Raw genomic sequence first — 57671 nt, 5'->3', positions numbered from 1 at the left:
GGTAAAATACTTCAGCAGACATGGAGGCAAAGGGGTATCAAAAGCTGTGTTGATAAGTTCAATAGCACCATTCATGTTACAGACAGATGATAATCCGGATGGCGTTCCGCAGGAGAAAATCGATGAAATAGCAGCAGGTATACAGGCAGATCGTGCCGGATTTCTTGGTGGGTTCGGGAAACAGTTCTATGGCGTTGGCTTGCTAAACAAACCTGTGAGCAATGAGATTCTGACCAATGACCTGGTGGTAGCGATGCAGGCAACTTTAAAATCGACGCTGGGCTGTGCGAAGGCTTTCTCATCGACTGATTTAAGGGGAGATATTTCGTCAATAAATGTACCTACCCTGGTTATCCACGGCGATGAAGATCAAACTGTGCCAATCAAAGCAACAGGTGAGCAGGCTGCTGCAATGATCCCCGGTTCAAAATACATTGTTTATCAGGGTGAACCGCATGGACTTTTCATCACGTCGAAGGATCAGCTAAATGCTGATTTGATAGCATTATAGGTAATTAAACAGGCATTATTTCATCCTGTTACTTAAAAGCCGGTAGGATTATCTCATCCTTCCGGCTTAAAAATCAGTAGGAGCAAAATTATAACGTTTCATCTTTAAATGCATCGCAAATTGACCACATTTAAAGCTGTAGGCTTATTATACTGCCCGCAATTTCTTCTAAAATAAGTTCGGTATCCGGCCGGAAACGGATAAGCTTTCTAAGGCTCAGCCTTTCTTTATGAACGAAATACTGAGGCTTACCAAAAGGATAATGGTTAGGCTAAGTACAGCGAAAGCCAATAAATCACCCTCCACCTGTTGCCTGGTAAAGAGCAAATAAACCATCACGGGGATGGTAACAATAAACACCGTAAAAATTCCTGCGAGGCCATATATATATAGGATGCCAGACTGATCCGGGTCCGGCCTACGCCACCTTTTTCTATCTCGCCGGAGAAAAAAGCAAGCGAGGTTACGCCCCACCCGGAAGAAACACACTAACGAAGTTCCTATTAAGAAAAAGCTTTAACCCATTACCCATGCTGATGTTGGCACCTATGGCCTTAAAGCTGTACCGGTACATAATGGCATGGCAAAGGCAATAAACTATGGTTAATGTAATGCCAAGTACAATTATTAACGTATCAGGTGAACGGAGTATTCCACCAAGCTGATGGAGCTCATACCGCTGATGTAGGAAAAAGAAAATGGCAAAAAGGATAAAGGTAAAGCCAATGATTTCCTTGGCATAGTAACTCCTGGATTTAAAATACTGATGGCTTAGCTTGATCATAGGTCGATTACCTGCCTATGGCTAAAATAACAAATCAGTTCAATAGTAAGACATTTAAAATTATATAAATAACATACCATATTCTTGTTTTAAAAACCAGAAAATACTACATCAGTTAATCTGCCTTTCAACGGCTGACAGTCGTTCCTTTCGAAAAGACTTTTATAGGTTTTTTACTGGAAAAACCAGAAGTCATCGCCCCATCTCACCAAAATTAAAGGAACAATAAACTACTGGCTCGTCATTGGTATAACGGGGCCGTTTAAACTAATTGGTCACACATCTCTATAGATCCGAAATTTTCAAGTAAGGAAAAGATCAGTGAAAATTTCAATGTATTTGACTTTGAGTCGTCTGCCAATGATATGAAAACCATCAAATCGTTAGATAAATATAGCGGACTTGTCTATAGTGTAAAAAAACCTTTGAAAATCTGACTACAACAATTACCAATTGGGCTACTTTTTACAGCACGGCAATCAGGAATTTTATACCTGAAATTTATTCAGTTCTGGAAACAATTAAAAAAAGGATTATGCAAAAAAGAAAATTAGGAAATAATGGATTGGAAGTTTCCGAGTTGGGCTTTGGTTGTATGGGTTTAAACTTTCTGGACGGCAAAGGCCTTGATCAGAAAGAGGCCATAACACTACTACGCAACGCAGTTGAAAGGGGGATCACATTTTTTGATACCGCCGAGGCTTACGGACCTTACACCAACGAAGAAATTGTTGGCACAGCATTACAGCCTTTTAGAAAAGATGTGGTAATTGCTACAAAATTCGGTTGTAAGGATGCCAGACCAGCGGTAGGTTTAGACAGCAGACCCGAAACGATCAGAGCAGTCACCGAAGCATCTTTAAAAAGATTAAAAACAGATTACATTGATCTGCTTTATCAGCACAGGGTTGACCCTAATGTTCCGATAGAAGATGTTGCAGGAACAGTAAAAGACCTTATACAAGAGGGCAAAGTTAAATATTTCGGTTTATCGGAAGCAAGTGCTAAAACGATTAGAAAAGCACATTCAGTTCAGCCTGTTTCAGCGTTACAAAGCGAATACTCTCTGTTTTGGCGTGAACCGGAAGATGAAATCATACCGACGTTGGCAGCGCTAGGAATCGGTTTCGTTCCCTTCAGTCCTTTAGGTAAAGGCTTCCTTACAGGTATCATCAACAAAAAATTAGAAGATGTCGACCGCAGAAATATCATTCCTCGTTTCAGCGAAGAAAATATAAAGGCCAATCTGGTTTTAGTGGATGCACTTTCTGGGATTGCGCAACAAAAAAATATAACAACCGGACAATTAGCATTGACCTGGCTCTTAGCGCAAAAGCCCTGGATCGTACCTATTCCCGGGACTACAAAACTGCATCGTTTAGAAGAAAACATCGGCAGTACAAATATTGTATTAACAACCGACGAAATTACAAAAATTGACACAACAGTAAATGGGATTACCCTTGTGGGTGAGCGCTATCCCGAATTTTTAGAAAAACAAATAGACAAATAAAAACGAACAGCAATGGAAAATATTAAAGGAAAAGTTGTAGCCATTACAGGCGCAAGCAGCGGAATGGGCAAAGCCATCGCCATAGCATTAGCAAAAAACGGTGCCAAGGTTGTTTTGGGTGCAAGGAGAACAGCAGAATTGCAACAAGTTATTGAAGAAATTAAATGCGAAGGTGGCGAGGCCACCTTTTCGCAAATCGATGTGAAGAATAAAGCCGACCTGACGCGGCTGGTCAATACAGCAGTTAAACAATACAGAAAATTGGATGTTATTGTAAATAACGCAGGTATTAGTCAATTAAGCCGCATTGACGAATTGGATATTAAAGGTTGGGAAGAAATGATTGATATTAACCTTAAAGGCGTTTTGTACGGGATGGCGGCCGCAATTCCCATTTTCAAACAACAACAATCTGGTCATATCGTCAATATCATTTCAACTTCAGGAATAAAGATTCTGCCCACGCAGGGCGTTTATGCAGGAACTAAAAATGCCATTCGCACGATTGCAGAGGCGTTTCGTCAAGAGTCTGACGGAAATATACGCATCACGGGTATTTCACCCGGATTTGTGAAAACAGATTTTGCGAACAACATTAAAAACGCAGAAATGAAAACAGCTATTCAAAAAGGCATGGAACAGATTGCCATCAACCCCCTGGCTATCGCCAATGCTGCAATTTATGCTATAAGCCAACCGGAGGATGTTGAAATTGGCGACATTGTGATTCGTCCATCCAAACAAAATTAATTAAATTCGCTAACGAAAAATGCACCAACAATCTAACATCAATCACATTCAGCGTATATCTCAATTGGTGCGAATCCTGGGATTTCCTGCACCATCGCATCCGTTGATTGCATTGGTTGACTACAATAATGTTTCGATGGAAAAGTTTCCAAAAGGGCAAAAAATAAGTCTTGATTTTTACAAAATATCCTTTAAACCTACCTTCACAGGACAAATAAAATACGGGCAGGGATATTACGATTTTGAAGAAGGCGGACTGGCGTTTTTGAAGCCTAAACAAATCGTTTTTTCACCCGAAGAGACAGAGAGCTATGAAGGGATTGCCTTGTATTTTCATCCGGATTTTATCCGAAATTATCCATTAGGAAAAACAATAAATCAATACGGGTTTTTCTCTTACGATGTTTCAGAGGCCTTATTTGTATCTGCAAAAGAAAAAGAAATCATAGCCAATTTATTTACTACAATAACCAATGAATTAGACAACAATATTGACAGTTTTAGTCAGGATGTTTTGGTGTCGCAAATAGAATTGTTATTGAACTACAGCAATCGTTTTTACAACAGGCAATTTATTACGAGGAAAGCAATCAATCACGACATCATAACTTCTCTGGACGAACTTTTAAACAGCTATTTTGAAGATGAAAATAGTCTGAAAAACGGCTTGCCATCAGTAAAATATATCAGCACGGAAATAAAGCTGTCTCAACGCTATTTGAGTGATATGCTGAGTTCATTGACAGGGCTAAACACACAACAGTACATACAGAACGCAATCATAGAAAAAGCTAAAGAAAAATTATCAACTACAAATCTTTCCGTTTCGGAAATTGCTTATGAGTTGGGCTTTGAACATTCACAATCATTTAGCAAACTCTTCAAAACAAAGACAAATGTTTCCCCTTTGGAGTTCAGGCATTCGTTTAATTAAAAACGACAGAAAACGGAAGAATAACAGCAAATGCCACAGATATTTCTTTGACAATATCAGGGCGGAAAGTGCATTTATCTTCAAAAATCCATTATATCTACCTGGAATAAGACTAGTCCAAGCGAACAGGATTCACAAAACATGTGATAAAATTCAGGAAATCCAAATGATTGGCCTCTCATTGAGCAAAATAGCAAGCCATAAATTTCAACACCGCAATGGTTCATCACAGACATAATAGAAAAGTTTCAGCGTAAACTGCCTTTCTTGTGGGTAATAAAAAATGGCGGTATAATGAAACCATTTATTACAATAAACGTTATAGATTCATTTTTTGAATATACCACAATACATTAACTTTATAGCTTTAAAATCTACCCCATGTCCATTGCACCCGGTTTTCTTGATGCGCGTACGGTAATTGAAATATTCACTCATACAAAGACTGCGACGGCCCTTCATATTGGTCGGGATGCATATATACAGTTTGCAAACGATGCAATGCTGCGTATATGGGGCAAGGACCGGTCAGTTATAGGCAAATCCCTGCAGGAGGCACTTCCAGAGCTTAAGGGACAACCTTTTATTGAGATGTTTGCCAGAGTATGGGATGAAGGGCTGACCATTTCCGGTGCAGATACCCCGGCCAAACTGATTATTGACGGCAGAGAGCAACTGTTCTATTTCGATTTTGAATATCGGGCCATCCTTGATATAAATGGCAAAACCATTTGTATCCTGCACAGCGCCACAGATGTTACAGACCGTTTTTTTAAACAAATAGCAATTGATGAGGTAAATGAACATGTTGGGTCTCTTAAAAGGGAACAGGACATCAATGAAAAGCTCAATACTCAAAATGAGGACCTTGCTACTGCGATGGAGGAACTTAAGGCAACCAATGAAGAACTCCATGCAACGAAAGAAAGACTGGAGCAACTGAACGGAAAACTTGATATGCTGGTAAAGGAAAGGACGGAGAAGATTTCTTTTCTAAACCAGGAACTTGAGGCTTCCAATGAGGAGATCAGGGCTTCCAATGAAGAACTTTTAGCCACAAATGAGGAACTTTTCACGATCAACGAAAAGATGGAAATGCTGATCGAAGACCTGGCGGAAGGAGAGCGCAAATTCAGACGGCTCATCCAGCAGGCACCTGTTGCAATCAATGTATTTAAAGGTACTGATCTAATTATTGAGAGTGCCAACGACCGGATGCTGGAAATCTGGAATAAAACAGAAGCAGTCGAGGGAAAAAGATTCGAAGAGGCACTCCCTGAGATTGCAAACCAGCCTTTTCTAAAAATTCTTCATGACGTGCTGGAAACCGGGATACCTTATCATGGCATGGAGAGCAAGGCAATCATTTTCAAAGCCGGTGTAGCAGAAGAGCGATATTTTAATTTTACCTACCAGCCAATAGCCGACGAAGATGGCAAAATTGGAAGCATTCTCCAGGTAGTCACCGAAGTTACCGAACAGGTGAATGCCAGACAGGAAATCTCTGAAATGAATACCAGACTTAATATCGCCATGGACGCCGGGTCACTGGGATCTACAGAAGTTGACCTCGATAGCGGGACCATGAAGTATAATCAAGAGTTTAAGCGGATGTTTGGGAAAAAACCAGAAGAAGATTTCGTTTATGGAGATATGTTCGAAGCCATGCTTCCAGAGTACAGGGATAAGATCAGAGAACTGGTCCGTATAGCAAAGGAAAACCACAGCATATACAAAGGAGAGTACCAGATCCGGTGGCCCGACGGATCGCTGCACTGGATCAGTGCACATGGCCGGGCGAGGTACGACAGTCTGGGAAACCCGGTAAAAATGGTCGGAATACTGTCCGAGGTGACAGAGATGAAAGCAGACGAGCAGCGAAAAAACGATTTTATCGGCATGGTTAGCCACGAACTCAAAACACCTCTGACCTCCCTAACCGGTTATGTACAGCTGCTGCAAAGCAAGGCTAAAAAAAGCGGGGACAGTTTTACCTCAACCGCATTAGAAAAAGCCAACAACCAGCTAAAAAAGATGACTGGCATGATCAATAGTTTTCTCAATGTCTCCAGACTGGAATCAGGGAAAATCCATATTGAGAAACAAAACTTTGACCTATCAGATCTGATAAGCGAAATGGGGGCCGAATTCAGGGTGACAACAAATAGCCACAGTATTATATTTCATCAGGCCGGGGCTGTATTTGTAAATGCCGACAGGGATAAAATTGGACATGTGGTAACCAACCTGATCAGTAATGCGGTCAAATATTCTCCTGCCGGAACAGCAATTAGTATCAACTGCAGAATAGAAGACAGTAACGCAGTGGTATCAGTGAGCGATGAGGGACGAGGAATCAGCAAGGAAGATATAGAGAAACTTTTCGAGCGTTACTACCGTGTAAATGATCAGTCACAAACCATCGCAGGTTTCGGGATTGGACTATATCTCTGTTCAGAAATCCTCGAGCGGCACAATGGAAGGATTTGGGTAGATAGCGAACCGGGCAAAGGATCCACCTTTCAATTTAGCCTCCCAATTTAAAATCGATGGATAAGAGATAAACTTTTTATATCCGGGCTGAAGAAAAGTCATCCCTGCTTTATACTCCATGACCACAGCTATTAAATTTCTGCCAGAGCTTTAAATAACCACATAAAGGCCATAAATAATTGCTTTTTATTTTGACAAACCGGAAAAAAAGGAAAGCAATAACAGCCCGGATTTTCATGAATAATCAGGACATCAGCCTGGCAAACCATCTAAAACCCAGATGTAGAATATGCGATAGTGGCATAAAAAGACAGCCAAATAGCACTACTTATAAAACTAAATTCAATTCCTTCAAACATAAGGGGGTACTTTCACGTTAAAATTACATTAAAAGAAGTTTATAAGAAAGAAAATTTACAGCTAAAGCGTTATTCTAATGGACCACAGGTATGGGTTAATGAGCAGTGAGGAACTACTGGAAATATATAGTTTAACGAAAACAGCCACCTCGGTACACCGCGGGGAAGATGCGGTAATCGAGAGTGCAAACCAGGCGATGTTAAAGATATGGGGAAAGGACAGCAATGTCATCGGCAAATCCTTGCTGGATGCATTGCCTGAGCTTGGCGGTCAGCCCTATCCTGATATGTTCCGTAAGGCATGGCTGGATGGCAAGACCTGCTCCGGGCAGGGATCGCCCGCAGAACTCAAGGTTGACGGAAAAATCAGCACCTACTACTTCGATTTTGAGTACCTACCTATCAAAAACAGTGAAGGTAAAGTAATTGCCGTACTGAACAGCGCGATTGATGTTACCGAAAGGGTTCTGAAAGAACAGGCAATTGAAAAAGCAGAACAAATACTTACCTCCCTCCAGGGTTATAAGGATATCATCTCCGTTTTGGAAGAAACAAGAAAAGAACTTCATGAGCTTAATTCTGAACTTGAAGAGCGCGTAGAGCGCAGAGTTATCGAACTCGCCGAGAGTGAGGAACGTTTCCAGATCATGGCAGAAGGCACCGAGCTACTAATCTCGGTTGGCGATGAGGACAATAACCGTATATATTTTAACAAGCGCTGGGAAAATGTCACCGGAAGAAAGATTGAAGAGCTGCTACGCAATGGCTGGGTTGATCTTATTCATCCGGAAGAAAAGCAGCAGTTTATCAATGCTTACATGGAAAGTTTCAAAAAGCGGGAAGTCTTCAACATGGAGTTCCGCATGCCCGACAGCAAAGGCGAATACCGCTGGTATTTATGCCAGTGCCCTCCAAGGTTCCGATCCGACGGTTCTTTTGCCGGATATATTGCCTCCTGCCTGGATATTACCATGAGAAAGAACGAAGAGATCAGAAAGAACGAATTCATAGGGATGATTAGCCATGAGCTCCGCACCCCGCTAACCTCCCTGAATGGTTTCATCCAGATCATGAAAACACGTCTTGATGCTATGAACCGAGATAATTTCGAACGTGCATTAAACAAATCGCAGATACAGATCAATAAAATGTCGAAAATGATTGCCGGTTTTCTGGATATCTCAAAACTGGAATCAGGGAGTCTTGAACTCCAGCAGGAACCCTTCCAGCTCTCAGAGCTACTTAAAGAAGTTGTGGAAGAGCTCTCCTTTATGCACAGCACACACAAGATCACCTTTCAGTCAACCTGTAGCCTGAGGGTGTTCGCAGACCGCAATAAGATCTCAGCTGTGATATACAACCTGGTCGGAAATGCCATAAAGTATGCGCCTCCTGGCAGCAATATAAAAATCCAATGCAGCAAAGATAAGGCAGGACTGATGGTTAGAGTGAAAGATCAGGGGCCTGGGATAGAAAAGAGCGAGATGGAAAAGATTTTTGGCCGCTATTACCGCTCTAAGGGAAGCCCTACAGTTTCCGGTTTCGGCATAGGACTTTTTCTATGCAGGGAAATCCTTATCAAACATGAAGGCAACATCTGGGTAGAAAGCGAGGAAGGTAATGGTGCGCAATTCTATTTTACACTCCCGGAACATGCTGTATAAGCAAAACTATTTTCATGGCTAAATGTTGTTCAGAAAAAATCCGCTACATGAAACACAAACTGTCCCTATTCATCCTTGTTCTTTTTATTTTTATCATCAGCTGCAAAAAAGATGCTGAAAATGTTCCGGCAAACAACGATCCTGCCGCACTTAAACAAAAAGTTTTGGGTAACTGGATCACCACGAGCGTGATCATCGAGTATTATGATGCGACTGGGAAACTGGTAAATTCTGTAGATCAGTCTGGTACAGGTGAGCAGACCTGGGAGTATTTTGAAAATAACTCTGTGAACAGTTATGATATTAGGGGTACAAGAACCTATACATACAGTTTCTCTAGCAGCAATAATGTCAACTACATCAGCATTACAAATAATCCCACCGAAACCTACAAAGTCACCATAGATAACAATAAAATGACATGGTCGCTTGAAGCGCCATATAAAAATGACCCCGCTTATGCTACTGCAAAGCTGATTTTTTATTTTACCAGGAAATAAATCGTAAGGCTATCCAATGCCTATCACATCCTGTTAATTGAACGTTTCCGGCATTTGCATAATTATTTTCTGCGAGACGCTATAATACATCTTCCGGTTTATCAACTTCAAGAGTCATCTGATTTAGCACTCCTGAGCATTCTTTTTCCTTCTAAATTCATATTGAATGTACCGGAAATTAAGCGCTTTTAAGTTTTATTTTAACCTCACCAATTTAATTTAAATTTTCGGCTACAAGAAAACACTTTTCGGCTACAAGCGTACAGAAACAAAATCTGAACTTTGCTACATTAAATGATATCAAAATGAAAGTATTTGTTACAGGCGCTACAGGTTTCGTAGGAACTGCCGTAGTACAGGAATTATTAGCCAATGGACACCAGGTTTTGGGATTGGCCCGCTCGGAAGAATCAGTAAATAAATTGATTGTAGCCGGCGCAGAAGCGCACCGCGGAGATTTAAACGATTTTGATAGTTTGAAATCAGCAGCTATCGCTTCAGATGCAGTAATTCACTTAGGCTTTGTCCACGATTTTACGAGATTCGCGGAAATGTGTCTACTTGATGGAAAAGTGATTGAAACAATAGGCGAAGCATTATTAGGAACAGACAAACCCTTTCTCATCACTTCAGGAACTGCACTTTTTTCAAAAGACGGAATCACAACTGAAAAAGACCTTTCCGCAAACAATCCTCATCCCAGAATTGCAACAGAAAATGCAGCCGATGCCGTAGCCGCAAAAGGTGTGAAAGTTGCCGTTGTAAGACTCTCTCCATCGGTTCATGGAAAAGGAGATTTAATTGGTTTTGTTCCAATCTCAATTAATATTGCAAAAGAAAAAAGAAAAGCTGCTATAATTAATGATGGTAGTAATTTCTGGCCTGCTGTCCACGTACGAGATGCAGCAAAATTGTACCGGTTAGCTTTGGAGAAACCTTTCATCAGTGGAACAAGATATCACGCAGTGGCAGAACAGGGAATTCCGTTTAAAGACATTGCAACATTTATTGCAGAAAAATTGCAGGTTCCGGTTGTTTCCCTGACAAACGATGAAGCAGCAGAACATTTCGGCTGGTTTGCACATTTTGCAAAGCTTAATAATCAGACTTCAAGTGAAGTAACTAAGGCAACATTAGGTTGGAATCCTCAATACCCAACTTTAATGGAAGATTTGCAAAATGACGTTTATTTCTCTGAGACAAAATAGTCTGTATCTATATATTCATTAAATTTGATTAAATATTAAACTGATGTCTGATTCGCCGATAAGAATAAAAACCATCGCTCAATTCCATACTTTGCGTGGTTTACCTAAGCCAAAACATCCGCTCATCAGTGTGATAAATTTTGAAGATATGGCGCCAGCTCCGGAAAGTGGAAAGCAGAGCTTGATGTTTGATTTTTACATGATTTCTGTCAAACGAGATATGAATCATAAATATAGATACGGGCAGCAGGATTACGATTTTGATGAAGGCGTGATGTTCTGCATGGCCCCACATCAGATACTGAGCGTCATACGAGAAGAGAATGGCAAAAATCCGTCCGGATGGATGATGATGATTCATCCGGATTTTCTTTGGAATACACCAATGGCAGGCGCAATCAGGAAATATGAATTCTTTGATTATTCTGTCAATGAAGCCTTATTCTTATCCGAAGATGAAGAAATGAAAATCCAGCAAATTACTGATAATATTAAGCAGGAATATCAAAGCAACATTGATAAATTTAGTCAGAACATTATTATTTCTCAGCTGGAAACGCTTTTGAATTATGCTGAAAGATTTTATCAGCGACAATTTATTACACGTCATAAAGCGCATCATCAATTTTTAGAACGGCTGGAAATTCTGTTCAAAGATTATTTCGAAGGAAATAATCTAAAAGAAAAAGGTTTACCGGGTGTTCAGTTTCTTTCAGATAAATTCAATATGTCGCAATACTACATGCGCAGTCTGTTGAAAACTTTAACCGGACAAACCACACAACAATACATCCACGAAAAGCTAATTGAAAAAGCTAAGGAAAAACTCTCAACAACTGAACTTTCAGTGAGTGAAATTGCTTATGAACTGGGGTTTGAGCATTCCCAGTCTTTCAGTAAATTATTTAAAGCTAAAACTGATATTTCGCCTTTGGAATTCAGGAAGTCGTTAAATTAAAATTATTCTATGTCTTCTTAATTTCAGTCAAGTTTTATTCACATGACTGAAGGTTGTGAAATTTTTCACCAAAAGTTTATTTAATTTATAATTATAAGACAAAAAAACAAGGCAAAAGACTATTAAAAATCTCTTGCCCCGTTACGGGTCGACAACGGTGCGAATTAGCAATAAATTTATTGCAGGTTTGAAGAGAATCGCAGAACTAGGCACTAAGGTGACAGAGTATGATGAGCTTGGAAAAAAATGAGGTTCTTGTGGAGGGATTTGAACATCACTGCTATTGTTTTAACAAATTGTACTGAATAATTCACTGAATTATTTTGAACTTCGGCTTTATAGTGCCTGACCAAATATTGTATTCGATTTCAAAATGCTTATTCAAACTGAAATCGACCATAAATCGAAAATGTATGTCTTGGATTACCTATCGTATGTTAATATTTTCTTTGTTAATTGTAGTTCAGTTAAACGTAGTTAGTGCGCAAACAGTAACTGATAGTCTTTTTGTGGCTAGTACAACCGAAATGGCTCATAAAATCTTCTTCCGTAATCAGGAAGCAACAATGCCAATATTCAATGGAAAGATCTATAATATCCATCCTAAATTTAAGGAAAACAAACATGCTTTTTTTCAAAGTGAACATTATGTAAAGGGAGGAATAGCCTATGATGGCATTTTTTACCCGGAGCTAAGTATGAAGTATGACATTATAAAGGATGAACTATTGCTTTTAGCACCTGATCATATTGAGGGGGTCGTATTACAACGAGAATATGTTAATTCCTTTACGCTGTATGAACATCAATTTATCAATCTCAAACCAGCAACTTCACTTAAGGGAATTTCAGCTGGTTACTATGACTTACTTTATAAGGGTAAAATTTGCCTGCTAGTTAAGAGACAAAAAGAAATTACCGAAAAGATAGAAGAGCGAATTGAGAAAGTTATAAGTTCGAAAGACAGCTATTATTTGCTTAAAGATTCAAGTTATCAACAGATCAGCAGCAAGAAAGACTTGCTAAAGTTGCTCAATTCTACCAACGATAAAAATCAAGCATACATTAAAGCTAACAAATTAAACTTCGGGAAAGACTTTGAGCGATCTGTTTTGATGCTAGTAGGATTTCATGATTCAATTTCTAAGTAAAATGAAATATAAACGCTTTCTATTGGTCATTTGGATGTTGTTTTCAGTATTGTGGTTGAAAGGACAGACCTTAAACAACAAAATCAACATTAAGCTCCAGAATCAGCCGATTAGCGAGCTGGTAAAACAGATAGAGACGCAAAGTCATTATCATCTTTATTATGATGAAACCCATTTCAGTTCATTTACGTTATCGATGGATATCAAGGGCGGCACCGTCGAAGAGGTGTTGGATAGGGCCTTTATGGGGACTGATGTTAAGTTTGCTATTTTTGGGAGATCAGTATTTTTAACCAAGGCTGTAAATATTGTCACTACACTGCCCTCTCAGGTAGGCGATGTGCCTAAAGACTCTAAGCTACCTTTGGGGGCAGATCTTTCTACTCCTGCCGTTCCAAACCCTGTTGTAACAAACACCAAGTCATTAACGCTAAATGAAGTGGTGATAACTGGAGGTAAATCTACAAATGTTACGGGGACGCAAATGGGAGTTCAAAAGCTTGATATCAAGACCATCAAGCAGGTGCCTACAGTTTTCGGTGAAGTTGACGTGCTGAGGGTAATACTCACGCTTCCAGGTGTAAAATCAGTTGGTGAATCTAGTGCTGGATTTAATGTACGTGGAGGTTCTACAGATCAGAATCTTATTCTCTTCGATGAAGCCACTATTTATAATCCCACCCACTTTTTTGGCTTTTTTTCTGCATTTAGTCCAGACATTATTAAAGATGTTAAACTATTTAAGAACAGTATTCCAGCCAAATACGGCGGTCGGCTCTCTTCAGTGTTGGAAATGAATGTGAGAGAGGGCAACAGAAAGAAATTCGAAGGTACTGCGGGCATAGGTTTGCTAACCAGTAGATTAAATATCGAAGGTCCAATTTTAAAGGATAAAACTTCCTTTATTATCGGTGGCAGAACCACCTACTCTAACTGGATTACAAAATTACTACCCAAAAACTCAGCATATAGGAGAGCTGAAGCTAGTTTCTATGATTTGAATGTTGCGATTAGTCATCAGCAAAATAAAAACAACAGTTTCTACATTACTGGATATTTAAGCAATGATAGGTCAAGTTTAGCAACGGATACCACTTTTCAGTACAGTAACCGAAATTTATCATTGCGCTGGAAGCACATTTTCAACGAGAAATTCTATAGCCAAATTACGACTGGGCTTGATGAATATCATTATGATAATTTCAGCAACTATCAAGAAGAAACCGATTACCGGTTAACATTCAGCATTAAACAAACCCGGTTCAAAACAAATTTCAACTATGCTCCTAATCGGCGGATGAACATTGAATTTGGAACCAACTCCATATTATACAACAATAAGCCAGGATCTTTGCGGCCGTACAATGAGCAGTCATTGGTTGTTACTGATCTTTTGCCGAAGGAACAAGGCATAGAAAATGCGGTGTTTGCCGAGCAAAGTTATGAGCTTACGCCAGCAATTACGCTCAATACGGGGTTACGCTATTCTTTATACACAAGTTTAGGGCCATCAACTCAGCAGATCTATGCCGAGAACCTAAGTAAAAGTGATGCGAATATCGAATCGACACAGGAGTATGGGGCTGGAAAAGCCTTTAATACCTACCACGGGCCAGAATATAGATTAGGCGCAACTTTTTTATTGAATGAGAATTTATCTATTAAGGCGGGTTATAATACCCAACGGCAGTACATCCACATGATGTCGAATACTACTTCTATGTCTCCCACTGATATCTGGAAATTAAGTGATCTGAACATTGCACCACAAACTGGCGAGCAATTTTCTTTAGGTATTTACAAGAATTTTAAGTCAAACCGCATTGAAGCATCTGTTGAAGGATATTATAGAAACATCAACGATTTTTTGGATTACAAAAGCGGGGCTCAACTAATTCTAAATCATAAAATAGAGCAGGATGTGCTGCCTACCAAGGGGAAGGCTTATGGGCTCGAATTTCTCCTTAAGAAGTCAGTTGGTCGGTTAAATGGTTGGGTCAGTTACACCTATTCAAGAATAATGCTAAAGACCGAAGATGTACAGGGTTCTAATTCGATTAACCAAGGAAAGTTTTATCCGGCTAATTACGACAAACCCCATGATGCCACGCTTATTGGCAATTACCAATTTTCACAACGTTTTAGTGTTTCCCTCAATGTTACCTACAGCACAGGCAGGCCAATTACGCTTCCTGTCGGGAAGTATTTTTCTAATGGTGGACAGCGATTGCTCTATTCAGAAAGAAATCAATATCGTATTCCAAACTATTTCAGGTCAGATATTTCACTCAATATTTTGGGGAATCACAAGGTAAAGCAATTAACACATAACTCTTGGACCATTGGGGTATACAATTTAACCAATCGAAAAAACGCATTTTCAACTTTCTTCGTCAGTGAAAACAAGGTCATCAATGGCTATCAACTCTCTATTTTTGGAACCGCAATTCCCTTTGTAAACTATAATATTCGTTTTAAATGAAAGCACTTAGACTGATTATATTCGCATGTTGCGTACTCAATTTTGCTTGTAAGGATTCTTTCAAGCCCGAGATAGATAACAACTATAAAGATCTACTTGTTGTAGAAGGATTTATAGACATAGGGGGCATCACCAACATTAAAATAAGCCGATCAATTGACCTGTCAGACTCCAGAACATCCGCTCCAGAGAAAAATGCCACCGTTTCGGTATTGGGCGAAGATGGTGTGGAGATAAAAGGAACAACAAATGATCTTGGCGAGTGCTCTTTATCCACTCAAAGTTTAAACCTGACAAAGAAATATAAGCTCAGCATTATTCTGGCTGATGCGAAGATTTACGAGACCGCTTTTTTAGCCAGCAAGGCAACACCTGAAATTGATGATCTCCGATTTTCGGCGACCGAAAATGGCTTCAATATATTGCTCAACACCCATGATCCGAACAATGCTACAAAATACTACACTTGGGATTATACAGAAACCTGGGAGGTGAGGGTACCTTTTGTATCAACCCATGAATTTAGAAACTCAGAAGTTGTGTTGCGAGATCCAAATATAAACATCCAACTTTGTTGGGCCAATTCGAGCTCATCAAATATCTTATTGGGTTCTACAGCACGTCTATCCCAAGATAAAATAACTGATGCACCAATGACTTTTGTAGCAGGCAATTCAATTAAAGTTGCCTATTTATACAGCATTCTTGTGAAGCAGTATGGGCTTTCAAAGGAAGCTTATGAGTACCTAGAGAATCTGAAAAAAAACACAGAGCAGATTGGTGGCATTTTTGATCCCCAACCCTCTGAACTAAAAGGCAACATTACGTGTATCTCAGATCCAAAAGAACACGTTATAGGTTGGATCAGTGCTGGGCGTATGGTGCAAAGGAGATTGTTTATTAAGGATAGCGATAAACCATCCATCGGCTCAAATTGGGTGTATGTCCAACCATGCGAATCAGTAATTATTCCAAAGGACAGCTTAATTAATTATATCCGTGCCAATAAGGTTATCGTAAATGAACAATCTTGGATTGCTCCCGGAACTACAGCGCCAATATTATATCGATATACGATGAGTACGGCAGCCTGTATAGATTGTCGTTTAAAGGGATCGAATATTAAACCATCATTTTGGCCAAATTAATATTTGCTACATGAGAAAACTAACATTTATTCTATTTTGGGTTTTAGGCATGCTATTGACCACTGTTAACGCTCAGATTGTTGACACTACAATTGCACATCAGTTCAATAATTATCTGACCAATAATTTACAGGAAAAGATATATATGCACACAGACAAGGATTCTTATTTAGCTGGAGAAATGATCTGGTTTAAGTTATACACTGTAGAGGCCTATACCAACCGACGAATCAATTTAAGTAAGATAGCTTATGTAGAACTTCTTGATTCGGAAAACAAAGCAGTATTGCAGGCTAAAATAGTAATGGAAGGTGGCAATGGCAACGGATATTTCTATCTTCCTCTTTCCTTGCGGTCTGGAAATTTTGTTTTGAGGACGTACACAAATTGGATGAAGAATTTTGATGTGAATTATTTTTTCCACAAGCAACTAACAATCTATAATACATTAAAAGCTGATCCTCCTGCTATTCCATCGGCAACTATCACTACGCCTGCAATTCAATTCTTTCCAGAAGGTGGGAATTTAGTATCAGGTCTTATTAGCAAAATTGCTTTCAAGGCGGTAGATGCAAGCGGAAAGCCACTGCAGTTTAAAGGAGCAATTATTGACAGCAGAAACGATACACTGGTGAGGTTCAGCCCTCAACAATTCGGATTGGGAAGTTTTTATTTCAAACCGCAAGATCACATGAATTATAGCATTTGTATTCAGCCAATGGCGGGAAAACCATTTTACACGACATTGCCTAAGGTATTTGCAGTGGGGACCGTTATGAGTATTAAAGCTGATCGAGACTCTGTTCTGAAGATAAGCATTCAGGATAATCAGCACCAAGATCAATATGGTATTCTATTTGTTCACTCCGGAAGAAAAGTAGTTTTCAGCAAAAGGATTACTGCGATAGATATCGCCACAGGCATTAGTATTTCTAAAGATTTGCTTGGTGATGGAATTACTCATTTTACTTTATTTAATACAGATTTGGAACCCATTTGCGAGCGATTATATTTCAAGAAACCAAACTCATTGTTAGCAGTAACCATATCGGCAAAACAAAAGGAATTTTCGACAAGAGAAAAGATAGCGCTATTCATTAATCAAACCCAACAGGGTAAACCGATTGCCACAGATTTTTCTATTGCTGTATATCAAGCTGATTCGGTTGAACATCTTAATGATATAACTTCTAGTTTGTGGTTAACTTCTGAATTAAAAGGTAAAATTGATTATCCCGAATGGTATCTCAAAAATGCGGCTAGTGAAGCTACAGATCTGCTCATGTTGACCCATGGTTGGAGACGTTTTGAATGGAAGCATATTTTAAAAGAGCCAAGCGGGAATTTGCTGTATCAACCTGAAATCGTTGGGCAAATTATCAGTGGCCAAATATCAGGACCAACACAGCGATCTTCTTTAGCTAGTTCTTCGGTTTATCTATCTATTCCTGGCAAGAACTATAGTTTTTATACCACCCCTATTGGCAATGATGGCAATTTCATTTTCTTTACTAAGTACTTTTATGGAAGGAAGAAAATTATTGTTCAGACAGATCCTCGAGTGGATAGCTTAGGCAAGATAACACTGAGATCACCTTATGTTAGTCAATTTTCGGATTACAGGTTACCAACATTCCATAACAATTATGAAGCTCAAAAATTGATTGATCGAAGTGTTGCTATGCAGGTTCATAATGCATTTAATGCTAATCAATTAAAAAGGGAGACGACTGTAAGTATTGATACCACAGTTTTCTATTATAAGGCAGACAAAAGCTATCTATTAGACGACTATGTAAGGTTTCCAAAAATGGAGGAGGTATTGCGAGAGTACGTTTTTGAAGTGTCTATAATTAAGCGAAATAAAAATTATTATCTAAATACATTTGATATTGGGAGCCAAAAATTCCTTGAATCTTCTCCTTTAATACTTGTGGATGGGCTCCCGCTTTTTGATGATGGAAATGCGCTGATGATGAAGGATCCTAAAACCATCAAAAAGTTAGCGATTGTTGCAAGTCGTTATGCTAATGGAAACGACAAGTTTGAGGGAATTCTGGATCTACAGACCTATGCAGGCGACTTAAATGGGACATCAATTTCTAAACACGCCCTGCAGCTTGACTACGAAGGGCTACAAATTAATAGAGCGTTTTATGCACCAATGTATGATGGTGATGTTTCCGTGTTGACTAGACTTGCAGACTTCAGAAGTACATTATTTTGGAGCCCGAATAATACAACCAAAAATGATGGAAAGGCAACAATCAGCTTTTTCAGCTCTGACTTTGAGGGAAATTATGTGGTGGTGGTTCAGTCATTATCGCCTAATGGCGGTACTGGAACTGGTTATGCCAATTTCAAGGTATTGAAGAAAAATTAAGCGTTCGGAGTAAACTGCGTATTTCACTAAAACTTTACATTCCGTTTCGCTCCAAACTGTACGCGAATTTGGCTGCCGGATTTTTTGCTAAGTCATTCCTTTCCCTCTGAACGCATGGCGGCTTGGCTGCAAATATACTTCTTCCCCTAGGCGCTCCACGGTTTCCCGTTCGGGGTCCTCATTTCCCGCTTTCCTTTAGATCAACATACCATCGTCCTTCGGATGAAGTCGGTAAATCAATTAAAAAGACGCTCTGAAGCGCTTAAAATCAATCTGATGAATCCAAGATCAAACCTGGTATCGATTTTACCTCTGAGGCTTTGATTGACCTGAACTTAGAAATTTTATTGGAACTGCTGTTTGAAGAAATCCTGATCTGAAGATCAGGGCGTACAGTTTGGAGCGAAAGAAGGTGTCAGCATAAATGTGAAACGCGCGTACACATTTGCCGAAATGCCCAGGTTTTGGTGTCTCGTCCTGAATTTACTTGTCGTTTTTGAATTATAATACTAGAATAAGTTTACATTTTCTTTGAATCCATCCAAACCTTAATGCTAGTCCCATCATTTTTTGAAATCGCTCCATGTGCTTCAGAACAGTATTATTAGTACACACCCTCTGCCCTTTATCTGGCGTTTTGGTTCGAAGATAGATACCGAAGTCCGTAACAAACTTAAAATCAACTTTCTACAACTGAATATCCGTGACCTTTTCTTTTTAAGAAATTCCAATAGGAACCTTTCTGTTGAGTAATAATTCTTGAGTGTCCCCGCCGCCAGTAGTTTACCAGGCTGATCAAAATGATACTTAATCAGATCCTTCAAACTTTTGCTTTGATCTTCACCCTCTACTTTAGCCTTGATTTTTTCAACAGTAATTACTTCTTTTTGAAAGCGAAGCTCATCATAGGCAGTGCTAATCTCATTAGTGAGCTGTCTCATTCGATCCCGTGCAAAATTGTTTTCGATGGAATTTCCTTTTATTCGCTGCGCTTTCTGATCCCATTGCGAGAGCTCAACAGATTTCTTGGCAGCAAAACAAATGACCTTGCCATCAACAGTAATTCTTACATACAAAGGAACCATCCCAAATGCCTCCCTATCGCGTCTAACAAAGAAATTAACGCTAAAACTGTGATTAGATTTCATAAAATCTTCTCCTATTTTTTTTACCAGATCCACTACCAAAAAACAGCAAAAAGAGCGATAGACCTGGTCGGTTTATCCAAAAAAATTATTTGCAATAAAATTTCAGTTTTGTTGAAAGACAATATTAAATAGAAAAATCTGGTACTGGATTTGGTAAAAAAATATCTGATATTCTTTGTCCCAAACTATGCCGAATAAAAAAACGAAACCCCCTTAAATGAACCATTTAGAGGGTTTTTGATACAATTTGTATCTGTCTTTGTCGGGATGGCAGGATTTGAACCTACGACCTCCAGCACCCCATGCTGGCGCGATACCTGGCTACGCTACATCCCGGGTAGTATTTTCGGGCACAAATTAACAGAAATTAATCAGAATATGATAAAGCCATGAAAAAAAATAGTGAAACAGCCTAAACCTAAATATAAAGACCTCTGCTTAAGACTTGCCCCCTATCTACATCTGAAAATCAGAATTTTAAAGTAATAAATATTAACATACTCAAGAAATACTCACTTCTATGCAACAGTTTGAAATCTGAAAATACAGTTCAAATAGATAAGCCAAATACATTGATCTCGAAATTTTCTCTGGCTTGGGAATCGGTCATTCCTTCCAGTGTCCCTAATTGACCATAACCAACATTGTCTACCAGTATATTAATACCAACAAAGGTTTGATTGTAGTTTCGAAGGCTTGTGATATGCTGCCTTCATTTAATACCTCTAGTTGTAGGGGTAAGAAATTTGAAGAATCAATACCAACGGCTTTGGTTAAGGATTCAACACTTATTGATGTAGCTGCCACGTTGTAGCCTTCAGAAAGTAACTTTTTACAAAAGTTAATCCTAAATCCTTTGAGACTGCAGTTGCAAACCATACTTGTTTTAAATTGTCCGTTTTTTATTTTTTTGAATAAACTGCAAAGATGCGGTGATAAAAAAAGATTGATGTAGCCGTATTAATGGCCGTTGTGCCGAAATCAACTGCAGGGGGATTTTAATTTGCTTTTTAGAAAATTTGGATGGAGGTAGGCTTTGGTCAGTTGGTTATTGTCTATCTGTGGATACCTGCACACTTTTATGGTTAAAGTCCGCCACAGAGGTTAATATAGTCACATTGAGATTGTGAGTTTTGCCGATGCTCTTGACAACTTTTTGATCATTGACGATACGGAACTTTACCATATTGGAGAATTTCCTGGAGATGATGCCAATGTACGATATATTCTTCACAGGGGTGATCCAGAATTTTGGTTCCTTCAATTTCCTCGGGTGGATAATCAACAGATCGCAAAGGGCCTTATTCGCCTTTTAAGATGGTCAGGTCTGACCGGATAATCTTTGAGGCTACACTGGTAAGTTTAAATATATTGTTGAACTTTTCATCACATTATTTGATACTTTTCTCAAAATTATTTCGCTCTTTATTTTTCCTACAGAACAATTTTTAAGCTGCCTCTCACGCTCCAGTCAATATACTGGAACCAACAATGAAAATTTTATTCTGTTTTTTTTAGAACTATATTTTTGCCGCCACTAAGTTTAATTTGAAATCCCTGGATTTTATCATTTTCATAAATGAACTGATGGTTAATACCAGGAGCCTGGTACATAAAAAAGTTAGTTTTAGAAGTGAAATAAAGCTGCCACCTTTGCCCCGATAGTTCTAGAAATAGATCTCCATTGACTTGTGAAATGATGTACTCCCGATCATTGGAGGTATATTTGCCAGTATATTTCATTAATTCACTACTGTTAATTTTTACAACTTTTTTCAATTCTGGCTTGTAGAAGTTTTTCCATTTATAAACAGTTGCTATACTGTTGATGATTTCATAGAGTATGGTTTTATCGGTAGAATTACACATCACCACTGCACCATTTCCATCTTCTAAGCCACCGAAGTATAGGCTGGTAAAACCTTCATTGACGCCACCATGTCTGAAATATTTTGTTCCTTCTTTATCTTCAATAAAAACACCCAAAGCAGCAGAATTATCAAGATAAGGCGTGAGCATGAGTTTTGTCATTTCCCGGCTAAGTAATTTGTTTGATTTGCTCGACAAGGACTTTTGGACTTCTATTACAAACTTTGATAATTCAGTTGGATTTGTCCATAATCCTGCGGCTGCCTGTTCCGGATAGATATGATATTTCATCATTACTTCATGGCTTCCATTATAACCTGTGGCTAACAGTTTAAGCTTGCTTTTTAATGTTGTGTTCGTGTAAAAGCTATTTTGCATTCCAATAGGTCTTAAAATATTACTCTTCATGTAATCAGCATATTTTTTACCGGATACATCCTCGATAATCAATTGAGAGATCACTGTTCCTCCCCCCGAGTACTTGTATTTTAAATCAGGTTCAAAAACAGACTTTACTGCATCGCTGTTTGCGGGTTTAATTCCGTTCAAAATCTGGATAATATCGGGTATGGAATCAGTTTTCTGATAACCATCAAACCCACTAACATTTATGCCACCCGTATGGCTTAATAAGTTTAAAGTGGTAATCTTCTTGCCTTTCGATATGGAATCGTAAGGGAATTTCCATGAATGTAAATAGGAATTTATATCTCTTTTTAGATCGATGTTCCTGTCTTGTGCTAACTTTAACATGCCCATTCCATTCAGAGATTTACTTATTGAAGCCGCCTGAAAAAGAGTTGCAGGTGTGACACGCCTGCTTTGTGCTGAATCAGCCCAGCCATAGCCTTTTGCCCATTCAAGTTTATAATCTTTTATGATGGCAATACTTAAACCTTTTATTTCGTAGAAATTCATCCGCTCTTTCAAATTCCACTTAGGTGTATTTTCGATTTCTACCCAACTGGCCAGATGATTTTCAACCTGAATTATTTTATTCTCAACTTCTTTTGAATACTTGTTCTTTGTCTGGGATTTAAGCGTAGCACAAGAAAGCATAGAAAGGAATAACAAAAAAATGGCTTTAATAAATTCAGGTTTCATCTTTTAACTTTGGTATTAACATTAATCTTCTATCATTCATGGAATTAGAAATGAATCTAAATCCAGTATTTCTTGTATTGTTGGTTGATGCTTCGTCGGTTTTGTCCGGAACAGGTTATCCATGATAATATCCGTCAATAAGAAGTTGATAGTTCCAAGCCTTATCTGGGTTTAAGTTTACACCATATCCTTCTTTAGTCTCATATTGAACGGATTTACCAAGATAAGTTCATCAGCTTTTGTTGTAGTTTGTGATGCAAAATTTTCATACCAGTAAGGGTTGTTATTTTTTATCTATAACCCAATCAAAAGCCCCAGTAGAATCGACTCTTAATATGGGATTATCTTGCACATAGTTATAAGCTGATAACCATACAAGCTTGTCTGCCATTGGATCAACACTATTCCACCTACCAATTACCTGACCATAGACCTTGCCCCGTAATCCAGCTACCCTCCAAGTTCATCCTGAATCTCTTTTCCATTGTAAAGATATTTATATAACAACTTTGTTTAATCATGGAATCTCTTTTATAAACTTTCAAGTATAATGTAGGCCAAAGTAATATCTACCTTTCCAAGTATGGTGAAAATATTACACGGAAATTCCATTTGCAATTTACACGTCTGATGATATTCATGATCTATATATAAAGTCTATATAAAACCCTATACTGATAAGATAGCCAATTTAATTGTAGCAATTTTACCAATACAGGACTTTTATTTTACCATTTTAAAAAGAAACGATCAAATAAATCTAATCGCCCCGCTCACTAAAAAATACTTTCTTTTTTTGCATGGCTTTTTGCCATCCGAAAGGAAAAATTGCCTGATTATTTTTAACCATCAAATCCATTTTCTCTTTAACCGCTTCTTGTAATTTCATTGGCAAGGAATAAAAAGCCTTATCAACCGCGGTCTCTCGCTCATCATCAAGAACTCCATTTTGATGTCTTATCGCAATTTTTTGGCCGTTATAATAAATAATGAATTTAACACGTCCATCATCATAATTATTAAGCCCATGTGTTCCATATACAATAATTGGCTCAATTAAACCATCATTGTCAAAATCACTAAACTGAGCATATTTAATCCAAAACCATATAGATTCTTCGCCATGCATATTAGGTTGCGTATTATCATTAATTTCCCAGGTTTTGGTAAGGGTGCCATTCTCAGATTTAAAATTTATAGCCTTGATTTTATAATTCGACATCTTATTAAAAGCATCCTTTTCCTTATTAATTACATCCTGACTCTCTGTAAGTACGCAATAGTATTGGCCTGCTTTATCAACATATTTGTAAACTTTAAAAATTGGAAAATTGATTCCTAACTTAGTACGTAAGGCATCTGGAAGCAATGCTGATACTTGTTTATCGGTAAGAAGCTCTGCTGTTGAAACTGCATTTTGAGCAAAAGATTTTGTGCAATAAGAAAGTGCAATCAATAAAATAAAACTGGATAAAACGGCGCTTGCTCTGGATCTAATAATTTCTAAATTCATTTGCTTTAACTTCAATCGCACCCTGAAATTTGATTAATTGTTCTTTTGTTGCAGTTGTTTCTATAACATCGAATAAAAAAGCTTTTTTCTGGTTTGCAGCAATCCACTTTCCTTTGATTTGTTTTTTATTTAGGGTGCCTAAAAAAATACCCGAAAAATTTACAGTTGCCTGCTCTACCAAAACAATATTACCATCTTTGTTTTTATAGCCGTTCAACAGAATATAATCTTTTTGATTATCATATTTATAAGCCCCCAAAATTGGATCTGCATAAGTTCCATCCTCCAATCCTTGTAAATATAAGCTTATTTTAACCGAATTGTTTAAAGTTCCCTTAAACAACTTGCCCCGTTGTGCAAATGTCTGAATGAAAAACATCAAAAAGAAAATTGTAAAAGATGTTCGCATTATTATTAATATTTAGTTTTACCTGAATGCAATTTGCTATTTTTTAATGGGTAGGCAAAATTTATCAAAATTCTTTATCTGGCATATCAATTAACAAGAACAACTTATCCAACCGATATCAATTTAATTTGAATACTTTTATTCATTATAAATTTAGAATTAAATCTATAATGAAAAGGGTGGCAAATACATTATTCATTTTTTACTCATTGTTTTTTATTGTCTACAATCAATCTAATTTATCTAAATAGAGAAATTGTTAATAAATCTGCCAGGACGATAGTACTAAATCAATCATAAAAATGTATAGGTAATGAGTGATGCATCAATCCAGTATTATGGCAAGAAAAGTGACCAATGGACCAGTACGAAATAAGGAGTGCACTAAAGCAAAGCTGATATGTATGCCATACTGATGGGCAGAGTTTACTACCTAACTTTACATGCCAATATGCAAGAGAATCAGTTTTGTGGGATAGACCTGCTGCAAGAGTCTGGCCAGCAGGAAATCAAAAAGGCGATCAAACAATTCATCGATTTTGCTTACGCAAAAGATTAAAGGAATTTCTTAGACCACTTTAGACTATTACTAGCTCCAATGTTAGAGTTTGCTATAAGAGCCAATAAAAAGCTATATGAATGATACAATCAAGTGCTTTACATACAGAAATTCAGAAATAAGTATGTCAGGTTTGCACCTGGTTACCATAACAGGCATAATTGGCATTGGTCCTAAATAGGCAGCCTACATACATATAATTTAAACCATCGTGCACATGACCTGCAAATTGAATTATTAACCCTTTTTGTTCAGCAACAAAAATCAATTTAATTAATTGTAAGTGCCTGAGTTAGGTAAATTTCAGGCTAAAATAATGAACAATCTTTCCGTGTGAGGCGCAAGGCAATATATAACTATAGTTCGTAATAGAAATTAATATATCCCATAAAAGAGATATATTAATTTACTACTTTTACCTTCACGGTTAAATATGCACGTTAAAATTTTTCACGCACTTAAAAACTAATGTAATAGAATGACGAAGACAAAATACATTTTCCTAATTGCTGTAGGTATAGTAATTTCAGTACTTATCGGCTATAAGTTCGGAACCTATAGAACAAGAAAGGGTCTTGCTGCTTCAGAATCAAGCATCCGGCAGACGGATAGTGTGTTGGTAAATGGGTGGGCGAGCGAAGATGAATGCAACTATTGGAAAAAGGCGATCTTCACCATTCCCGAATATGACGGCATTCCTTTAGCATTTCAACGTGCGATCGTCAAAATATTTATTGACAATAAATATGTTACTACAAACGAATATTTTCTGACAAAGATTAAAGACCGCGCATAAAGGTAATCGCTTATGGTGACTTTACCGGAAATGGGGATCGGGAAATGGCATTCCTTCTTGAAAAACGCGATTACTCCAGCAGTGCGATCTGGATTATTACTGAAAAGGGAGATATTATCTACTGGAAGGAAATTAATGATGAGCTGCCCACTATAAAGCATTTTTCTAAGGGATCCTTAATATACCTGGACAAGATGGAATTGGTTCCTGCGCAGGGTAACGGCCTGATAAAACAGGCCAAATCATCTAAATATGTGCTGATATATAACCGCCAGACTAAAACGTTCGATTCATATTATCAATATACAGCAGGTGATATCAGGTCCGCTAAACAGGAACTTGAAGGAGAGGAAAGTGAATCGACCGATACATCTGTAAATGAGTCGTCTCATTAACTGACCCTATGCACAGGTTATGTAGAGCATAGATAAATAATTATTATACTGCTACATCTTAATCTTCTTGAAAGGATAAGTGCTATATGGTGCACATATGGGCTAAAGGGAAAACTTCGAATTTAATCAATGGGCTAAATAAATATCTTAACATACTTAATTTGAAAACCCGTAAACAAGACTGTTCAACAGAAATGTAGGTTATGATGAACATAAAGAGAATACCAGTAATAATCTGCCTTATGAGTAGTATCTGGAGCTGCACAGGATCACCAGACATGCATTGGAAAGAAATAGAAACCAAGGGGACTGAAAAAAGTGAATACAATCCCGGAATTGCGACCGATTACCGTTTTTACAAATTTAAGTTTATTGATGAGCGTATTGGTTTTTTATGTGGAACCTATAACAATTTTGAGGTCATCGATAAAAAAAAATTAACGGCAATACAGGCCGAATTTAATAAGGATGCGGTGGTTCTAATGACTAGAGATAGTGGTCATCAATGGGTCGAACAGGGATTTGGAAAAGGAGAAATCATAGATTTTATATCTATAGGAAAAACGCTATTCGCGCTGAGAAGATCTTATCATGGCAGGTCAGCCGACCGGCAACATTCCCATTTGCACAAATCCTATGATAAAGGAAACACCTGGGAAGAGATTTACGATACAACGGAAGCTATTGATGAAATTCATTTTTGGACGGCAGAAAAGGGCATGGCAACGATGGGACTGAGAGGCTACAACTATGATTCAATTAAGTTCATAAAAACCGATAACGGAGGAAAAACATGGAAAAAGTTCAAAATTCCAAAAGCGCATCAAACGATGGATTTTGCAATTACGAATAAGGGGGTGCTGTACTTTCTTACTGAAAAAAGAACAAGTTATATGAGCGTGAATCTCGAAAACGATGAAATGCAAGAAATGCCGTTAAATCTGCCTAATCTTGCTTTTTCGGTTTTGCTGGATAACCGGCAGAACTTGTATTTCGTAACCCAGAATGCTGCTAAAAGAATCACACTATTTAAAAAACAAGACGCCTGGGGTGATCTTTATCCAATCAGTTTTCCTGTTCCTGGCAACAACATTAATGATGTATGGATTTTCGACAACTGCTTTTTTATCATTGTTGATAACCAGACGGGAGAATATTATAGAAGTGAAAATAACGGGAAAAGCTGGCAAGTGGAAAAACTTGATCAGGGAAAAATACGTGACATTGCTTTTTTTGGGAAAAATAATGTCTGGATACGAACGATTCCAGGAAGGATGTTGATCCGAAAATAACAGCAATTAATAACTTTTTTAAGATACTATCTGTAAAACTTCAACGATGAAAAAAATGTGGCTCATATTACTATCTCTTTTCGTAATCATTATCGGGTTAAATAAACTTACTACGATTAATTTGTCACCTCGATTATTAATACGTTACAATCAATATAAGAATTATCCAGAACTGCGAAACGGTCTAAATTCGGATAAACATTTGCTATACAGGGCCACCCAAACTAGTAATGCTGAGATTTTGTATTTTCCGGATAAAAACTTCGTATTAATCAATAACTTTAAAAAACTCGGTTATTATAATCCCATAAAAATTGACGCAAAAGGCCATAAGATTTTCGAACTGAATATTGATGAAAATAGCCAGTTTAAATTTTTAGAAACGATTAACTGTTTTGCCATTGGCGCAGATGGTATTTATGATATATCTGCAGATCATCCTGCACCACTTCCCTATAATGAAGTATTAAATGAAGACAATTCCATGCAAGGCAATCAATGGGTTGAAATATTTGAGAAAAATTACAAGCAATCAGAAGTTGTACTTTACGGATGGCATACCGATCAGGCCTCTGCCCAATGCGTTTATTTCCAAATAGCTGGAAAATGGACAAAACTATATACCTCTATAAACTCATCTGCTGGAGGAATATATGCTGATGGTTCAGAAATTATCTGTAAAATTAATGGCAAAAATGTACCGCATAAATGGCATGAGGCGCATTTCCTGAAAGATGCACACAAAGGGGTCTATTCAAACTCCCTTCGTTTTAAGGATAGCTATATCAGCACTTATAACTCCGATTTTTCTTTCTTCCCAGACCAATCCTTAAAATACAAAGACAGTGGCAATATCAAGACCGAGGCCTTTGCAAAGGAAAGTTCTACAAAAGAAGGATATTTTAATCCAGGCATACCTTCTACTTTTTATGGTACCGCATATTATGAACTAAATTTAAATGATGACATTTTGCATTTTAAAAGCGTAGCCTATCAGTACAACAGTTTTGGAGAAAGTCCGCAAACTGATTTACATCTTTTTCAGTTACCAGAAATATTTACAAAAAACAGTGATATATGTTTTCTTGCATATGATTACAGCACCAATTTTCATGATAATGGAAAAAAAGGGATCTACATTATAAGGAAAAAGTGATCATTTCAATAACAGAATGGTTAGACTAGAACCAAAACAAGGTGTTAATCGCGGAGAATCTTTATTAGGATATGAAGACATGGACAAATCTGGGATGAATAAAAAAACATTTATTGATATGTTATTATATATTGCAAAAGGGACACAAAGCTTGAAAATCATCAGATAAGCTTATATTCAACGTGGTCATTTATAAACTCAACATTCACATACATTAAAGCTGTTATTGTAGTGCAAAGAAATCTTTTATTAAGCCTTCTATCAATCATTCTTTTGTCTTGCCATACGGATCGCAAAGAAAAACAGAAACCGGAAGTCAAGCCTGATATCGCTGCCGTTGTAAAGCCAAATCACGGCCCTGCAAGTAATACAGAACGCGAAAAAATAATCATCGAACTCAATAAATTCAGTGATGCGATAGCAAAAGAGGATGAAACTGTCATCTTAAGTTTTTTTGACTTTCCTTTGGCAGATAGCACTGTTAATTTTTTTGAAGTAGATAGCATTTTCGATGCCGAACGTAGCGTAAATAATGGTGCTATTACCAAAAAGATGTTCACCAATTCGTTTAAAACGATTTATGAAAAAACGGATATGATTGAATTAATTAATTTATTCAATCATTTAAATACAAATGATTTAGAGAAAAAAGATAAAATTTATTTTGAGAATAAGGTGAAAGATGAGGGCTGTTATCACCTGTATACTATTCACATTAAAAATAATGAAATCAATATTTCTTATGGCACAAACTCAAATGATGATTATAGAAAAGCACACCCTGATGAAGAAGAGGTATGTGATGAATATGCGCAAATGTGGACCTTTAAATTTGAAGATAATAAAATGAAGTTTCTTAAACATAGGATAGCAGGATAACGATATTAAATAAACTGCTTTTACTTGCAACTGTTGGAGATAACCTGCTCACCCCTATCAAACAAATATAATTTATTAGTAAACCCGCCATCACATTTGACCACGTAATAGTTGGCTATATAATCGTCTTTATAACGGGATATTTCATTGGTATTCAATGCATCATGGCTTTCAATGTTTTCGGTGAAATAGGATGTGTTTGCTGTTTTTTTATAGAATACGAAATTGAGGGAATGTACTTTTGTATCTTTCATGAACTTATTGCTGCCCAACCTGCCATTGACATATTCTGCAATGGAATTTTTAAGTTCTATTTCATCAGCAATAGGGTTGGCTATTAAAACATAGAAGGAAATCTTTACATCGTTTTTATAATAGGAATTTGTAAATGTCATATGATCAAGGGAAATAAATTCCTGCTTTTTATCAAAACAACTTACTAAAGTCATCAATGTAAAAAAGCCAATCAGGTTTTTTGTTAAATGTACACACATCATTTATATATCTTAATTTTATTAATTACTATTTTTTCATCCAAGTAATGATCATACGCTGTTATTTTCTATTAGTCAGCTCCATACTTTTCTAACCCTGTTCTGGCAGGTAAATTTTCTTTGTATCCTTGGATCACCCTGAACTAATTATCTCTTCACGGTTTCCCGCCTATTGTTTTTGTAGCTATTGATAACGGATCTTCGCTTTATCTTCACCTTGCCAGCACATGTTTTACCAACGCAAGTGATGCCCTGATGAGTAGCATATTGCATGCCTTTATTTGATGAGATAAATAGTTTTGTCATCATAACTAAGCAGTGCATAATGGAGCCTTGGATTGATATAATACCCATAGCCTTCTATAACCATAGGGGCTGCTCTTTATTTTTTGTCAGCGTCGCTATATTTTTGCCATCAAATTCAACGGACGACTGTTGCCAATCCTCGGAGAGGTAAAAAAATTCTTTAAGCCTTATGGTATCAGTCTTAAAGATAATGTCAGAATATAGGTTTCCGTGATATATCTCTTTATCAAAACCAGGTGCATTTCCACCCCCGCCGGAAAATCTGACCTTTTCAGATTTTAGCTTCTGATAATAACAGTACCGGATGTTTTTTGAGGGAATGATTTTTTTATTTAACCGGGAATCGATCACTTTAAATAGACTGTTCAAAAGGAGCTTTTCCATATCATACGAAGTAAAATACTTATATGTATTTAAATCGGTGTAAAACTGAAAACATTTGTTTTGCAAAAAACAGGTCAGGATAGCGAAGGGCTTTATTGATGTAACGGTATGAATGCCTTCACTGGTTCTCTTCTTTGGTGCCGGATCTTCCACCTGGTAATCTGCACATATGTCTTTTCCATTTTGAAGAATATTGTCAAGTTGTTTCTGCTGGGCTGCTGCACTATCTCTGAAATTCATGTTTTAAATAAAATGTAAAAAGGTTGCTTGTTGCCATTGCTAACCCATTTATAATACTGATACTTCACCTTATTGATGATAACGCCTCTTATAAAAGCAATATTGAATGGACTATCCACTAATACCAGCGAATCAATGACCACACCTCTCGGGTTGATTTTGTAGAATTTATTTTCTGTCGTCTTTGTCACAGTGTACAAGATGATATTATGCTCATCGCTAATAAATGATTGAACCGGCTGGGTACTTTCCACCAGCAGTTTCATTGTCGTTTTTCATGCATGGAAAATGGTTTGACATCTTAAAAATTTTTGGGGCAATTGATCAGCCTTCATATCCTTTGTTCCACAGCCTGATAAACAAATATTCAAATAAATAATTCCAACACTATATAATTGGATACGAGACATATATAAAAATTTAACCTTAAATAAAGACAAATTTATTTTGTAATCCAATAAAATGCATTGGATTAATTGCAAGATCAACCACGTAATGGTTCATAAGTTGCAAGACTGTTTATAATCCGCCGAAAATGGAATAATTTATTCATTTTTTTAAATCGAGTACATTCTTGAAATCTAAGCTTGAGGACAGCTTATAAGGTTTCCAGGTTTTTAACTTTACCTCTTTTAACCAAACGAATATACTTTTCATTACATTTTTTAAAATTTACATATTGATTCATCGAATTACCTGAGTTTTGAATATAAATGGTATCCTTTTCAAGCATTGAACTTATCTCATTAAAATCAAGATAGATAGCATTATCTGCCTTTGAAATTTTTACATTTCCTTTGATTGTTTTTCCATTACCGAGATCAAAAACGAAATGGTTGGCACTATTTATCTTAAGGCCAAGTTTGCATTTAGTCTCAACCGAATAATAATTTCCGGCGATATTTTGAGAACTTGCAAAATGAGAAATCAACAAAAACTGGAAGATCAGGTAGCAGGTAATCCCGACTCTTGAATTTGAACTTTTTTTGCCATCCCTTTTGCACTTTTTATTTCGGCTTATTATGGATAGATCTGTCAGCGAATTGAATGTATTGTAAAGAATATTTTGGCCCATGATTAATCTGTATATTGAGTTTTACAGATGTAATTTTACTGTTTTTTAACCTAACTTTTACCATCCATTGATCAATTGTGCAAAGGCAGAGATTTCTGATACAGCGAAAAATCTCTACTTTTAGTCGAAACTGGTTTTTGGCAACAAATGAAATAAATCAAAAATCCAGATTTACAGGTGTATTAAAGAACAATTTACCTATACAATGAACAAATCAATTAAATACTTACTGTGCCTGATATTCTTCATTCATATCTCATGCCGGAAAAAAAAAGAGCATCAAAAAACAAAAGCAATGACAAAATATGAATGGACACAAGGAACTTCAGCTGCCTTGGGATATCCGATGGAAGTATATAAAGGGGGAATCGAATGTGAAGGCGGAGAACATGTTGAATTAGGTTTTGGCATTACTCCCGGCGGAAATACGTGGGGTGCTATAAATAATGGAATGGACGATGGTTTTAAAACCCTTCCGCTCCGCTTAGATTTTATTTGGATCTCTTATATGGAAAACCAATTCTATAAGATAGATAAACCAGTTGATAGCGATAAATTAAGATCATATTTCAGCAAAGGATATGAAGTAAAAGTGACGAACGGAAGCGGGGATACTGAGCACTTGAATTATGATAGAATTGCCGTGGGAATGGCTCCCGGCGGAATTGTTGTGGTTTGGGTAGCCGGAGCAGGTGTCCAGAAAGAAGTAGGGCGGTATCAGGGAACAAAAATAAAAATTCCGAAATCGGAAATTGCCAGATTGGATAGCCATGAAAACCGTTTTTGGCGAAAAGATTATCTGGAAATGGTACATACCCGTGAACAGATCATCCCGGCAGAGGTAAGGGTCGAAAATAAGGGTAAACCTATTCCTTTTGGAAAATGGGATACCCATAGGATACGTTACAACTGGAAACCTGTCTTTGAATTACCGGAAAAAGCAAAGCTCAACCCATTAACAGACCTTGGAATCAGTATGGTCAACGGAGAAATGGAACAACTTGATGCTGCAAAATTTCTTCTGTCCCAAGCTACCGAAAGGGCAATACCTACTAGAATAACTTTTGAATTTATTGGCATCGATAATAAGAAGTATGGAGCAAGTTGTGATCTTAACGAAAAATCAAGCATTGAAGCATTTAAAACCGTATTTGGAAAACATCCGGATTCAACTAAAGCAGAAATCGTAATTAAAGTAAGTGAATCAAAGAAACGTTTTACTATAATCCTAAAAGGCGAAAATGGTAAAGCGGCTTATATAAAAACGGATAAAATCGAGGTTTTCTAAAATGAAGATTATGGAGAAAATGGGTGTATAATAGTGCTAAAGATATAATATTAAGCTTTATCTATGATAGATTAAAACTAGAAGGTAGCCTTTAACAATTATTCAGGTTGTTTTCGTGACCAGGTGAGGATATAAATAAATCCTATACGCTCAAATGTTTATGGGTTTGAATCTTAACACCGTTATTGACTATTTGAAATGAGGTTTGATAAATTCCATCAATGAACTAAAAATAAGGATAAGTCAACGAGTTGAAACACGTTGTACATGGACCGGATTCGTGGCGCTTATTTATCATTTCCAATTGGACAGAAAGCAGCTAGGGTTCACCAGCTACGCATGTCCAAGCTGATCGTCCCAACCCTCATGAGACTGTATGCTTTCGCGTACTGCATGCAATGCAGGAAGATCAAGCAGACAGCCCTGGCTTTCGCAACGGGCATGATCTTTTTCATCCAAGAGAATGGTTCCGATCACTTCGCCATTTTCTGCTATTTCATACCGGGCATCTCCCAACGGACGAATGTCATACAATTTTTCTTTGCCCTCTACTGCTACTGCTATTCTGAACTGTTCCATGTTTTGTGATTTGTTGGCTGAATTATTTTCTGTTTCTTCCGGCTTTTCATCACCGGTCCCGTCCTGCTGAAATCTAGCATCCAGTTCATCGGTCTCTGCGGTAACGGCAGGATCCATGAGCACTTTTTGCTCCCCTCCTTCTTTTTTGGGCTGCAGCTGGTCTTTGATGGCTTCCATGTTTACAGTTTTCTATTAAACAATTTTCCAAGCATTTGGTTCGCCTATGGCAACTTATTTTAATTGTTAAACCGAGAATGTAACAAGTCATTCTCAACTTCAAAAGAATTAGTGCCTTATCACAATAATCCTTTTCGGATTTTGGAAAATTCCATCACACCGTATTCTTGCAAAAAACATAGGGATTAAAGCAATTTAATCCCTGTTCTACGCTATTACTGACCGGTATCCAAGCCGCGTCCGGTTTTATGCTGCAGTTCATCTATACGCTTTGAAGCCTCCGATTTGGTCAGGTTTTCATCAAATTCCTCACCGGCCTCATCAGAAAGCGTCTTTAAATAAGACCCCTGCGCTCCCGTCATCGGCTCACCGCCTGTGGTCCAATCATCAGGATTTTTAACCGTATTATCACCAGTAATTCCATTACCGGCATTTCCCGGGCCCTGCCCGCCACTAACCTTTTTGTTTTCTTCGCTATTCATCATCATATTATTTATATTCCTTCCATCAAACAAACCAAAAGGAGTCAAAGTTTGATTTATTCTCTTTAGGAATGGAGATTAGTCTACTAAATAGTTTTGCTGCCTTATCCTATTCATCTCAATAAACACCCTATGGATTAATGTTAGCGACAGTTTCGAAAATACCGAGGAAAGGCGGCTGTTTTATGTCGCCCTGACCCGCGCCCGCCACCAGGTCTATCTTCAATATCATCCACATAATATGAACAAATTCTTAGCAGAACTTATCCAGGACCATGGCATTGCTGAGGGACAAACCGCTCAGCAGAAATGCCCAAGCTGCGACGGCATTATGACAGCCAGAAGTTCAGATAAGTGAAAGTTTCGGGGATGCAGCAATTATCCTCGCTGCAAACAGGTTACGTGCGAGGCTGCTATTGCAAAATAAACATGAAGACAAAGAAGCTCATTAAAAGAACCTAAAAAATTGGACTGTCTATATTTAGGTGTGTACTTCGGTGGAAGTGGTTCCTCCCCACTGTTAGTAGTCGACCTGTGTAAGGAAAATTTTCGGTTACAAACATCCCTTTAACCAACTACTTGCGTACACTTCTTCAGGATCCCAATCGATATTGAATTTTACCACCAAAAGTAGGGAAGAGCCTGGAAGTGACCGATTATATAAGGCTAGGTTTCTACTACATTATTCCAGCATCAATAATGTAGTCACCCCCAATTGTTTTATATCTAATGGTCTTATCTGTAGCGCTCATAATTTCGTAAATTTTTTCTTGATACTCTCCATCTATTAAAAAACATAAGAAGACATGTCCTTCAAATTCATCTATATAGTAGGTTCCAAAAAATTTCCGCCCGTCTTTGTCAACACTAAGTTTATAAAATGCATGTTCATGACCGAATTGAATATCGTCATTTACATTAAAGAATCTTATGGTATCATTCCCTATTATCCATTTTCGCTTACTTGTGAGCGCATTAAAAAGTAGAGTTTTATCGATTTTTTTTTCAATCCTTTTTAATGAATAATAGGTGTAATAATCACTGTCTATCTGCAGTACCATGTTATTTACTGACAAGGATATAATTTTGAATTTCGCCTTTTCAGTTAGAATTTCGTTATTACTAATCTGATAACTATACGCGGCTACGCTTGAATTTGATCTTCCTCGAGTAATTAGCTTATTAGAAATCGAAACAAAATTAAGGAAAGCTGGAACGATTTTCACATTCCAAAGAGACTTTGGAGCACCCTCTTTTAACATCCAAATTTGCTTTAATGTTGTATCTTGATCATTTATCATAACTTTAATTTTCGAGACTGTGGCTACTGATTTTCCTGGCCAACATAAAATAATAAAAATAAAAAATATCAAGCGTTTCATAAAAGTGAATTAAAAACCTAGAGCTTCTAAGATATGTTACATTCCGGCTAGTGCCCAGGGTGGCATCTGTGATCCCGTGCTGACTAAAGGTACGGTATATTCTGGTTCTGGTACATAAAAACCATCGGGCAGAGTTACGCCCGACGTTGCAGATCTCGCTTTCACCATTATAAACCGACACAATAAACCAACGTCATACACCTGATATACTATGCTAAACTTTTTAAAATCGATTGTTATTTCCGCACGCACCATGTGGTCATTGCCCTCATGTTCTGTACGTTTGTAGTCTTAATCGGCTCGTGAAGTTGTCCGCCAAGTTTTTTGGTGAGCCTAACCAGCATTTCCTGGTTAACCAAGAACCGCTCTGATCCGTCCGGAAGAATATACCTGCCATTTCCGATAAAATGGACCAGTGATTCAATACCGATTTCCGAGGCCAGCCGACAGAAGAAATATCCACCGGGTTTAAGTACGCGCCACATGGAGCTTAACATCGCTTCAAAATGTTCCTGGTTTTCTGCAAAGTGGAGTACAGCAGAACTAATGACCAGATCAAAACTTTCATTTTCAAATGGTAATTGTTCCACAGGCGCTATGCTGAAGTTTTCTTCGGATTGATATGGGGATAGCCACTAGCTATATTTCTAACTTGTGCTATAGCTTCAGTATTTTGATCTACCCCATAAACCTGCGCACCACTTCTTAAAAAGTAAAGCAGGTTTCTTCCAGTACCACATCCAGCATCCAAAACTGTGTTGCACCCATCATAAGTACCTTTTAGTAACTGGTCGAATAAATAAATATCAATGTTTCCGAAGGTTTCCCGTATATGCTCGCTTTTCATCTCTCGGGCAAAGATAATTACAAATTGCCCCGGATGAAAATCATTGTCCTGACAAATGGCGGCTTAAAAATATGGTCTTGTGCATTAGCGTATTGCCCCCTGTCCTATTTACTTTGGAGGAGTAGTTTCATTTTCCGGGAAGAGCAAGGTTCCCAGACCTACCAGTATGCCAATACTTCATACTGTCTTTTTTTGATGGTGCCTTAATGCATAATAAGATGTGGGTTTCAGTTGGTTGCAATATGGAATAATTCAGGGAGAAATTCCACTATGCTGGCAGTCCCTACTCCAGCGAGTTTATGGTGAGGCATGATCGGATAATCATGGCTCTTATAAACCGAGGATATAAAATTGATTAAAAGGCTTATGAAAAGCCCTACCGATTCCTAACTTTTAAGTGACATACTTGGTGATCAGTACTTTAATCAATATATTTAAATTCAATTCTTTTACCGTGGCTGAAGAAGACAACCAACATTAAAGATGATTTTCGTGAAAGCTTCAGGAAATTGACGGATAACGATATCACTGCATTTATAACAAAGCAATCATCCATTATCCGCATCAAAATACCGATGCTTCAACTGATAAGTTAACAACTGATTTTACACCTGTTTATTTACAGAATGCTCTACTAGCATTACCTAAAACGAAGAATTATGAAAGAATATCTCTTACAAACAAGTGGAACAATAGGGATTTGGCTATTGTAATTGCTTTTATCTTTTGGCCAAGGAAATCTTAAAAGAAGATGAATGGTGGTAGTTGCTGGAAACCCCGACATTTATTCAGTTTGTCCAGGTGGGACTCGGAACCTAATCTCATTTGCTTGAATATCAATACTTTAAACCTCAACAACAAAATAGGCTCACCAAATGCTCACTTATATTTTGCAACTATTTGACTGTAATTGACTTATTTAAAAATAAATAAAACCAATGAATTTATCAAATAAACTTTGTTTAATGATAATAATAAATCTATTTGCGCATTTAACATCATTAGATTTATCGCTGACAGATATTGTAACGAATCCAATTCCCTCCTGTATATAATTCTAGGTTATTACCTTTAATAAAGGATGCCTCATATGAAAAAGTAGATGAATAGCTTCCGATAATATATTTAGTCTGAGACAAAAGATACATCTCAAAGAGTGGTTGATATAGTGAATCGACCGTAGTAGGAAAAACAATTCTTAAATCTGGGAATTCAGATTCAATACGCTTTCTAACTTCTGGATTATCCGTGCATATTAAGATAGACTCATTGCCTAAGCTCCTTAGCTTTTCGATAAAAATTTCCAACGATGTGTTAAGTTTTAATGTAGTTTTCAAATAATCTTGAAAATTATCCGTATGTCTGATGTGAATTCCAATAAAATTTGATAAATCTCCTGAACAGTGAGATCTAATAAATTCTTCGACTTCTCGTAAAATCTCGATAGGCCAGTCAATTTCGGCATAAAACTGTAATTTATTTTTTAAATAGATCTCATTTGACATTGTTGAAGGTCTGGCTGAATATATATGCTTGGCACCAAACTCAAATGCTGGAAAGCGATCAATTATCGCTTCAACAATCGGATGACTATTTGTTCCATAGATATCGAAGAAAGTCATTAGCTTTAATTCACTGAAATCTATATAAGTTCCTTCTGGATAATATTTGATCTTGTCTGGGAACAATTTTTCTATTACCTGAATCGTCGCATTTGGAGAATTACTTTTACTTAAATCTATATCCCAGTTATAACCTAAACTATCTGCCAAGATTTTAATTGTTGAGATATTTCTTAAACAATTACCTAATTGTCCTGATAACTGAACATGAATGCAATTATAGTTTGAGATAATCCCGTTGCCATTCATTTTAAATGCGAACGCATAATATTTTTGACTCTCTTTTAATGGAACTAATATAACTGCGTCCTCTGCATTATTCATTGAGTAACCTTCCCATTTATTTGAATTGCACACCAAAGAATATAATCTGGACGTGGAGGAATAAATCTCTAAATAAGATCTCTCGCCATATCGTATAATATCCCAGTGTTTTTTTTCTTCATCATTACCAATTCCTACAAGTCCATTTTTACAAAAGGATATTAAACTGCTCTCTTTGTCTGGAATTATTAATCTATAAATATTCTGAGTTAACAAAAGGGCCAAATCTCTTTGATCTTCATCTTTGCAACTAGGAAACCAAAACGGTATTGGTGAAATCTTCATAAAAAATTTTGTTGTTAATTAGTTTCATAAAAGGCGCATTGCCTTTGATAAGTCAATTTCATTAACACGAAACAGAAATCGCATGTCCGCCCTAATTGACACAATATTGTAAAAAACAGTAATCCTCTGGTAGATATTAATGGTCTTTTTAGCCTTTCGCAAAAGCATTAATGTTAAAATATGAAAATAGAAATCTACCAGCTTGATGATTAATATTTAAGGTTAATATCTATGTTGAGCTATATGAGCTAGGATAAGTTCGTCTTGATAAAAATTCATCATTCGTAATGTCCTCAATTCCTTGAGGCATCTATCTTCGAAACCATGCATTACATCGTCAAAATGGATTAGCTCGGTGTCTCCATGAAGATCGATGGAACTGTGATGATTGGGGTTTGGGTTCAAAGAACATCCCAACTTTTTTGCGGTGGTACTATATCCTTTAATTATTTTCCAAACATATTCTGATTCATGGGTTATATCCCATTTTAAAAGATTTCTGTGAAGAAATATAATTCTCCCATCAGAATCATGTTGAGCCATTGTCACTCCTGAAAATTTTCCAGTTTGCAAATCATTATAACCGCATGACGATACAGGTTTTTTTATCATATAAAAACTTTTTCCCATGGCCATCCACGCAAATCTGAACGTATCCTTATCCCCATAAATAAATCGGTAATAATCATTGGCATTAATATTGAAATACGCTGCCAATTGTAGCTCTTTCCAGCACTTTTCTTTGTTAATTAAAAGTTGGCCACTTTCCTGTTCCCATTCATTGCAATAGTCTAATTCCAAGATTTTCCAAATAGGGTTTTCTTGACTGGTTTTCCAGAAATCAGGCCAGAAGATGCAACCGTTTTGCAGATAATTTGGATCGTCAAATAGATAAGAAGGATCAGATGTGCATACATTATCTGCATCAAGGAATAAAACTTCCCTAAATTTACTATATAATATGGATAACGGCTTCATGAGGAATCCATGAGGACTACCGTCTACGAATTCCCGCATATCCATACAATCCACATCAAGATTTTTGAGTGCCTCAATCATTTTAAAGGAAAGTTCCTTGTTATAGTACCAAACTTCAACTGGTAACACGCACCCAGAATTTCTTAGCATTTTGATAAGGATATAGGCCGATGTAAAATATCTAATTCCTCCAGCACTTATTACAATTCCTTTCCCTTTTCCAATCTTCTGTCCATCAAAATATTCCTGATCCTGCAAGAAGATTTGAAGTTTTGATTTAATGGATAAAAGATCGTCTTCACTAATAAAGTAGTTTTTTAAGATAATGGGGTTTTCTAAGCTAGTCATTGCCTTTGTTATCTAAAGATTATGGGTTCTGTTCTAAATACTATATATTCTTGCTATTTTTTTCAATGCATTACTTTCAATGAGTTCACTTTATAATTTTTGTTATATTTCTAAAAAAACGTTTTAGAAGAGAACTCTCCTCGGTTATGATTTCCGCCACACCTTGCATGCCATTTTTCAGTACAATTTTTCGGTTTTGATCCTTATTTTCAACTTGATCAAAAGTTATTTTTGCAATAAAAATACTGTCGCGATAAGCCACATCTGAAATGCGCGACAGTCTACCTCTGATCACGCCATATTGTTCAAATGGGTAACTTCGAAGTTTCACCAACGCTCTTTCCCCATTCTCGATTTTCCCCATATTGTACTGTGGGATCTGTACTTCACCAAAAAAATCACTATTGCCCGGATTTATAACAAATAATTCCTGATTTATTAAAACATTCTGATTTTGCTGAATGATGCCTGCGAAACTTAATTTGCCAGAAACCGGAGCTCTTATAATATACTTAAATATCCAACTATTGGTTTCTGAGATACATTGTTGTAATGATTGAGCAAATTTTTCTCTCTCATCATTTATGGTATGCTTCAAGTCTAAAAGCTCTTTTTCTTTAGTGCTGTAGCTTCCTGAATTATATAAAATAGAGGTTTCGGTCTGTTGTAAAGGATATTTTGATGAGAGGTATCTGTTCTCTTGTTGTGCAAACTCACTACGTGAAATAACATTACTTTTATATAGTTTTTGATATGCTTTGTATTCTAATTCTTGATTAGCGTATTCTTTTAACTGTACAGATTTTTGTTTTAAAATTTGTTGCCTCAAAGCACTTATATCCCGGAGATCGTTTTGGAGAAAGGCTATTCTTTTAAGATAATAACCATTATTTTGAGTTGATTTATATTGTAAGTATTGTTGATAAAAGCTTTGATAAGCGGCCTGAAGCTCCCCTAGATTTAAATTAGTAGGCAGCTCGGCCAGTTTGTTCTGTTGTGTTAAGAGTCTATTCTGTATATCCTGAAGCAGTTTGCTAAGCTTCATTACATCAACTGGCGCGCTAATGGTTTCAAAGTATGCTAAAGCCTCATCCTGTTTCACCATTTGCCCTTCATGTACAAGAAGAGTTGCCAGTTTGCCATTCTGCTTAGCTAAGACCGGTTTGGGAGAATTGAGACTGTTCACTTTAAGACTGACCTTTACGATGTCTGGATACTCAATAAAGGCAGATCCTATAAATATAAAACCAAGGATTCCGAATAAAAGCGTAATTCCCCATCGGAGAATCCAATTTGGCACGGCTGTTATGATTTCCCGAATCTCCTCGCTTCTGATTTCCTTGTTATATAAAAAACTGTCTGCATTTTCAGCTACATCTGATTCTATCATTTCTTTACGAATTACCAAGTTCCAGTTGATTTTTAACCAAGTTATAATACGACCCTTTTTTTTGCGTCAAAATTTCATGTGTTCCTTCTTCAATTATTTTGCCCTTATCAAGTACCACAATATTGTCGGCATTTTTGACCGTACTCAAGCGATGGGCTACAACTACGACTGTTCGACCCTGAAAAAATTTTTCTAGATTCTCCATTATTGCCTTTTCGTTATTAGCGTCTAAAGAGTTGGTTGCTTCATCAAAGAATATATATTCAGGATCTTTATAAACTGCCCTCGCGATTAAAATTCGCTGCTTCTGGCCCTGGCTTATGCCATTTCCTTCCTGTCCGATCTTTGTATTGAGACCAAGAGGGAGACTGTCGATAAAATCTTCAATGTTTGCCATTTTGATTGCATGTTTTAGCTTTCGGATATTTGGATGCTCATCTCCCACAGCAATATTCCTGGTAATGCTATCTGAAAAAATAAAGCCATCCTGCATAACACTTCCACATTGCCCCCTCCAAAACCTAAAGCCTATCTGATCTAAATTCATCTGGCCCACCCTCAATTCGCCTCGCTGAGGTTCGTAAAAACGCAACAATAGTTTTAGAATTGTCGTTTTACCACTCCCACTCATTCCAACTATTGCTGTAGTTTTACCTTCTGGAATTCTCAAGTTGACATTTAACAGCACCGGCTCATTACCGGCCCCAGGATAAGTAAATGATAGTTCTTTCAGCATGAGGGTTTTATCTGATGGAAGCTCTCTTTGAAATACTTTTCCCGAAGGTTCCTCATCATCTAGCTTATGTATCTCATTTAATCTCTCAAGACTTAATTTTGCGTCTTGAAGCTGCTGCAGAAAACCTAACATCTGTTCTATAGGGCTGTTAAGCTGACCTACTATATACTGAATTGCCATCATCCCCCCTAGTGTCAACTGTCCTTCGATAACCGATTTCGCAACAATAAACGTAATAACGATATTTTTACTTTCATTGATAAAGAATGCACCGGTTTGCTCAATTTGCGACAATGACAGGCTTTTGACGCTAAAACGAAATAAGCTCGCCTGAATGCCTTCCCATTCCCAACGCTTTTGCTGCTCGCAATTGTTTAATTTAATTTCCTGTATACCACCGATCAATTGCATGACTGCGCTTTGATTTTTGGAGGATATGTCGAAACGTTTAACATCTAGGGCGCGGCGCTTATTCAGAAATAGAATAATCCAGACTGAATAAATAACGCTGCTTATTGCAAAAATATAAAACAGACTGGTATCATACCATGTTAAAATAAAGGAAAAAACTATTAGATTGAACATCGAAAATAGAATACTTAGAGTCGAACCGGTTAAAAAGTTTTGAATCCTTCCCTGATCGCTCATCCGTTGCATAATGTCTCCCGTCATTTAGAATCGAAAAACCCCATTGGTAGATTTAGAAGCTTAATTATAAAGTCAGTGAGTATCGATATGTTAATTCTTGTACTGATGTGCAAAAGTATCCAGCTTCGAATAAATTCTACACTCATCCGGCCGATAAGCAGCATTGTCTGGGCAATAAGGATAATAAATACAAAATTCAAGTTGCGCGTATTGATGCCCGTATCCACAATACTCTGTGTCAAAAATGGGAGAATACTCTGTAACATACTACCAATCCCCAATGCAAGAAACAGTTGTAGTATCAGTTGTTTATAATTGCGCAGATAACCCAAAATATAGGTTAAGCTTAAACCATTTTCGGTATCTGATATCTGCGAATGAAAGTTAGGCGTAGTTTCAAGAGTTAAAGCTACACCTACATCTTCTGCCTGTACAACCGTACTCAGCCAATGTTTTTTAAATTCCTTTTCGCTATAGCTGATCATACCCCTTGCTGGGTCTGCAATATGATATGTCGATCTCCCAGTATTTTTATCAGAAAAAACTCCACTCCCGGAGCTTATTTTGTAAAGTACCACAAAATGATTTTGATTCCAGTGCAAAATAACTGGCAAATCAATTTCCGACAGCTGTTTAAGAGAGAAAGATGCGCCTAATGTCCTAAAACCAATCTTTTCGGCAGCTTCACTTATACCTAAAAGTGAAACGCCGTCTCGGCTGATACCTGAAATTTCACGGAGTTTCTGTAAACTGAAGCTTTTGCCATGATGTTTTGCTATCATGCGCAGGCAGGTCGGGCCGCAATCCATTTGATCTGGCTGTCTATATAATTGGAAGGACATTGATAACTGTTCGTTGTATTATTTTCAAAGAAAAATCATTTTTGTTGAGGTAGCCATCGAAATGATGAAGAAGTAGAGGTTATAGTGAAAAATCTATTAAAATCATTTTAGCATATTATTCTGACAATAAATGGTCTTTAATGAAACTGATATATTCTGTCGTTTGATTGGCTTTGTAGCCACTAAACCGTTTAATTTCCCGACCGCTTTTATCAGTAAAAACTATCAGAGGAATAGATGAAAACCTGAATCTTGCCATCACTTTATTTAAGTCTCTTTCTGGGATTATAAACTGTGGCCAGCTCATGTTTTCTTCCGTCAAAGCTCTCTCCCAGAATAGTGGGTTTTTGTCTATCGATATACTGGCCAAAAAAAAATCCTTGTTGTTTATGAGCTTTCTGATTTTTTTTAATTCTGGGATTTCCATTCTACAGGGACCACACCAGCTGGCCCAGAAAACCAGCATATTTAGGTTAGCTGTTTTGTTTATTCCGACCTTAATGCTTTTACTGTTAGAATAAGCTGAGAGATCAGCAGGCACCTCGTTAGGCTCGGGCATATTTTTTATATATTCCTTTAAATATGAGCCACTAACTGATTCCTGCAAAGCTTCATCGAAATCTCTAAAAATCTCCTCCAACTGAACTCTGCTGTACTTTTCCCTATTCTCAGAGATTTTATAAAGAAAATAGTAAGAATCGGAGTTTTGTTTAACAAGCTTTCTGTTGTTTGTGTATCTGATTAAATCTCTTTCTGAACCAACATAACCAAAGTTCTGCCACTCATACTGCTTAAACAGCCCATTTTCTTTACCCCCTGTCATGTCCACAAGATCTGATCCGTTTTTGCGTTCAACATATGAGACTTCGGAAGTTCCATAATCTAACATGAATGCCCCGTTCGCAGAATTTTTTCCAGTTTTTTTTATCAAGAACTCATTTCTGACGTAAAGCTGTGTAATTCTATTAGCAGAATCAAGATAACAGATGCTTGCTAGAAAAGGCTCGAATTTCGACGAAGGCTTATATTTTAGTTCAAAATTGCCGTTTATGCATTCTGCGGAATCCAAAAAAACTGACCATTCAGCTGCCGTGGTAAGATAAACCCTTTTAATACCTTGACTCAGCCTTTTTCCACTAATTATGGCGTCGTTGTCCGATTTTTTCTTGCATGCTATGAAAAGAAGGAAAAAAAATAGCATTGATGGAGATACTTTCATACTGGTTTTTCAAAATTAAATGATAAGCAATCTGCAGTCCTAATCATCTACATAAGTAGTGCAATAGCTTATTCTGGTTTTCGGAAGGCAGATTGCCCATCATAGTATTTACTGATTAGTTAGCACACTTGCTCACCCCCCCGTTACTCCCCACTGGCGTAGGTGAGGTATGGGAAGTCGTATTGCAGAAACACTCCACGGTAATTGTACCATAAGGAGGGTTGCCTGTCCCTTTCGCACCACACGTTCCATTCTCTGTTACTCCATATGCATTTGTCCATGAGCATGGTGAGGTCTTACAGCCACCTCCAGATCCACCTCCGTAGCCAAAATCATCACCGCCTCTTATTTTCTTTAACTCTTCACGGCTAAAAATCTGCATTGTATTTATTGAAAGCTTTCTCATGTTTTTTTTTATTAGATAATTAATTAGATTGATTTGCCGTTTAGGTGGGCCTACTAACCGTTTCGGGCTATCCCTTGGACTTCCGTTCACTATTGGTTCGGTTGTTCTGTTATTTCAAAAAGAAGAAATTAAAATGAATGATTCTGTTAATTATTTTGCAAATCCTTTCTTTTATAACTATTATCTGTTGAGAACCAAGTCTGGAGGAATACAGGTTTCAAAAAAATCAAATTGAAAATCTAAAGCCATGAGTGCAGCCAATAATGGATCATTGGCTTGGAATCAATGCGATTCGGCATTTCTTTTATTTCCCGGTAGTCATAGAGAAAAACGTCTTTTACAGGAATTACACTCTGAGAAGAATTTTTGTTTTTTTGCAGCGTATCCCTCATACGGTATGGCCCAGAATAGCTAAAGGTCTGTAAACTATCGCGGATCCCTTTATCATATATCTCCGTAATATCTTCAACTACATTATAAAGGTATGATTCATTTTTTTTCGCACAGAATGCTTCTGATGCAATGCTACCGTCAATAGGATCTTCTAAAAGGTATCCATCTCGATTTTTTTCGCTTAAGCCTAGGAAGAGCGGGATATCAAGGAGCTGTATATCCCAGTCGTAATAGTGCCCCCCATAATGGTAGATGATTAGGTATCTGGCAATATCGGCTACTTCGGCATGATTTCGAGCCTCTAATATCGGTTGCAGTGCAAAGGGATAATTTTCCCGTACGAATATTAAAATAGACTCATCGTTCCAAATTTTGATTTCATAACCATAAGTTTTAAGCATTCTCCATGATTTGAGACACTGTCTGACAACTTTATTCTGCTTTGGGCCAACGATGTGGTGGATAATTTTTGGGAGCATTAATTTGAGTGTTTAGATTAGTCTATCAGATATTTGATATCCTCTAGTCGATACGGATCAGGTAATTTGAAGCCATTTATCAGAATTGTCGGAGTAAATTCTATTTCAGCAAGTTCACACCATTTCTTTTGTCTTGCAGTGGCATCTTCAACTGTTTTATTTAAATCTACCGGATACTTCAATATCCAGTCTTCGTATTTCGTGCTAGGATGATACCAATCTTCAAGAGCATTTTCTACGATTGACTTGTCTCTTAGCTGACTAAGGGCAGTAGCATGCCTCGCAACCTGAGTTCTAGCATCATCATCGTCGTCTGCAGTAGTAAATAAGAACTTAAATTGAAGATCCTTTCTAGTTTTCATCCATTCACTCAAAGTCTGGTGAGCATTACCGCACGGGCCACAATAGGGGTTACTGACCATTGTGATAATTGTTTCAGCATCTGGGTTACCTAAAACTATTGGCATCAAGTCATTATCTACCGCATATCGTGGTTGATTCTTTAGCGCCTGTTTAAACAGGTCACTATTAAATTTAAACTTTTTTAGCTGCTGTTTTAAAGGGAGCACCTGAGCTGCCTGTAAGAAAAATGGTTTCAAGAAAGCCCATATAATTATAGGTAATGCAAAACAGAGAAATACATTTGTGAGCATCAAATCCTCTATGGAAAAGTCAAAATATTTTATAGGAGAAATTGCAAAACAGAGAGCCTCTGTTATCAACAGAATTTGGACCATGCAACATAATGTACACCAGTTTCTATTTCTAAATTGATAGCTAAAGGAATACACGGTATAAGGCAGCGCCAATAGATTCAACCAGGCAAGTATGACCAATGATGAGGAAACCGTAATTATTAACAGTAAAGTCCCAGCGAAATAAAAGAATCCTACTTCACTCCAAGATAACCAATCCGTGATTTTCGAAGCTTTACTTTTTAGGATGGTATTACAATCATTTTTTCCCGCAAGTCCGCAAAGATTCTGAACCAGAGGATTGTTCGCGTTAATACTGTGGATCAAAAGCAAAACGCTTACTGCAACCCCGCCTAATTTAATGAAGATCAATAAAAGGTGTAACCAGTTTAGCTCTTGGGAAGACATAATTGATCCCAATAAAATAAAAAATACAATTGTTGCCACAGGGAACAGCAATCTTCTTAGCGTATTTTGTAGTAAAACCTGTTTATACTTGTTTTCCCCGCTTTCGGTTTGCACTTCTGCGCTGAGAATAACTCCGTCCCATAATTTCAGAAACTCTTGTTCCTCAAAGCGACTGTGTTTATTTTTTTCATCAGTATAATGAATGTACCCATTTTCTATCTTACTGATTAATATAAATCTTCCCTTATTTACTGGTAAATGCGCAATAAACGGAATAGGTAATATATCTGCAGCATAGCTGGTTTTATCAACTTGGTAAGCTTCATTATTGATGCCCCACTCATTTAGACAGTCTGATATTGCAAGAAGGCTTGGAAAGTTGGGGTGTTTATTAAGACATTCTTTACTGGTTGAAGGGGTAACATTAACTTTAAGCCTTTTTAAAAGCGAGCTTAGGACTGTTTCCGAATTAGACTGTCTATTGTCTAAGAATTTCATATGGTGAGAGGTTAAGATTGAATACTCAAACTTACGCAACTGAAATATAAGATTTACTTAACAAAAGCCTAATATAAACATAACGAAACCATAATGACAGCATCGTAGATAGGTCGAATTATTGGTAGGCTAACGATAATTGTAAAATGATGGCAAATGATCAATATTTCTTATTCAGAGTTTTCATTCTTATACTCTAGATGTCACTGAAAATTTATAACCCCCTCCTGCTGGAGAAAACTCATCGTGGTCCTGCCATTTTTTTTTGCAATTCAGCAATCCTTATAGGATTTGGAAGTTTAACTTTAATGCTGTGGTAAAACCTGGTAGCCTCTAAAAATTTAGGTCCTTTATAAACCAGGGATATAACATTTCAATTCCGCTACCACCTGCTCACAATTTTGAGAAACTTACCTGTTTCCCGAAAGTGGAAAGTAGCCAAAATTCAAAATATGGGATATTTGTATGAAAGAAGCATAGCCCTGAGTTCAGATATCAGTAAGCTCTTAATACCAGGATCCGGCAGCGCAGGATATGCCGTTTCAACAGGCATAGAACTATTTTTCCTTAAAGCATTGACCATCCGGGGAGGATACCATAACGGAAGTGATCAACAGTATTTCACTGCCGGATTAGCAATCGCATACAAAAAACTATTGTTTGAGACCTCCAGATTATTCAGCGCCCAACAATTTTCAACAACACAAAACACTACCCGGTTCGGATTGGCCTATATAATCAGATAATACATATTCAATCCATCTCTTGAATCTTTCTTACCGAAACCCGGCTGATATGAAAGTACTCCCTTCAGTTCACCCCTAGGGTCGCTGTTATCATTGTAGAACGGGCTCGTTCATTGTAGGAAAAGATTTAACATACCTTACACGAATCGTATCTCCAACTTTAAATTTCATGTCGTATGAATCTCCTTCGTAAGTCTTACCATCTATTGTAAAGGAGTAAGAATAAGAGAAATCCTGAGAGACTGGACTATTACCAAAAAAAATCTTTTCATCAATGATGACTGCAGTGACTTCAGGACAGCCCTTGCCCAACAACTGTCCCTCAACTTTCCTGTATATAAATTTATAGGTAAATATTCCAATAAGGACTAACACAATGAAATAAAAACAATACTTTTTCATTTATTGATTTGTTTTTTCTTTAATCTTGTCCTTGGTTGGACCAGTTGTTGCTTTAATCCCAGACTCCACTGCAGTAAATCCTGTGGCACCGACAAATTTAATAACTGCCTTAGCGCCCTTTTTTACAAGATTATTCCTTCTCCTTGTAATATTTATTCCGACAGCTCTCATGCCACCTTAATTGCCTTGGTGAGGCCTCCACTATTTGCCCCCACAGCTTTACGAATTGTTTTAGCGCCTGGGCATACATCTGATATACGCTATGCTAAACTTTTTAAATCGAATGTTATTTCCGCACACACCAGGTGGTCATGGCCCTCATGTTCTGTACATTGGTCGTCTTGATGGGCTCGTGAAGTTGTCCCCCAAGTTTTTTGGTGAGCCTGACCAGCATTTCCTGGTTAACCAAGAATCGTTCTGATCCGTCCGGAAGAATATACCTGCCATTTCCGATAAAACGGACTAGTGATTCAATACCGATTTCTGAGGCCAGTCGACAGAAGAAATATCCACCGGGTTTAAGTACGCGCCACATGGAGCTTAACATCGCTTCAAAATGTTCCTGGTTTTCTGCAAAATGGAGTACAGCAGAACTGATGACCAGATCAAAACTTTCATTTTCAAATGGTAAGTGTTCTACAGGCCCTATACTGAAATTTTCTTCCGGATTGATATGGGGAAAGGCACTGGCCAGATTTTTAAGCTGTACTATAGCTTCAGGATTTTGATCTACCCCATAAACCTGTGCACCACTTCTTAAAAAGTAAAGCAGGTTTCTTCCCGTACCACATCCAGCATCCAAAACTGTTTCGCACCCATCATAAGTGCCTTTTAATAGCTGGTCGAATAAATAAATATCAATGTTTCCGAAGGTTTCCCGTATATGCTCGCTTTTCATCTCTGATGCAAAGATAATTACAAATAGTCCAGCAGGAACACTGCTGCCAAAAAAACAAACTCGTTACAACCAATTTTCTTGCATCAGCCATTCGATTGTCGTGTTTACTTAGTGGCTTAATTTCGTTTCAGCTACTATCGCCGGAAGATTTATGATGGCATATCTATGAACAGCCTATTGTTATTGTTAGCCCAAGATATGTAGGACCAGACTTGCCGAATGCAAAGGTGAAATTAAACAAACAAGATTTACAGATTCACTAACTTTTTGAATTCCTGTTTTAGTACGAAGCCGTTACTTAGAAACTTGATCGAACCCTTCGCCGAAGAATTCTGCAAGCGTGATGTCCAATGCGGCGAGTACTTTGAGTAAGGACGAGAAATACAAATCCTCCCCATTTTCATAGCGCCAAAGCTGCGTACGGTTAAGATCATGTTTAAAGGCAAATTCTCATAATTCCGTTCCCCTTTAGCTTCCCTAAGGGAACGAATTCGTGCTCCAACCAACTTCAGAACTTCCTGTATATTCTCGCTCTCCTCTTCGTTTCTGGCTTTACTCATAATGTAAAGTAAACCAAAATGATGCGCGAGAGGTACTCTTAAAAAGAAACAGCACAATAGATACATCTTACTAGAAACAAAAACTACATCATTAGCATAGGGTGCCCCATAAGAAACATAGAAGTTCACTACCCTTTTACAATAGTCCGTCCTCAAATACACATTTGTTCAAAAGTATTTGCGAGCATAATCAGCTATCTACTTTTCGGTTTCATTGAAGTTAAACTTGCTGGCCGAAATAAACCTTTAAAGGTATGCAGAGTGTTACACTTAGGGCAATTTAACAAGAACCATATCGAAACCATTGGAATTTGGATTTGAATTATAGTCGATTACTGCGTGATTGTTTTCGACTTTGTTCCAGGGCGATGCCTGCTCGTAGAATGTCACAGGCAGTTGAATGAAGTAATCGTTAGTAATTGTCTTTATTTTACTTACCTTATTTTCCTTTAGAAAATCAATAAGCGGTTTGTTTGGAAGAAAGTGTCCTGAATTTTCTTTCTGGTTATTACCAATTGATACAGTAACTGCAGCAACCTGATCCTTAGACCGGCTATAAATTCTAATCAATAAATAACTATTCATCAAAATCATTGTCAAGACTGTCAATAATAAAGGATAATGAACTCGTCGGAGCTTACCTACTTCTAAAGAAAGGTATGTTGTACAGAGAAAATATATTAAGATATAATATCTCAATGAATTTGCAGTTGTGTAGAACGTAAAAACTACGAAATAAAATATGACCACTGATGCAAATGGCGATAGGATACTCCTTTTTTTCAGGTGGCGGAAGAGTGAATCAAGAAGATAGATAATGAAAACAATTGCACAAATTGAATAACTGAATTCAAACAAAGCATTAGGAGCTAAACCATATATGCTCTCGAAAGTTTTCAAATTGGAAATAAATTGAAAAAATGCCAGCCCATGATGTATCAAAAATAGCAATAGACCAAACATTCCAAAGGAAGCGACAAAATATTTCAGCGCTGTCGTTTTCAGCACTAACCTTTTCAACTCCATATTTTGGATTATTCGTACCTGATAAGTAATCAAAATTATCATGCATCCGAGTAGCATGAGTGGATCGGCTTTACCGATTACATTTGGTATATACTTGAAAGCGCAAAGCAATATGGCCGTGTTAAAAATGCTGCAGATACATAGAAAAATGATTCTCATGTATGCCCTGTCCTTGGAAACCGTGGTGTAGAACAACAATCCGAGGAACAAACTTAACACCAGACTGGAGAATATAATATGGTTATATGCTCCCAGCATATTTGCAATTAAAAATGCATGTTGCCAAACGGTGCGTTGTTCACCTTCTCTAATCATTCGCATGATGCTCAAAAATGAAATTGAGAAGAAAAACAAGTGAAATGTGTTCACCTCCCATGCAATCCGGCTAGCCGTAATAAACAAGACACTTTGGGCTAGCATTAACAACAACACAACTGATGATACCCTTCTGACGCTGTATAATACTTGATAAATAATGCCAAGGCCCACTAAATTGAAAAATACTGTTGTGATTCTCAATTGAATTACCCCTATACCGAATATTCTAAAACTAACCGCATTGATAAGTTGCTGTAAAATGCCGGTATAAGCGGTCATGCCCGTCAAAGAGGTCACGCCTGTTTTCTTAATTTTAATTGCCTCCAGACCAAACCACGCTTCATCCGCATGGAGTCCAGGCAATAAGTCAATTTTATAAACCCACCACCAGATAAAATAACCAAGAAGTATAACTGATATCAAAGTCGCATGCTTTACGATAAAAATGTTGAACCTGTAACTTACTGTATTCGGTTTAGATGAGTTAATCTGATGCATATAGTAGTATATTATATCACAAGTACTTACGATAAAGACTTCACCATTGAAGCCCTGCAAATCACTTCCTGCTTGACAGAAACTGTAAAATCATTTTTTAGATTAAAGGATCGTGTCAAGTATGGAATGTCAGGAAAAAGTTCATGCTGAAGTTCCAAAGCGCTACAATGGCTACCCCGATCACTTTTGTTACATAAAAGGGGTATTTTTTACTCGTGTTAAATACATAAATCACCCCCAAATTGATAAGTAAACCCACGATGCTGATTGTACAAAATATCAAAAACTGGATAAAAGAATTGCCGTAAACATTATTGAATGTCCAATATTTATTCAGAAAGTAATTATTCACAACTGCCAAGATAAAGCCGAAAGTATTTGCCACATACTTGTTTATACCCAATTTTTCTTTCACGATGAAAGTAACACCGAAATCGACCGCTGTTCCAATGAGTCCCACAATTCCAAATCTGATTAATTTAAAGAAGGTTTCTAACATTTGTTCTGGTTTTATATCGTTTTTATCGAATTATTAATACTGATCAATCAGCATTTTTTTTCACTTTTTTCAAGATCAATATGGGCAATATGCCCATCGTCCCTATAAACGAGGTCAATAGGCCTCCAATAATTCCCACAGAAAGTGCGTACCAAAATGTTTCATTATGCGAAAAGATCATAAATGGAACCAATGCGGTAATCATTGCAAAAATTGTGATCGCAATAGCAGGCATTTTAGAAATGCAGGCCTCCAGGAAGGCTTCGGAGCCATTCATTTTATAATGCTTCCGGCGAATATTGTTATATGACGCTATGATATGAATGCTACTGTTAGAGCTTATTGCTGATAAGATTAGCATGGCCATATGTCCGCCTTGATCGAAGTTGATCCGCAACCAATAAAAAAGAAGGAAGAAGCCAATGAAAGAAATAGGGATCATCGCCACAACCGCAAATGCCTGTTTAACGGAATTTAAAAGAATCGCATTAAAAAAGAATATAACAACTGCTATTAATCCAATCGTCAGAAATTGATTATCCGAATACATGTCCCAATTGAAGTGCTGATCTTCTTTAAAAACTGAGTATCCCAATGGCAAATGGCGCTTTAACGTATCTATCTCACGCTCCAACACCTCATTTCCCCGTTCGCTCCATCCTATATAATTGAACTGTAACGTTAATCTATATTGCTGATTTTCCTTTTCGATCTGTCTTGGTGCTTGTTTTTTTTCTATTTTTGCCACCTCATCCAATTTGTACATACTGGAGCCAGCGGAATGGTTGATATTGACCAAACCCCAAAGATCAACCTTCGAAAGCTGGGAATTGCAAAGGAAAAGATCTTCCCTGCCATCCCCAGCTTTAATTGAGGTGACAAACATCACCTCGGAAAGTGCAGGTCGGACCGAGTTATATATGGCATATGGAGATAACCCGTACACAGCAGAATGCTCATTGTCGATGTTGAGCAGAAATTCCTCATAGTCATCCTTATATTCCGAAAAGTTTGAGCTGATAAAAACCTCACCGACTCTTTTATGACTCGATAGCTGATCACTGAGTTTATTTGCCCAAAACGATAGTTCATCATAATTAAATCCATAAAGCTTAACTTTGAACTGTCCCGCTTTTTCCCTAAACTCATTATTGAAACTCTGATCCTCACCTCCGAACACACCCCAGCTTCCCCCGCCCAATTCTATTGCCTTAGTGATTATCTTATCTTTTATCTGAGAAAGAGCACTGCCGGAGATCGAAGGGTCTTTAAAGAAAATTTCAATCCCCGCTTTTTGCGTGCCGTATACATTTGTCTGGAACAATCTGACTTCGTCAAATTGACTGACGAAACTTTCCATTTTTAAAACCAATTCGTTCATCTGTGAAAGCTGGGTACCACTTGGCATGGAAGCAGTTATCTTCAGCACGGTCTCACCGATCGGAACGGGATGACTGGTCTGCACTACGTATTGATAAAAAAGACGTGATACCCCCCCAAGGGCCTTATTCAAAGCCGGTCTTAAACTCTCCCTGTAAAAATCAGTTTTGACCAATTCATTGTATTTAGTCCCAAAACGAGATTCGGAATCAAGATTCTCCGGTAATAGGTATACAGGGAGTCCAAAGACGAGTATTAGAACAGATACAACTATCTTTCGTCTCGCAAGAATAAACCTCAACCAGAAAGAATAGCTGTCGTAAAGAAATTTTCGGACCGGCTTTCTTAAAAATATGTTTCGTCCACCCGTTGATTGTATCGGGCCCACCTTAAAATAATCAATGATTGAAGGAATGAAAAATAATGCTACAAACCAGGAAACCATGATATTGATGGTGATCACCATTAAAAACTCTTGAATATTCAAATGATCAGGCTTATCAAGTAGCACCATGATGGTAAACACACCACAGCTGGAGAAACTTATCGAAGAAAGTGTAGAAAGGACCGATCTGTTATTATTTTTTAGAAGATAGTAATAAGTGGAATGTATATTGTCCGCGATGAGTGCAAATGAAATCCCGATAGCGCCCAATGAATATGCCTGGATATTAATTCCGAGAACATAATATGCTGAAAATGCGCTCAGAATGCTGATAAACAAGCTGGCTACTATCATTAAGACCAGACCTACATTCCGCCAATAAACGAAAATCAGGATAAGCAACAAAGCAAACGAAATTGCGCTTCGTAAAGCTATCTCTTTTAATTGGGAAGTTACAAAAGTGGTTGTGTCATACCTGACATGCACTTGATAGCCAGCTGGCAGGGTTTTATTCAAACCGGACATCCTATATTTTATGCGTTCACCAAGTTTGAGCTGATTGGACGACTCTTTGGCGGTAAAAGCAATGTATATCGAGTTAAGACCGTTTACACGGTAGTATTTGGACGGCTTTTTTTCAGAATGTTTAACCTCTACCAGTTTATCCAGCTGAATGAGTGATCCATTGTTATTCGACACCATCAACTTAGCGGCATCAAATATTGATTCGTTTTGGTCAGACTTTAAGCTGGTTCTCATTAGGTTGCCGTAAGATGCATTCCCGGAAATTTCTCCAGTCCCAATAAATTTTGTTTGATATGTTTCCTGGATTGCCCTTTGGATGTCCCAAACGGAAATGCCATAACTTTGCAACTTATTGTAATTATATTCCAGTCGCCATTCCATAGGCAGCGCCCCTCCGATATCGACGCTTTCCAGTCCTTCTAAATCCTTAAAAGCCTCTTTATAATTTCGTTCTGCAAATTTCTGTATGTCATGATTCGACAAATCAGCGTTAATGGTGTAACTTAAAAAAGGTCTGGAAGAAGATACGTTGCTCTTTTTTAAGTATATTTCCGGGTACGAGACTTCCCTGGGTAAGCGCGGCCAGGTCTGTCTGATAATGTTAGACGTTTCAAATCTGGCCAGATCCATTCTCGTATACCTGTCAAACTCAATCGTCACCTTTCCCCAGCCGTTTCCAGATGTCGAATAAAGATTTCGGATACCTTTAATCCGTGAAAGCATTGATTCCAGTTTGGAAGTTGCTTCGGCTTCTACAACCCTTGCAGCATTACCCGGCATGTTAAAATCAATCTCTATTGCCGGGAGGCTATTGGCCGAATCAATGTTCAACGGCAGCAAATAACCTAAACAGATTCCTATCAGTGAAGAACACAAAAAGAAAATCATTTTCGCAAATGGCGATATGCTGGATGTTTTCAAGGAATGATCTAATTTTTTACCGCTTTTTTCCATTCGAAGGCCTCCATAAGTTCGCGGTTAGAATCATAGTCGAACAAGGTAAATTTCCTTATCCTAAAATAACTCTGCCAATAATTTTTTATAGACAAAATGTAGTTCCGTTGAGTCTCCTGACGACGGTTGCCTGCCAGGACCAGATTGTTTAAGTCCACCTTCCCAATGATGAACCTTTCACGTGTCTGCTCATATACGGTTTTGGACAGCTCCATCGCCTCACTACTGGTTTCAATCAAGGTACGCTGGATATTTAGATCGTTAATCGTCATTGTGACGTCTTCTTCCAAACGGATTTCACTTTCCCTCGCATTTATTTTTGATATGTTCAAATTATTTCTGGCCATGTTATACCTACCTTTTCTCACTCCCCAATCAACTATGGGTACGCTCAGATTGAGGGATATAATACTTTGCTGTTGTGGATTGCGGTAAGCTTTGTTAAAAGTTTCGGAAACCTGGTTAAACCCCAGGCTCGCCGATATCCCTAAATTAAAATTGGATTCTATCTTGGCTTTATTTACGTTCTGCTCGGCCTCCACAACCTGCTGTTCAGACTGCAGATAGGTAACATTATTTCTCTTTGCCAACTGGACTGCCTGGTTCACATCAATTATTTTTAAGGTAGGCATATCCGGAAGGACGACCTCGATCTTGGTATTTTTTTCCAGATTTAAATATGTTGCCAAAGCAAACATGCTTCTTTTGTGGTTGATCTCTGCGGTCTGAAGATTATTCCTGGCATTTACTAGATCCAGCTTCAGTGTTAATAAATCTGATTTGCCTATTGCAGCAATCTTAAACCTTTCACTCCCGATTTTGAAAAGCGTATCCGAGTTATTCAATATTTCTTTTGCAAGTGAATACTCTGCATTCGCCATCGCGAGCGTAAAAAAGTATTCTGCCGCAGTTTCAGCAATCTGCTGGATATCCTGTAATAATGCTTTTTTTGCCCTTTCGAATTTCTGGGGAGCTAACTTTTTCTCCCATTTGTACG

52 protein-coding genes, 1 tRNA gene and 1 pseudogene (2 of these 54 running past the window's edge) are annotated in these 57671 nt (G+C 37.5%); 23 read left to right on the top strand and 31 right to left on the bottom strand.

Annotation, left to right across the window (positions count from 1 at the left end; genetic code table 11):
- Window positions 1-511: the 3' portion of an alpha/beta fold hydrolase gene (locus FFJ24_RS05965; RefSeq protein ID WP_138823464.1), read on the top strand. The gene continues 314 nt to the left of window position 1, outside the view; only the last 511 of its 825 coding nucleotides appear in the window; its start codon lies off the left edge, out of view; the stop codon is at window positions 509-511.
- Window positions 512-974: 463 nt separating this feature from the next.
- Here FFJ24_RS05965 and FFJ24_RS05960 read toward each other — a convergent pair whose 3' ends face one another.
- A complete protein-coding gene (locus FFJ24_RS05960; protein WP_138823462.1) occupies window positions 975-1295 on the bottom strand; it encodes a lysylphosphatidylglycerol synthase domain-containing protein in 321 nt (106 codons plus the stop codon).
- Window positions 1296-1830: 535 nt separating this feature from the next.
- Here FFJ24_RS05960 and FFJ24_RS05955 point away from each other — a divergent pair.
- The 12 genes from FFJ24_RS05955 (at window position 1831) to FFJ24_RS05900 (ending at window position 18838) form a co-directional block, all read left to right on the top strand.
- Window positions 1831-2808 carry an aldo/keto reductase gene (locus tag FFJ24_RS05955; protein ID WP_138823460.1) on the top strand — a complete coding sequence of 326 codons (978 nt, stop codon included), beginning with the start codon at window positions 1831-1833 and terminating at the stop codon, window positions 2806-2808.
- A gap of 12 nt (window positions 2809-2820) precedes the next feature.
- Entirely contained in the window at window positions 2821-3558 is a 738-nt protein-coding gene (locus FFJ24_RS05950) for an SDR family oxidoreductase (protein WP_138823458.1), read from the top strand.
- Window positions 3559-3577: 19 nt separating this feature from the next.
- A complete protein-coding gene (locus FFJ24_RS05945) occupies window positions 3578-4492 on the top strand; it encodes an AraC family transcriptional regulator (protein WP_138823456.1) in 915 nt (304 codons plus the stop codon).
- Window positions 4493-4873: 381 nt separating this feature from the next.
- Window positions 4874-7036, top strand: a complete 2163-nt coding sequence (locus FFJ24_RS05940) for an ATP-binding protein (protein WP_138823454.1) — start codon at window positions 4874-4876, stop codon at window positions 7034-7036.
- A gap of 385 nt (window positions 7037-7421) precedes the next feature.
- Entirely contained in the window at window positions 7422-9008 is a 1587-nt protein-coding gene (locus FFJ24_RS05935) for an ATP-binding protein (RefSeq protein ID WP_138823452.1), read from the top strand.
- Between the two features lie 47 nt (window positions 9009-9055).
- Window positions 9056-9508: a hypothetical protein gene (locus tag FFJ24_RS05930; protein ID WP_138823450.1), complete on the top strand. Its 453-nt coding sequence runs from the start codon at window positions 9056-9058 to the stop codon at window positions 9506-9508.
- 305 nt (window positions 9509-9813) lie between these two features.
- Window positions 9814-10716 (top strand): SDR family oxidoreductase, encoded by a 903-nt coding sequence (locus FFJ24_RS05925; RefSeq protein ID WP_138823448.1) that lies wholly within the window; start codon window positions 9814-9816, stop codon window positions 10714-10716.
- A 43-nt stretch (window positions 10717-10759) separates the two neighbouring features.
- Complete coding sequence (locus FFJ24_RS05920; RefSeq protein WP_210419469.1) at window positions 10760-11674, top strand: AraC family transcriptional regulator; 915 nt, start codon at window positions 10760-10762, stop codon at window positions 11672-11674.
- A gap of 413 nt (window positions 11675-12087) precedes the next feature.
- Window positions 12088-12825, top strand: a complete 738-nt coding sequence (locus FFJ24_RS05915) for a hypothetical protein (RefSeq protein ID WP_138823444.1) — start codon at window positions 12088-12090, stop codon at window positions 12823-12825.
- Window position 12826: 1 nt separating this feature from the next.
- Window positions 12827-15307 carry a TonB-dependent siderophore receptor gene (locus FFJ24_RS05910; RefSeq protein ID WP_138823442.1) on the top strand — a complete coding sequence of 827 codons (2481 nt, stop codon included), beginning with the start codon at window positions 12827-12829 and terminating at the stop codon, window positions 15305-15307.
- A complete protein-coding gene (locus FFJ24_RS05905) occupies window positions 15304-16455 on the top strand; it encodes a DUF4249 domain-containing protein (protein ID WP_138823440.1) in 1152 nt (383 codons plus the stop codon). The genes FFJ24_RS05910 and FFJ24_RS05905 overlap by 4 nt, the downstream gene beginning before the upstream one ends.
- Before the next feature lie 10 nt (window positions 16456-16465).
- A complete protein-coding gene (locus FFJ24_RS05900) occupies window positions 16466-18838 on the top strand; it encodes a hypothetical protein (RefSeq protein ID WP_138823438.1) in 2373 nt (790 codons plus the stop codon).
- Between the two features lie 501 nt (window positions 18839-19339).
- Here the strand turns inward: FFJ24_RS05900 and FFJ24_RS26745 are convergent.
- The 7 genes from FFJ24_RS26745 to FFJ24_RS05865 all read right to left on the bottom strand — a co-directional run bounded on the left by FFJ24_RS26745 (window position 19340) and on the right by FFJ24_RS05865 (window position 24881).
- Window positions 19340-19492 carry a hypothetical protein gene (locus FFJ24_RS26745; RefSeq protein WP_371717069.1) on the bottom strand — a complete coding sequence of 51 codons (153 nt, stop codon included), beginning with the start codon at window positions 19490-19492 and terminating at the stop codon, window positions 19340-19342.
- Complete coding sequence (locus FFJ24_RS05895; protein ID WP_138823436.1) at window positions 19429-19986, bottom strand: Arm DNA-binding domain-containing protein; 558 nt, start codon at window positions 19984-19986, stop codon at window positions 19429-19431. The genes FFJ24_RS26745 and FFJ24_RS05895 overlap by 64 nt, the downstream gene beginning before the upstream one ends.
- A gap of 262 nt (window positions 19987-20248) precedes the next feature.
- A tRNA-Pro gene (locus tag FFJ24_RS05890) sits at window positions 20249-20322 on the bottom strand.
- Window positions 20323-21486: 1164 nt separating this feature from the next.
- A complete protein-coding gene (locus FFJ24_RS05880; RefSeq protein WP_138823434.1) occupies window positions 21487-22959 on the bottom strand; it encodes a serine hydrolase in 1473 nt (490 codons plus the stop codon).
- Between the two features lie 283 nt (window positions 22960-23242).
- Window positions 23243-23350, bottom strand: coding sequence for a hypothetical protein (locus FFJ24_RS26455; protein ID WP_138823432.1), 108 nt, complete (start codon window positions 23348-23350; stop codon window positions 23243-23245).
- Window positions 23351-23719: 369 nt separating this feature from the next.
- Window positions 23720-24472 carry a M949_RS01915 family surface polysaccharide biosynthesis protein gene (locus tag FFJ24_RS05870; RefSeq protein ID WP_138823430.1) on the bottom strand — a complete coding sequence of 251 codons (753 nt, stop codon included), beginning with the start codon at window positions 24470-24472 and terminating at the stop codon, window positions 23720-23722.
- Window positions 24453-24881 carry a hypothetical protein gene (locus tag FFJ24_RS05865; RefSeq protein ID WP_138823428.1) on the bottom strand — a complete coding sequence of 143 codons (429 nt, stop codon included), beginning with the start codon at window positions 24879-24881 and terminating at the stop codon, window positions 24453-24455. The genes FFJ24_RS05870 and FFJ24_RS05865 overlap by 20 nt, the downstream gene beginning before the upstream one ends.
- Before the next feature lie 400 nt (window positions 24882-25281).
- Here FFJ24_RS05865 and FFJ24_RS05860 point away from each other — a divergent pair, with 400 nt between their 5' ends.
- The 7 genes from FFJ24_RS05860 (at window position 25282) to FFJ24_RS05835 (ending at window position 29958) form a co-directional block, all read left to right on the top strand.
- On the top strand, window positions 25282-25440 hold the full coding sequence (locus FFJ24_RS05860; RefSeq protein WP_246862750.1) for a hypothetical protein: 159 nt from the start codon (window positions 25282-25284) through the stop codon (window positions 25438-25440).
- 478 nt (window positions 25441-25918) lie between these two features.
- Complete coding sequence (locus FFJ24_RS05855; RefSeq protein WP_138823426.1) at window positions 25919-26236, top strand: hypothetical protein; 318 nt, start codon at window positions 25919-25921, stop codon at window positions 26234-26236.
- A 44-nt stretch (window positions 26237-26280) separates the two neighbouring features.
- A complete protein-coding gene (locus FFJ24_RS05850; protein WP_138823424.1) occupies window positions 26281-26631 on the top strand; it encodes a hypothetical protein in 351 nt (116 codons plus the stop codon).
- A 242-nt stretch (window positions 26632-26873) separates the two neighbouring features.
- Entirely contained in the window at window positions 26874-27923 is a 1050-nt protein-coding gene (locus FFJ24_RS05845; RefSeq protein WP_210419468.1) for a hypothetical protein, read from the top strand.
- 46 nt (window positions 27924-27969) lie between these two features.
- Complete coding sequence (locus FFJ24_RS05840; RefSeq protein WP_138823420.1) at window positions 27970-29079, top strand: hypothetical protein; 1110 nt, start codon at window positions 27970-27972, stop codon at window positions 29077-29079.
- Window positions 29080-29095: 16 nt separating this feature from the next.
- The gene (locus tag FFJ24_RS25990) at window positions 29096-29248 is read left to right on the top strand and encodes a hypothetical protein (RefSeq protein WP_168202397.1); all 153 of its coding nucleotides are present in this window, start codon (window positions 29096-29098) and stop codon (window positions 29246-29248) included.
- A gap of 62 nt (window positions 29249-29310) precedes the next feature.
- The gene (locus FFJ24_RS05835; RefSeq protein ID WP_138823418.1) at window positions 29311-29958 is read left to right on the top strand and encodes a hypothetical protein; all 648 of its coding nucleotides are present in this window, start codon (window positions 29311-29313) and stop codon (window positions 29956-29958) included.
- A 20-nt stretch (window positions 29959-29978) separates the two neighbouring features.
- On the opposite strand, the gene FFJ24_RS05830 is transcribed toward FFJ24_RS05835, so the two are convergent.
- The 4 genes from FFJ24_RS05830 to FFJ24_RS05815 all read right to left on the bottom strand — a co-directional run bounded on the left by FFJ24_RS05830 (window position 29979) and on the right by FFJ24_RS05815 (window position 32457).
- Window positions 29979-30455 carry a hypothetical protein gene (locus FFJ24_RS05830; RefSeq protein WP_138823416.1) on the bottom strand — a complete coding sequence of 159 codons (477 nt, stop codon included), beginning with the start codon at window positions 30453-30455 and terminating at the stop codon, window positions 29979-29981.
- A gap of 357 nt (window positions 30456-30812) precedes the next feature.
- Window positions 30813-31382 (bottom strand): hypothetical protein, encoded by a 570-nt coding sequence (locus FFJ24_RS05825; protein WP_138823414.1) that lies wholly within the window; start codon window positions 31380-31382, stop codon window positions 30813-30815.
- Window positions 31379-31648 (bottom strand): hypothetical protein, encoded by a 270-nt coding sequence (locus FFJ24_RS05820; protein ID WP_138823412.1) that lies wholly within the window; start codon window positions 31646-31648, stop codon window positions 31379-31381. Before FFJ24_RS05820 ends, FFJ24_RS05825 begins: the two co-directional genes overlap by 4 nt.
- A 332-nt stretch (window positions 31649-31980) precedes the next feature.
- Window positions 31981-32457: a hypothetical protein gene (locus tag FFJ24_RS05815; protein ID WP_138823410.1), complete on the bottom strand. Its 477-nt coding sequence runs from the start codon at window positions 32455-32457 to the stop codon at window positions 31981-31983.
- 205 nt (window positions 32458-32662) lie between these two features.
- Between FFJ24_RS05815 and FFJ24_RS05810 the strand changes: the two genes are divergently transcribed.
- The gene (locus FFJ24_RS05810) at window positions 32663-33745 is read left to right on the top strand and encodes a DUF2931 family protein (protein WP_138823408.1); all 1083 of its coding nucleotides are present in this window, start codon (window positions 32663-32665) and stop codon (window positions 33743-33745) included.
- A gap of 333 nt (window positions 33746-34078) precedes the next feature.
- Here FFJ24_RS05810 and FFJ24_RS26450 read toward each other — a convergent pair whose 3' ends face one another.
- Window positions 34079-34501 (bottom strand): hypothetical protein, encoded by a 423-nt coding sequence (locus FFJ24_RS26450; protein WP_246862748.1) that lies wholly within the window; start codon window positions 34499-34501, stop codon window positions 34079-34081.
- Between the two features lie 215 nt (window positions 34502-34716).
- Complete coding sequence (locus FFJ24_RS05800) at window positions 34717-34989, bottom strand: DUF3072 domain-containing protein (protein WP_246862747.1); 273 nt, start codon at window positions 34987-34989, stop codon at window positions 34717-34719.
- A gap of 100 nt (window positions 34990-35089) precedes the next feature.
- Here FFJ24_RS05800 and FFJ24_RS26740 point away from each other — a divergent pair.
- Window positions 35090-35206: pseudogene (locus tag FFJ24_RS26740) on the top strand (ATP-binding domain-containing protein); the annotation flags it as partial.
- A 454-nt stretch (window positions 35207-35660) separates the two neighbouring features.
- Here FFJ24_RS26740 and FFJ24_RS05790 read toward each other — a convergent pair.
- From FFJ24_RS05790 to FFJ24_RS05750, 11 genes are all read right to left on the bottom strand, one after another.
- Window positions 35661-36365, bottom strand: a complete 705-nt coding sequence (locus FFJ24_RS05790; protein WP_138823404.1) for a hypothetical protein — start codon at window positions 36363-36365, stop codon at window positions 35661-35663.
- A 236-nt stretch (window positions 36366-36601) separates the two neighbouring features.
- Entirely contained in the window at window positions 36602-36955 is a 354-nt protein-coding gene (locus FFJ24_RS05785; protein ID WP_256377608.1) for a class I SAM-dependent methyltransferase, read from the bottom strand.
- 5 nt (window positions 36956-36960) lie between these two features.
- On the bottom strand, window positions 36961-37212 hold the full coding sequence (locus FFJ24_RS26645; protein ID WP_256377607.1) for a bifunctional 2-polyprenyl-6-hydroxyphenol methylase/3-demethylubiquinol 3-O-methyltransferase UbiG: 252 nt from the start codon (window positions 37210-37212) through the stop codon (window positions 36961-36963).
- A gap of 1007 nt (window positions 37213-38219) precedes the next feature.
- Entirely contained in the window at window positions 38220-39443 is a 1224-nt protein-coding gene (locus FFJ24_RS05780; RefSeq protein ID WP_138823402.1) for a hypothetical protein, read from the bottom strand.
- Window positions 39444-39665: 222 nt separating this feature from the next.
- Entirely contained in the window at window positions 39666-40769 is a 1104-nt protein-coding gene (locus FFJ24_RS05775; protein ID WP_138823400.1) for a hypothetical protein, read from the bottom strand.
- A gap of 85 nt (window positions 40770-40854) precedes the next feature.
- Window positions 40855-42159 (bottom strand): HlyD family efflux transporter periplasmic adaptor subunit, encoded by a 1305-nt coding sequence (locus FFJ24_RS05770; protein WP_138823398.1) that lies wholly within the window; start codon window positions 42157-42159, stop codon window positions 40855-40857.
- Between the two features lie 4 nt (window positions 42160-42163).
- A complete protein-coding gene (locus tag FFJ24_RS26735) occupies window positions 42164-43567 on the bottom strand; it encodes a peptidase domain-containing ABC transporter (protein ID WP_371716960.1) in 1404 nt (467 codons plus the stop codon).
- Complete coding sequence (locus tag FFJ24_RS26730) at window positions 43564-44325, bottom strand: cysteine peptidase family C39 domain-containing protein (protein WP_371716959.1); 762 nt, start codon at window positions 44323-44325, stop codon at window positions 43564-43566. The genes FFJ24_RS26735 and FFJ24_RS26730 overlap by 4 nt, the downstream gene beginning before the upstream one ends.
- Before the next feature lie 175 nt (window positions 44326-44500).
- Window positions 44501-45604 carry a TlpA family protein disulfide reductase gene (locus tag FFJ24_RS05760; RefSeq protein WP_138823395.1) on the bottom strand — a complete coding sequence of 368 codons (1104 nt, stop codon included), beginning with the start codon at window positions 45602-45604 and terminating at the stop codon, window positions 44501-44503.
- A gap of 645 nt (window positions 45605-46249) precedes the next feature.
- Entirely contained in the window at window positions 46250-46882 is a 633-nt protein-coding gene (locus tag FFJ24_RS05755; protein WP_138823391.1) for a glycosyltransferase family 32 protein, read from the bottom strand.
- Between the two features lie 17 nt (window positions 46883-46899).
- Window positions 46900-48483, bottom strand: a complete 1584-nt coding sequence (locus tag FFJ24_RS05750; protein ID WP_138823389.1) for a cysteine peptidase family C39 domain-containing protein — start codon at window positions 48481-48483, stop codon at window positions 46900-46902.
- Window positions 48484-48935: 452 nt separating this feature from the next.
- On the opposite strand from FFJ24_RS05750, the gene FFJ24_RS05745 reads away from it, so the two are divergent.
- Window positions 48936-49229, top strand: coding sequence for a hypothetical protein (locus FFJ24_RS05745; RefSeq protein WP_138823387.1), 294 nt, complete (start codon window positions 48936-48938; stop codon window positions 49227-49229).
- 402 nt (window positions 49230-49631) lie between these two features.
- Here FFJ24_RS05745 and FFJ24_RS25985 read toward each other — a convergent pair whose 3' ends face one another.
- The 6 genes from FFJ24_RS25985 to FFJ24_RS05715 all read right to left on the bottom strand — a co-directional run.
- Window positions 49632-49802 (bottom strand): hypothetical protein, encoded by a 171-nt coding sequence (locus FFJ24_RS25985; protein ID WP_168202395.1) that lies wholly within the window; start codon window positions 49800-49802, stop codon window positions 49632-49634.
- Between the two features lie 115 nt (window positions 49803-49917).
- Window positions 49918-50529 (bottom strand): class I SAM-dependent methyltransferase, encoded by a 612-nt coding sequence (locus FFJ24_RS05740; protein WP_138823385.1) that lies wholly within the window; start codon window positions 50527-50529, stop codon window positions 49918-49920.
- Between the two features lie 830 nt (window positions 50530-51359).
- Entirely contained in the window at window positions 51360-52931 is a 1572-nt protein-coding gene (locus FFJ24_RS05730; protein WP_138823383.1) for a hypothetical protein, read from the bottom strand.
- Window positions 52932-53046: 115 nt separating this feature from the next.
- Window positions 53047-53430 carry a GtrA family protein gene (locus tag FFJ24_RS05725; protein WP_138823381.1) on the bottom strand — a complete coding sequence of 128 codons (384 nt, stop codon included), beginning with the start codon at window positions 53428-53430 and terminating at the stop codon, window positions 53047-53049.
- Window positions 53431-53473: 43 nt separating this feature from the next.
- A complete protein-coding gene (locus tag FFJ24_RS05720) occupies window positions 53474-56674 on the bottom strand; it encodes an efflux RND transporter permease subunit (protein ID WP_138823379.1) in 3201 nt (1066 codons plus the stop codon).
- Window positions 56650-57671 carry the 3' portion of a TolC family protein gene (locus FFJ24_RS05715; protein ID WP_210419467.1) on the bottom strand. It continues 472 nt past the right edge of the window, so the window shows 1022 of its 1494 coding nt (coding positions 473-1494); its start codon lies off the right edge, out of view; it ends in the stop codon at window positions 56650-56652. Before FFJ24_RS05715 ends, FFJ24_RS05720 begins: the two co-directional genes overlap by 25 nt.

The sequence above is a fragment of the Pedobacter sp. KBS0701 genome, assembly GCF_005938645.2.
Lineage (GTDB): Bacteria > Bacteroidota > Bacteroidia > Sphingobacteriales > Sphingobacteriaceae > Pedobacter.
Note: the sequence above shows the minus strand (reverse complement) of the source record. Positions and strands in the feature narration are given on the sequence as shown.

Excerpts from the sequence above, each read along its gene's own strand:
- FFJ24_RS05960 (WP_138823462.1), bottom strand. The coding sequence starts at position 1,295 with ATGATCAAGCTAAGCCATCAGTATTTTAAATCCAGGAGTTACTATGCC.
- FFJ24_RS05955 (WP_138823460.1), top strand. The coding sequence starts at position 1,831 with ATGCAAAAAAGAAAATTAGGAAATAATGGATTGGAAGTTTCCGAGTTG.
- FFJ24_RS05950 (WP_138823458.1), top strand. The coding sequence starts at position 2,821 with ATGGAAAATATTAAAGGAAAAGTTGTAGCCATTACAGGCGCAAGCAGC.
- FFJ24_RS05945 (WP_138823456.1), top strand. The coding sequence starts at position 3,578 with ATGCACCAACAATCTAACATCAATCACATTCAGCGTATATCTCAATTG.
- FFJ24_RS05940 (WP_138823454.1), top strand. The coding sequence starts at position 4,874 with ATGTCCATTGCACCCGGTTTTCTTGATGCGCGTACGGTAATTGAAATA.
- FFJ24_RS05935 (WP_138823452.1), top strand. The coding sequence starts at position 7,422 with ATGGACCACAGGTATGGGTTAATGAGCAGTGAGGAACTACTGGAAATA.
- FFJ24_RS05930 (WP_138823450.1), top strand. The coding sequence starts at position 9,056 with ATGAAACACAAACTGTCCCTATTCATCCTTGTTCTTTTTATTTTTATC.
- FFJ24_RS05925 (WP_138823448.1), top strand. The coding sequence starts at position 9,814 with ATGAAAGTATTTGTTACAGGCGCTACAGGTTTCGTAGGAACTGCCGTA.
- FFJ24_RS05920 (WP_210419469.1), top strand. The coding sequence starts at position 10,760 with ATGTCTGATTCGCCGATAAGAATAAAAACCATCGCTCAATTCCATACT.
- FFJ24_RS05915 (WP_138823444.1), top strand. The coding sequence starts at position 12,088 with ATGTCTTGGATTACCTATCGTATGTTAATATTTTCTTTGTTAATTGTA.
- FFJ24_RS05910 (WP_138823442.1), top strand. The coding sequence starts at position 12,827 with ATGAAATATAAACGCTTTCTATTGGTCATTTGGATGTTGTTTTCAGTA.
- FFJ24_RS05905 (WP_138823440.1), top strand. The coding sequence starts at position 15,304 with ATGAAAGCACTTAGACTGATTATATTCGCATGTTGCGTACTCAATTTT.
- FFJ24_RS05900 (WP_138823438.1), top strand. The coding sequence starts at position 16,466 with ATGAGAAAACTAACATTTATTCTATTTTGGGTTTTAGGCATGCTATTG.
- FFJ24_RS05895 (WP_138823436.1), bottom strand. The coding sequence starts at position 19,986 with ATGAAATCTAATCACAGTTTTAGCGTTAATTTCTTTGTTAGACGCGAT.
- FFJ24_RS05880 (WP_138823434.1), bottom strand. The coding sequence starts at position 22,959 with ATGAAACCTGAATTTATTAAAGCCATTTTTTTGTTATTCCTTTCTATG.
- FFJ24_RS26455 (WP_138823432.1), bottom strand. The coding sequence starts at position 23,350 with ATGGCAGACAAGCTTGTATGGTTATCAGCTTATAACTATGTGCAAGAT.
- FFJ24_RS05870 (WP_138823430.1), bottom strand. The coding sequence starts at position 24,472 with ATGAATTTAGAAATTATTAGATCCAGAGCAAGCGCCGTTTTATCCAGT.
- FFJ24_RS05865 (WP_138823428.1), bottom strand. The coding sequence starts at position 24,881 with ATGCGAACATCTTTTACAATTTTCTTTTTGATGTTTTTCATTCAGACA.
- FFJ24_RS05860 (WP_246862750.1), top strand. The coding sequence starts at position 25,282 with ATGTATGCCATACTGATGGGCAGAGTTTACTACCTAACTTTACATGCC.
- FFJ24_RS05855 (WP_138823426.1), top strand. The coding sequence starts at position 25,919 with ATGACGAAGACAAAATACATTTTCCTAATTGCTGTAGGTATAGTAATT.
- FFJ24_RS05850 (WP_138823424.1), top strand. The coding sequence starts at position 26,281 with ATGGCATTCCTTCTTGAAAAACGCGATTACTCCAGCAGTGCGATCTGG.
- FFJ24_RS05845 (WP_210419468.1), top strand. The coding sequence starts at position 26,874 with ATGAGTAGTATCTGGAGCTGCACAGGATCACCAGACATGCATTGGAAA.
- FFJ24_RS05840 (WP_138823420.1), top strand. The coding sequence starts at position 27,970 with ATGAAAAAAATGTGGCTCATATTACTATCTCTTTTCGTAATCATTATC.
- FFJ24_RS25990 (WP_168202397.1), top strand. The coding sequence starts at position 29,096 with ATGGTTAGACTAGAACCAAAACAAGGTGTTAATCGCGGAGAATCTTTA.
- FFJ24_RS05830 (WP_138823416.1), bottom strand. The coding sequence starts at position 30,455 with ATGATGTGTGTACATTTAACAAAAAACCTGATTGGCTTTTTTACATTG.
- FFJ24_RS05825 (WP_138823414.1), bottom strand. The coding sequence starts at position 31,382 with ATGAATTTCAGAGATAGTGCAGCAGCCCAGCAGAAACAACTTGACAAT.
- FFJ24_RS05820 (WP_138823412.1), bottom strand. The coding sequence starts at position 31,648 with ATGAAACTGCTGGTGGAAAGTACCCAGCCGGTTCAATCATTTATTAGC.
- FFJ24_RS05815 (WP_138823410.1), bottom strand. The coding sequence starts at position 32,457 with ATGGGCCAAAATATTCTTTACAATACATTCAATTCGCTGACAGATCTA.
- FFJ24_RS05810 (WP_138823408.1), top strand. The coding sequence starts at position 32,663 with ATGAACAAATCAATTAAATACTTACTGTGCCTGATATTCTTCATTCAT.
- FFJ24_RS26450 (WP_246862748.1), bottom strand. The coding sequence starts at position 34,501 with ATGGAAGCCATCAAAGACCAGCTGCAGCCCAAAAAAGAAGGAGGGGAG.
- FFJ24_RS05800 (WP_246862747.1), bottom strand. The coding sequence starts at position 34,989 with ATGATGATGAATAGCGAAGAAAACAAAAAGGTTAGTGGCGGGCAGGGC.
- FFJ24_RS05790 (WP_138823404.1), bottom strand. The coding sequence starts at position 36,365 with ATGAAACGCTTGATATTTTTTATTTTTATTATTTTATGTTGGCCAGGA.
- FFJ24_RS26645 (WP_256377607.1), bottom strand. The coding sequence starts at position 37,212 with ATGAAAAGCGAGCATATACGGGAAACCTTCGGAAACATTGATATTTAT.
- FFJ24_RS05780 (WP_138823402.1), bottom strand. The coding sequence starts at position 39,443 with ATGAAGATTTCACCAATACCGTTTTGGTTTCCTAGTTGCAAAGATGAA.
- FFJ24_RS05775 (WP_138823400.1), bottom strand. The coding sequence starts at position 40,769 with ATGACTAGCTTAGAAAACCCCATTATCTTAAAAAACTACTTTATTAGT.
- FFJ24_RS05770 (WP_138823398.1), bottom strand. The coding sequence starts at position 42,159 with ATGATAGAATCAGATGTAGCTGAAAATGCAGACAGTTTTTTATATAAC.
- FFJ24_RS26735 (WP_371716960.1), bottom strand. The coding sequence starts at position 43,567 with ATGACGGGAGACATTATGCAACGGATGAGCGATCAGGGAAGGATTCAA.
- FFJ24_RS26730 (WP_371716959.1), bottom strand. The coding sequence starts at position 44,325 with ATGATAGCAAAACATCATGGCAAAAGCTTCAGTTTACAGAAACTCCGT.
- FFJ24_RS05760 (WP_138823395.1), bottom strand. The coding sequence starts at position 45,604 with ATGAAAGTATCTCCATCAATGCTATTTTTTTTCCTTCTTTTCATAGCA.
- FFJ24_RS05755 (WP_138823391.1), bottom strand. The coding sequence starts at position 46,882 with ATGCTCCCAAAAATTATCCACCACATCGTTGGCCCAAAGCAGAATAAA.
- FFJ24_RS05750 (WP_138823389.1), bottom strand. The coding sequence starts at position 48,483 with ATGAAATTCTTAGACAATAGACAGTCTAATTCGGAAACAGTCCTAAGC.
- FFJ24_RS05745 (WP_138823387.1), top strand. The coding sequence starts at position 48,936 with ATGGGATATTTGTATGAAAGAAGCATAGCCCTGAGTTCAGATATCAGT.
- FFJ24_RS25985 (WP_168202395.1), bottom strand. The coding sequence starts at position 49,802 with ATGAGAGCTGTCGGAATAAATATTACAAGGAGAAGGAATAATCTTGTA.
- FFJ24_RS05740 (WP_138823385.1), bottom strand. The coding sequence starts at position 50,529 with ATGAAAAGCGAGCATATACGGGAAACCTTCGGAAACATTGATATTTAT.
- FFJ24_RS05730 (WP_138823383.1), bottom strand. The coding sequence starts at position 52,931 with ATGCATCAGATTAACTCATCTAAACCGAATACAGTAAGTTACAGGTTC.
- FFJ24_RS05725 (WP_138823381.1), bottom strand. The coding sequence starts at position 53,430 with ATGTTAGAAACCTTCTTTAAATTAATCAGATTTGGAATTGTGGGACTC.
- FFJ24_RS05720 (WP_138823379.1), bottom strand. The coding sequence starts at position 56,674 with ATGGAAAAAAGCGGTAAAAAATTAGATCATTCCTTGAAAACATCCAGC.